The organism is Microbacterium meiriae, assembly GCF_025143875.1.
In the GTDB taxonomy this organism is placed as follows: domain Bacteria; phylum Actinomycetota; class Actinomycetes; order Actinomycetales; family Microbacteriaceae; genus Microbacterium; species Microbacterium meiriae.
On sequence record NZ_JAMBDU010000019.1, the window covers coordinates 1 to 57,492 of the forward strand.

The 57,492-nt window shown below is 70.5% G+C and carries 48 protein-coding genes and 1 pseudogene; 34 read left to right on the plus strand and 15 right to left on the minus strand.

Annotated features, from left to right (window positions below):
- Positions 1 to 16 precede the first annotated feature (16 nt).
- Complete coding sequence (gene rarD / locus M4D53_RS12080) at positions 17 to 949, plus strand: EamA family transporter RarD (RefSeq protein WP_259954236.1); 933 nt, start codon at positions 17 to 19, stop codon at positions 947 to 949.
- 144 nt (positions 950 to 1,093) lie between these two features.
- Positions 1,094 to 2,350 carry an ABC transporter substrate-binding protein gene (locus tag M4D53_RS12085; protein ID WP_187663424.1) on the plus strand — a complete coding sequence of 419 codons (1,257 nt, stop codon included), beginning with the start codon at positions 1,094 to 1,096 and terminating at the stop codon, positions 2,348 to 2,350.
- Between the two features lie 64 nt (positions 2,351 to 2,414).
- Here the strand turns inward: M4D53_RS12085 and M4D53_RS12090 are convergent, their stop codons facing one another.
- The 4 genes from M4D53_RS12090 to M4D53_RS12105 are packed head-to-tail and all read right to left on the minus strand — an operon-like array spanning position 2,415 to position 6,434.
- A complete protein-coding gene (locus M4D53_RS12090) occupies positions 2,415 to 3,182 on the minus strand; it encodes an ABC transporter ATP-binding protein (RefSeq protein WP_187663425.1) in 768 nt (255 codons plus the stop codon).
- A complete protein-coding gene (locus M4D53_RS12095) occupies positions 3,179 to 4,177 on the minus strand; it encodes an ABC transporter ATP-binding protein (protein ID WP_187663426.1) in 999 nt (332 codons plus the stop codon). The genes M4D53_RS12090 and M4D53_RS12095 overlap by 4 nt, the downstream gene beginning before the upstream one ends.
- Positions 4,167 to 5,144 (minus strand): branched-chain amino acid ABC transporter permease, encoded by a 978-nt coding sequence (locus M4D53_RS12100; protein ID WP_025103732.1) that lies wholly within the window; start codon positions 5,142 to 5,144, stop codon positions 4,167 to 4,169. Before M4D53_RS12100 ends, M4D53_RS12095 begins: the two co-directional genes overlap by 11 nt.
- 3 nt (positions 5,145 to 5,147) lie before the next feature.
- On the minus strand, positions 5,148 to 6,434 hold the full coding sequence (locus M4D53_RS12105) for a branched-chain amino acid ABC transporter permease (RefSeq protein WP_187663427.1): 1,287 nt from the start codon (positions 6,432 to 6,434) through the stop codon (positions 5,148 to 5,150).
- 316 nt (positions 6,435 to 6,750) lie between these two features.
- On the opposite strand from M4D53_RS12105, the gene guaB reads away from it, so the two are divergent.
- Positions 6,751 to 8,253, plus strand: a complete 1,503-nt coding sequence (gene guaB, locus M4D53_RS12110; protein ID WP_025103734.1) for an IMP dehydrogenase — start codon at positions 6,751 to 6,753, stop codon at positions 8,251 to 8,253.
- Positions 8,254 to 8,327: 74 nt separating this feature from the next.
- Here guaB and M4D53_RS12115 read toward each other — a convergent pair whose 3' ends face one another.
- On the minus strand, positions 8,328 to 8,738 hold the full coding sequence (locus M4D53_RS12115; protein WP_187663428.1) for a hypothetical protein: 411 nt from the start codon (positions 8,736 to 8,738) through the stop codon (positions 8,328 to 8,330).
- A gap of 100 nt (positions 8,739 to 8,838) precedes the next feature.
- Between M4D53_RS12115 and M4D53_RS12120 the strand changes: the two genes are divergently transcribed.
- From M4D53_RS12120 to M4D53_RS12195, 16 genes and pseudogenes are all read left to right on the plus strand, one after another.
- Positions 8,839 to 9,150 (plus strand): DUF2277 domain-containing protein, encoded by a 312-nt coding sequence (locus M4D53_RS12120; RefSeq protein WP_259954242.1) that lies wholly within the window; start codon positions 8,839 to 8,841, stop codon positions 9,148 to 9,150.
- A 137-nt stretch (positions 9,151 to 9,287) separates the two neighbouring features.
- Positions 9,288 to 10,334 carry a response regulator gene (locus M4D53_RS12125; RefSeq protein ID WP_259954244.1) on the plus strand — a complete coding sequence of 349 codons (1,047 nt, stop codon included), beginning with the start codon at positions 9,288 to 9,290 and terminating at the stop codon, positions 10,332 to 10,334.
- Positions 10,334 to 11,322: pseudogene (locus tag M4D53_RS12130) on the plus strand (ATP-grasp domain-containing protein). The gene M4D53_RS12125 and the pseudogene M4D53_RS12130 overlap by 1 nt, the downstream one beginning before the upstream one ends.
- Positions 11,319 to 12,032 carry a PHP domain-containing protein gene (locus M4D53_RS12135; protein ID WP_259954245.1) on the plus strand — a complete coding sequence of 238 codons (714 nt, stop codon included), beginning with the start codon at positions 11,319 to 11,321 and terminating at the stop codon, positions 12,030 to 12,032. The pseudogene M4D53_RS12130 and the gene M4D53_RS12135 overlap by 4 nt, the downstream one beginning before the upstream one ends.
- Entirely contained in the window at positions 12,032 to 13,519 is a 1,488-nt protein-coding gene (locus M4D53_RS12140; RefSeq protein ID WP_259954246.1) for a glycosyltransferase family 2 protein, read from the plus strand. The genes M4D53_RS12135 and M4D53_RS12140 overlap by 1 nt, the downstream gene beginning before the upstream one ends.
- Positions 13,516 to 13,659: a hypothetical protein gene (locus tag M4D53_RS12145; RefSeq protein WP_259954247.1), complete on the plus strand. Its 144-nt coding sequence runs from the start codon at positions 13,516 to 13,518 to the stop codon at positions 13,657 to 13,659. Before M4D53_RS12140 ends, M4D53_RS12145 begins: the two co-directional genes overlap by 4 nt.
- Positions 13,656 to 14,003, plus strand: a complete 348-nt coding sequence (locus M4D53_RS12150) for a response regulator (protein ID WP_025103741.1) — start codon at positions 13,656 to 13,658, stop codon at positions 14,001 to 14,003. Before M4D53_RS12145 ends, M4D53_RS12150 begins: the two co-directional genes overlap by 4 nt.
- The gene (locus tag M4D53_RS12155) at positions 14,000 to 15,820 is read left to right on the plus strand and encodes a PAS domain-containing sensor histidine kinase (protein ID WP_259954248.1); all 1,821 of its coding nucleotides are present in this window, start codon (positions 14,000 to 14,002) and stop codon (positions 15,818 to 15,820) included. Before M4D53_RS12150 ends, M4D53_RS12155 begins: the two co-directional genes overlap by 4 nt.
- A 32-nt stretch (positions 15,821 to 15,852) precedes the next feature.
- Positions 15,853 to 16,101, plus strand: coding sequence for an AbrB/MazE/SpoVT family DNA-binding domain-containing protein (locus M4D53_RS12160; RefSeq protein ID WP_259954249.1), 249 nt, complete (start codon positions 15,853 to 15,855; stop codon positions 16,099 to 16,101).
- A 93-nt stretch (positions 16,102 to 16,194) separates the two neighbouring features.
- The gene (locus tag M4D53_RS12165) at positions 16,195 to 17,883 is read left to right on the plus strand and encodes an ABC-F family ATP-binding cassette domain-containing protein (RefSeq protein WP_259954250.1); all 1,689 of its coding nucleotides are present in this window, start codon (positions 16,195 to 16,197) and stop codon (positions 17,881 to 17,883) included.
- Between the two features lie 45 nt (positions 17,884 to 17,928).
- Positions 17,929 to 19,044 (plus strand): GuaB3 family IMP dehydrogenase-related protein, encoded by a 1,116-nt coding sequence (locus tag M4D53_RS12170; protein ID WP_025103746.1) that lies wholly within the window; start codon positions 17,929 to 17,931, stop codon positions 19,042 to 19,044.
- 57 nt (positions 19,045 to 19,101) lie between these two features.
- A complete protein-coding gene (locus tag M4D53_RS12175) occupies positions 19,102 to 19,860 on the plus strand; it encodes an SURF1 family protein (protein ID WP_187664106.1) in 759 nt (252 codons plus the stop codon).
- A gap of 240 nt (positions 19,861 to 20,100) precedes the next feature.
- Positions 20,101 to 24,741 (plus strand): ExeM/NucH family extracellular endonuclease, encoded by a 4,641-nt coding sequence (locus M4D53_RS12180; protein ID WP_259954251.1) that lies wholly within the window; start codon positions 20,101 to 20,103, stop codon positions 24,739 to 24,741.
- Positions 24,742 to 24,844: 103 nt separating this feature from the next.
- Entirely contained in the window at positions 24,845 to 25,357 is a 513-nt protein-coding gene (locus M4D53_RS12185) for a DUF3817 domain-containing protein (protein ID WP_060922041.1), read from the plus strand.
- A complete protein-coding gene (gene guaA / locus M4D53_RS12190; protein ID WP_136052711.1) occupies positions 25,354 to 26,940 on the plus strand; it encodes a glutamine-hydrolyzing GMP synthase in 1,587 nt (528 codons plus the stop codon). Before M4D53_RS12185 ends, guaA begins: the two co-directional genes overlap by 4 nt.
- Positions 26,941 to 26,948: 8 nt before the next feature.
- Entirely contained in the window at positions 26,949 to 28,337 is a 1,389-nt protein-coding gene (locus M4D53_RS12195) for a glycosyltransferase (RefSeq protein WP_187663440.1), read from the plus strand.
- 56 nt (positions 28,338 to 28,393) lie between these two features.
- Here M4D53_RS12195 and M4D53_RS12200 read toward each other — a convergent pair whose 3' ends face one another.
- Positions 28,394 to 30,490, minus strand: a complete 2,097-nt coding sequence (locus tag M4D53_RS12200) for a glycoside hydrolase family 10-like protein (protein WP_259954254.1) — start codon at positions 30,488 to 30,490, stop codon at positions 28,394 to 28,396.
- Between the two features lie 183 nt (positions 30,491 to 30,673).
- On the opposite strand from M4D53_RS12200, the gene M4D53_RS12205 reads away from it, so the two are divergent.
- Positions 30,674 to 31,102 carry a YciI family protein gene (locus tag M4D53_RS12205; RefSeq protein ID WP_259954256.1) on the plus strand — a complete coding sequence of 143 codons (429 nt, stop codon included), beginning with the start codon at positions 30,674 to 30,676 and terminating at the stop codon, positions 31,100 to 31,102.
- Positions 31,103 to 31,115: 13 nt separating this feature from the next.
- A complete protein-coding gene (locus M4D53_RS12210) occupies positions 31,116 to 32,411 on the plus strand; it encodes an RNA polymerase sigma factor (RefSeq protein WP_259954257.1) in 1,296 nt (431 codons plus the stop codon).
- Positions 32,412 to 32,508: 97 nt separating this feature from the next.
- Here M4D53_RS12210 and M4D53_RS12215 read toward each other — a convergent pair whose 3' ends face one another.
- Both M4D53_RS12215 and M4D53_RS12220 read right to left on the minus strand, forming a co-directional pair.
- Positions 32,509 to 32,781, minus strand: coding sequence for a GlsB/YeaQ/YmgE family stress response membrane protein (locus tag M4D53_RS12215; RefSeq protein WP_187663444.1), 273 nt, complete (start codon positions 32,779 to 32,781; stop codon positions 32,509 to 32,511).
- Between the two features lie 159 nt (positions 32,782 to 32,940).
- Positions 32,941 to 33,861 (minus strand): Bax inhibitor-1/YccA family protein, encoded by a 921-nt coding sequence (locus tag M4D53_RS12220; RefSeq protein WP_259954258.1) that lies wholly within the window; start codon positions 33,859 to 33,861, stop codon positions 32,941 to 32,943.
- Positions 33,862 to 33,952: 91 nt separating this feature from the next.
- Between M4D53_RS12220 and M4D53_RS12225 the strand changes: the two genes are divergently transcribed.
- Complete coding sequence (locus M4D53_RS12225) at positions 33,953 to 34,939, plus strand: glycerophosphodiester phosphodiesterase family protein (RefSeq protein WP_259954259.1); 987 nt, start codon at positions 33,953 to 33,955, stop codon at positions 34,937 to 34,939.
- A 10-nt stretch (positions 34,940 to 34,949) separates the two neighbouring features.
- Here M4D53_RS12225 and M4D53_RS12230 read toward each other — a convergent pair whose 3' ends face one another.
- A complete protein-coding gene (locus M4D53_RS12230; RefSeq protein WP_060922036.1) occupies positions 34,950 to 35,348 on the minus strand; it encodes a YccF domain-containing protein in 399 nt (132 codons plus the stop codon).
- Between the two features lie 89 nt (positions 35,349 to 35,437).
- Between M4D53_RS12230 and M4D53_RS12235 the strand changes: the two genes are divergently transcribed.
- The 6 genes from M4D53_RS12235 to ligD all read left to right on the plus strand — a co-directional run bounded on the left by M4D53_RS12235 (position 35,438) and on the right by ligD (position 45,552).
- Positions 35,438 to 36,424, plus strand: coding sequence for an ABC transporter ATP-binding protein (locus M4D53_RS12235; RefSeq protein ID WP_259954260.1), 987 nt, complete (start codon positions 35,438 to 35,440; stop codon positions 36,422 to 36,424).
- On the plus strand, positions 36,421 to 37,437 hold the full coding sequence (locus M4D53_RS12240) for an ABC transporter permease (protein WP_187663448.1): 1,017 nt from the start codon (positions 36,421 to 36,423) through the stop codon (positions 37,435 to 37,437). The genes M4D53_RS12235 and M4D53_RS12240 overlap by 4 nt, the downstream gene beginning before the upstream one ends.
- Positions 37,438 to 37,570: 133 nt before the next feature.
- Positions 37,571 to 40,696: a lamin tail domain-containing protein gene (locus M4D53_RS12245; RefSeq protein WP_259954261.1), complete on the plus strand. Its 3,126-nt coding sequence runs from the start codon at positions 37,571 to 37,573 to the stop codon at positions 40,694 to 40,696.
- A gap of 84 nt (positions 40,697 to 40,780) precedes the next feature.
- Positions 40,781 to 43,234 (plus strand): ATP-dependent helicase, encoded by a 2,454-nt coding sequence (locus tag M4D53_RS12250; RefSeq protein WP_259954262.1) that lies wholly within the window; start codon positions 40,781 to 40,783, stop codon positions 43,232 to 43,234.
- Positions 43,235 to 43,278: 44 nt separating this feature from the next.
- A complete protein-coding gene (locus M4D53_RS12255) occupies positions 43,279 to 44,415 on the plus strand; it encodes an SseB family protein (RefSeq protein ID WP_259954264.1) in 1,137 nt (378 codons plus the stop codon).
- A 66-nt stretch (positions 44,416 to 44,481) separates the two neighbouring features.
- Positions 44,482 to 45,552 carry a non-homologous end-joining DNA ligase gene (ligD, locus tag M4D53_RS12260; RefSeq protein WP_259954265.1) on the plus strand — a complete coding sequence of 357 codons (1,071 nt, stop codon included), beginning with the start codon at positions 44,482 to 44,484 and terminating at the stop codon, positions 45,550 to 45,552.
- A gap of 6 nt (positions 45,553 to 45,558) precedes the next feature.
- Here the strand turns inward: ligD and M4D53_RS12265 are convergent, their stop codons facing one another.
- Together M4D53_RS12265 and M4D53_RS12270 are read right to left on the minus strand one after the other, a co-directional pair.
- Entirely contained in the window at positions 45,559 to 46,602 is a 1,044-nt protein-coding gene (locus M4D53_RS12265; protein WP_259954266.1) for an ATP-dependent DNA ligase, read from the minus strand.
- Between the two features lie 43 nt (positions 46,603 to 46,645).
- A complete protein-coding gene (locus M4D53_RS12270) occupies positions 46,646 to 48,097 on the minus strand; it encodes a phytoene desaturase family protein (RefSeq protein ID WP_259954267.1) in 1,452 nt (483 codons plus the stop codon).
- Positions 48,098 to 48,162: 65 nt separating this feature from the next.
- Here M4D53_RS12270 and M4D53_RS12275 point away from each other — a divergent pair, with 65 nt between their 5' ends.
- Both M4D53_RS12275 and M4D53_RS12280 read left to right on the plus strand, forming a co-directional pair.
- Positions 48,163 to 48,645, plus strand: a complete 483-nt coding sequence (locus M4D53_RS12275) for a hypothetical protein (protein ID WP_259954268.1) — start codon at positions 48,163 to 48,165, stop codon at positions 48,643 to 48,645.
- Positions 48,645 to 49,196, plus strand: coding sequence for a GNAT family N-acetyltransferase (locus M4D53_RS12280; protein ID WP_259954269.1), 552 nt, complete (start codon positions 48,645 to 48,647; stop codon positions 49,194 to 49,196). Before M4D53_RS12275 ends, M4D53_RS12280 begins: the two co-directional genes overlap by 1 nt.
- On the opposite strand, the gene M4D53_RS12285 is transcribed toward M4D53_RS12280, so the two are convergent.
- The 3 genes from M4D53_RS12285 to M4D53_RS12295 all read right to left on the minus strand — a co-directional run bounded on the left by M4D53_RS12285 (position 49,193) and on the right by M4D53_RS12295 (position 51,570).
- Positions 49,193 to 50,428: an acyl-CoA dehydrogenase family protein gene (locus tag M4D53_RS12285; RefSeq protein WP_259954270.1), complete on the minus strand. Its 1,236-nt coding sequence runs from the start codon at positions 50,426 to 50,428 to the stop codon at positions 49,193 to 49,195. The genes M4D53_RS12280 and M4D53_RS12285 overlap by 4 nt on opposite strands.
- Positions 50,429 to 50,494: 66 nt before the next feature.
- Positions 50,495 to 51,160, minus strand: a complete 666-nt coding sequence (locus tag M4D53_RS12290) for a TetR/AcrR family transcriptional regulator (RefSeq protein ID WP_259954271.1) — start codon at positions 51,158 to 51,160, stop codon at positions 50,495 to 50,497.
- Between the two features lie 125 nt (positions 51,161 to 51,285).
- Positions 51,286 to 51,570, minus strand: a complete 285-nt coding sequence (locus tag M4D53_RS12295; RefSeq protein ID WP_259954272.1) for a hypothetical protein — start codon at positions 51,568 to 51,570, stop codon at positions 51,286 to 51,288.
- A 174-nt stretch (positions 51,571 to 51,744) separates the two neighbouring features.
- Between M4D53_RS12295 and sucC the strand changes: the two genes are divergently transcribed.
- Together sucC and sucD are read left to right on the plus strand one after the other, a co-directional pair.
- Positions 51,745 to 52,911 carry an ADP-forming succinate--CoA ligase subunit beta gene (gene sucC / locus M4D53_RS12300; protein ID WP_025103777.1) on the plus strand — a complete coding sequence of 389 codons (1,167 nt, stop codon included), beginning with the start codon at positions 51,745 to 51,747 and terminating at the stop codon, positions 52,909 to 52,911.
- A gap of 28 nt (positions 52,912 to 52,939) precedes the next feature.
- A complete protein-coding gene (sucD, locus tag M4D53_RS12305) occupies positions 52,940 to 53,842 on the plus strand; it encodes a succinate--CoA ligase subunit alpha (RefSeq protein WP_187663460.1) in 903 nt (300 codons plus the stop codon).
- A 130-nt stretch (positions 53,843 to 53,972) separates the two neighbouring features.
- Here sucD and M4D53_RS12310 read toward each other — a convergent pair whose 3' ends face one another.
- Positions 53,973 to 55,448, minus strand: a complete 1,476-nt coding sequence (locus tag M4D53_RS12310) for an NCS2 family permease (RefSeq protein ID WP_259954274.1) — start codon at positions 55,446 to 55,448, stop codon at positions 53,973 to 53,975.
- A gap of 91 nt (positions 55,449 to 55,539) precedes the next feature.
- Here M4D53_RS12310 and M4D53_RS12315 point away from each other — a divergent pair, with 91 nt between their 5' ends.
- Positions 55,540 to 56,826, plus strand: a complete 1,287-nt coding sequence (locus M4D53_RS12315; RefSeq protein WP_259954276.1) for a cell division protein PerM — start codon at positions 55,540 to 55,542, stop codon at positions 56,824 to 56,826.
- A 61-nt stretch (positions 56,827 to 56,887) separates the two neighbouring features.
- On the plus strand, positions 56,888 to 57,475 hold the full coding sequence (gene purN / locus M4D53_RS12320) for a phosphoribosylglycinamide formyltransferase (protein WP_101847100.1): 588 nt from the start codon (positions 56,888 to 56,890) through the stop codon (positions 57,473 to 57,475).
- Positions 57,476 to 57,492 lie beyond the last annotated feature (17 nt).

Genomic DNA, 57,492 nt, shown 5'->3' on the forward strand with positions numbered 1-57,492 from the left:
GGCATAGGGTTGTGCGGTGACCCCCGAGACGACCCGCGCCACCCGGACGGCGGGCGTCGCCTACGCCGGGAGCGCATACCTCCTGTGGGGCGTGCTGCCGCTCTACTTCCTCCTGCTGCAGCCCACCGGGCCGTGGGAGGTGGTCGCCTGGCGGGTGCTGCTCTCCTTCGTCTTCTGTCTTCTGCTGCTCACCGTCACGAGGGGATGGCCCGCCTTCCTCGCGATCGTCCGGAGTCCGCGACTGCTCGGGTGGACGGCCCTCGCCGGCCTGCTCATCTACGTCAACTGGCAGGTCTTCGTCCTCGGCACGTTGAGCGAGAACGTGGTGGAGACGGCGCTCGGCTACTTCATCAACCCGATCACCACCGTGCTGCTCGGCGTCTTCGTCCTCAAGGAGCGCCTCCGCCGTCTGCAGTGGGCGGCGGTCGGGATCGCGGCCGTCGCGGTCGTCGTCATCATCGTGGCGTACGGCCACGTCCCCTGGATCGCCCTGACCCTCACCGCTTCCTTCGGTCTGTACGGGCTCATCAAGAAGAAGATCGGCCCTGCCGTCGACGCGGTCAGCGGGTTGACGCTCGAGTCGTTCTGGCTGATCCCCATCGCGGTGGTGCAGCTCGTGGTCGTGGCGACGACGCCCGTCGGCCTGACGATGGGGACCGCGGGCTGGCCGCACGCCGTGCTGCTCGCCTTCGCGGGGGTGGCCACGGCTGTCCCCCTGCTGCTGTTCGCGGCCGGCACGCGTCGCGTCGACCTCACGATCATCGGGATGCTGCAGTTCCTCACCCCGGTCCTGCAGTTCGTGATCGGGGTCGTCGTGCTGCACGAGCCGATGCCGCCGGAGCGCTGGATCGGGTTCCTCCTGGTGTGGGTCGCGATCGCGGTCTTCGTCGTCGATCTGCTCCTCGCCGCGCGTCGCGGCCGTCGTGCCACCCGCGCCGCGGCGCTCTGATCGGTCCTGCCCGCGCCCCGAAACGGCGGCCCTGGATCGTTAACGCACCGAGATACTTGCCCCTCCTGCGCGCGGGGCGCACGCCCTAGTGTTAGAGCACCCGACTGTGGTCATCATCCACGTTCGTTTACGCAAGGGAGCATCATGAACGCACTGAAGGGCTCGCGCAGCGCGAGGATCTTCGCCGGGATCGCGCTGGTCAGCGCCTCCGCCCTCATCATCGCGGGCTGCAGCAGCACGCCCGATGCGGAGCCGTCGGACGGGGGCGGCGACAAGCCCGCCGCCGACCTGACGCTCAAGCTCGGTTCGCTGCTGCCCGCCACCGGTACGCTCGCGTTCCTGGGCGCGCCGATGGAGGCCGGCGTCCAGCTCGCCGTCAACCAGATCAACGAGGCCGACGCCGGCATCACGATCGACCTCAGCACGGGCGACGAGGGCGACCTCGACAACAAGGCCTACGAGACCTCCATCACCAACCTGCGCAACGGCGACATCACCGCCATGATCGGCGCGGCGTCCTCCAGCGTCACCAAGCTCATCCTCGACGGCAACGCGGGTGCGGACATCCTCACGGTGTCCCCGTCCAACACCTCGCCGGACTTCACGGGCATCAACCCGCTGTACTTCCGCACCGCACCGAGCGACAACCTCCAGGGCGAGGTCCTCGGCAACGAGATCGCCGAGGACGGCCACAAGACGCTGGGCATCATCTACCAGAACGACCCGTACGGCACGGGCCTGTTCGAGGCGATCAAGGCCACGTTCGAGAGCACCGGCGGCGAGGTCGTCGCCGATGCGTCGTACAACCAGGGTGACGGTCAGTTCAACGCGCAGGTCTCGGAGATCGCCGCGGCGAACCCGGACGCCGTCGCTGTCGTCTCCTACGACCAGTTCGCCACCATCGCGCCGCTGCTGGGCAACGCCGGGGTCGACACGGGCTCGCTGTACCTCGTCGACGGCAACCTCAAGGACTGGGGCGCCGACATCCCGGTGAGCCTCGAGGGCTCGAAGGGCACCCGCGCCGGCGCCGAGCTGCCGCAGGACTTCCTCGACCAGCTGAACGAGGTCTGGACGGCCGAGGGCAACGACCCGATCGACGCCGTGACCTACTCGGCCGAGGCGTACGACGCCGTGGTCCTCATCGCTCTGGCGGCGCTGAAGGCCGGCTCGGTCGAGGGCCCGGACATCGCGGCGGAGATGATCACCGTCTCCGGCGGCGACGGCGACGGCGAGAAGTGCGACAACTTCGCCGACTGCGCCGCGATCATCAACGACGGCGGCACGCCGGACTACGACGGCCTCTCCGGCGAGATCACGTTCGACGAGAACAACGACCCGAAGGGTGCCGCGATCGGCGTCTACGAGTTCGACGCCGAGAACGTCACCTCGCGCATCAAGTAAACACCGCACGAGGAAGGCCCCGGGTGCTTCGGCATCCGGGGCCTTCATCGTGCGGCGCGAGGTCTCAGGCGGCGTCGGTCCCGAGGGTGCCGAGGTAGAGGCCGATGACCTTCGGATCGTTCAGCAGCTCCCGACCGGTGCCCTCGTAGGCGTCCTTCCCCTGGTCGAGCACGTAGCCGCGGTCGCAGATCTGCAGGCACCGACGGGCGTTCTGCTCGACCATGATCGTCGTCACGCCCGCCTTGTTGATGTCGGAGACGCGGATGAAGGCGTCGTCCTGCCGCACGGGGGAGAGGCCGGCGGACGGCTCGTCCAGCAGCAGCACGGACGGGTCCATCATGAGCGCGCGGGACATGGCGACCATCTGGCGCTCGCCGCCGGAGAGCGAGCCCGCACGCTGCTTCAGGCGCTTGCCGATCTCCGCGAAGATGCTGCTGACGAACTCGAGCCGCTCCGCGAAGATCTTCGGGTTCTGGTAGAGCCCCATCTCCAGGTTCTCCTGGATGGTGAGCGACGGGAACACGTTGTTCGTCTGCGGCACGAAGGCGACACCGCGGCGTACGAGCTTGTCGGCCTTGAGGCCGACAATGCTCTCGCCCTTGACGGTGATATCGCCCTCGCGGACGTTCACCATGCCGAAGATCGCCTTGAGGAGCGTCGACTTCCCGGCGCCGTTCGGGCCGATGATGCCGATGAGCTCGCCCTGGCGGGCGACGAGGTTCGCGCCGTTGAGGATGTTCACTCCCGGCAGGTAGCCGGCGTGCACGTCCTTCAGCTCGACGATGACGTCGCCGGTCTCGGGGGTGCCCTCGGCGGGGATCGCGGTGCTCATGCCTTGTCCTCCTCGGCGGCGTCCTCGGCCTCGACCTCGGCCTCGACCTCCGTCTCGATCTGCTCGCGGATGCGCTCCGCGTCGGCGTCCGAGATCACCGGGAGGCGGCCGGTGACGGCGCCGAGGTCCACGTCCTGATGGGCGCCCAGGTAGGCGTCCACGACCGCGGGGTCCTCCATGACGGTCTCCGGAGGCCCCTCGGCCACCACGCGCCCCTCGGCCATCACGACGACCCAGTCGGCGATGTGACGCACCATGTGCATGTCGTGCTCCACGAAGAGCACCGTCATCCCGAGGTCCTTGAGGTCGAGGATGTGGTCGAGGAGCGACTGCGTGAGGGCGGGGTTCACCCCGGCCATCGGCTCGTCGAGCATCACCAGGTTCGGGTCGCTCATGAGCGCCCGTGCCATCTCCAGGAGCTTGCGCTGACCGCCGGAGAGGGAGGCGGCGAAGTCCTGCTCCTTGGCGTCGAGCTTGAAGCGCACGAGGAGCTCGTGGGCCCGCTGCTCGATCTCCTGCTCCTGCGCGCGCCAGAGGAAGGGGAAGAGCCCGGCCCAGAAGCCCTCGCCGCGCTGGTCCTTCGCGCCGAGCTTCATGTTCTCCAGCACGGTCAGCAGCGACAGCGACTTGGTGAGCTGGAAGGTGCGCACCTGGCCCATCCGGGCGACCTTGAAGGACGGGATGCCGGAGAGGCTCTTGCCGTCGTACGACCAGGTACCGCTGTTGGGTTTGTCGAACCCGCAGAGGAGGTTGAACAGTGTGGTCTTCCCGGCGCCGTTGGGGCCGATGAGTGCCGTGATGGCGCCACGCGGGATCTCGAGGTGATCGACGTCGACGGCGGTCAGTCCGCCGAAGCGCCGCTGCACCGCGTCCACGACGAGGATCGGGTCGACCTTCTTGACTCCGGGGGCGGCGGGACCCGCGGCGAGGCCGGTGGTCTTGGCGCGGGGAGCGCTCTTCGCGGGCGTGACGGCCGCGTCGTTCTCACTTGACAAAGGTCATCTCCCTCTTGTTCCCCAAGATGCCCTGCGGGCGGAACACGACGATGAGCATCAGCACGATGCCGATGAGGATGTAGCGCACCACGTCGGCCTGCGCGCTCGTCATGGGCAGGTAGCCGGCCGTGGCCATCGCGGGGAGGAGCGCGCCGAGGAAGGCGAACACCACCCAGAAGAGCACGGCGCCGAGCGTCGGGCCGAAGACCGTCGCCGCACCGCCGAGGAGCAGGATCGTCCACAGGAAGAACGTCAGCGACGTCGAGTAGCTGCCGGGGATGACCGCCGAGGGCAGGACGAAGACGATGCCGCCGAGCGCACCGATCACACCACCCACCACGAGCGCCTGCATCTTGTACGCGAAGACGTTCTTACCGAGCGACCGCACGGCGTCCTCGTCCTCGCGGATGCCCTTGAGCACGCGGCCCCACGGGCTGCGCATGAGCGCCCAGACCACGAGGATCGTCAGAGCGAGGGTGAGCAGACCGAACACACGCACCCAGAGGTCGTTCGCGTTGTACGTCCACGGGCCGAAGCCGTACGTCCCCGGAGGGAACGGGTTGGCATCGCGGAAGCTCTGGTGGTAGCCGGAGAGCCCGCCGGCGGAGTTCGTCCAGTCCTTGAACAGCTCCGTGACGAACATCAGGCGCACGACCTCCGCGGCCGCGATGGTCGCGATGGCGAGGTAGTCGGCGCGCAGACGCAGCGTCGGGATGCCCAGCAGCAGGGCGAAGAGCGCTCCGCCGGTGATGCCGACGAGCACGCCCAGCCACCACGGGAAGCCGAAGGTGAGGATCGAGATCGCGTAGCCGTAGCCGCCGATCGCCATGAAGGCCGCCATGCCGAAGTTGAGCAGACCCGTGTAGCCGAAGTGCACAGCGAGGCCGGTGGCCGCGAGCGCGTAGGCGATCGTCGTCGGGCTGAACAGGTAGGAGGCGGTGTTGCCGAAGATGCTTCCGAAGTCCATGCGTCAGCCCAACCTTTCCTTGCGTCCGAGGATGCCCTGCGGTCGCACGAGCAGGATGATGATCAGCGCGACGAGGGCGCTGGCGTACTTGAGGTCGGTCGGCACCCCGAGGAGCGTGGACACCTCGACCGCGAGGCCGACGATGATCGAGCCGATCAGGGCGCCGATCGCCGAGCCGAGCCCGCCGAGCGTGATGGCGCAGAACATCAGCAGCAGCATCTGCATACCCATGTCCCACTTCACGCCGGGGCGGAAGTACGCCCAGAGGATCCCGGAGATCGCGGCCAGGGTGCCGGCGAGGATCCAGACGATGCGGATGACCTTGTCCACGTCGATGCCGGAGGCGGCGGCGAGCTGCGGGTTGTCCGAGATCGCCCTCGTCGCCTTGCCGGTGCGGGTGCGGGTGAGGAAGAACGCGACGCCGAGGATCACGATGATGCTGGTCGCCATGCCGATCAGGTCGATGTACGACAGGGAGATCGGCCCGAGACGGATGGGCTCCGGGCTGGAACCGGGCAGCTGATAGGTGTTGCCGCCGATGATGTACTGCAGACCGTAGCGGAGGGCCAGCGAGAGGCCGATGCTGACGATCATGAGCTGGACGACGCCCAGACCCCGGCGCCGCAGCGGCTTCCAGATGCCGGCGTCCAGAGCCCAGCCGAGCGCCGCACCGCCGATGACCGCGGCGATGATGCCGGCCCACAGCGGGAGCTGCCAGAACGAGGTGACGACGAGCGTGACCACCGCGCCCCAGCTCACCATCTCGCCGTGCGCGAAGTTCGACAGCCGGGTCGTGCCGTAGATCAGCGCGGCGCCCATCGAGGCGAGCCCCAGCAGCAGACCGAAGTTCAGACCGCCCACCATGCGCGACAGGAGCTGGTCGAGGAAGGAGACGGTCACCCGCTCGCCCTCGCCCAGGAAGAAGTTCACGATCTTCGTGCCGGTGAGCCCGAACTCCAGCTCGAACGAGGCGGTCGTGCCCGAGACGGGCTGGATCCCCTCGGGGAGCTGCGTCGCGTCGACGATCACGCCGTCCGGAAGCGTGGACTCGTCGACCGTCAGGGTGTACGTCTCCTTCTCCGGCACGTACAGGCGCCACTTGCCCTCGGCGTCGGTCTCGGTCTCGGCGTCGAAGCCGTTGCCCTCGATCGTCATCACGACGCCCTCGACGGGCTCGTCGCCGTCGGTGACGACGCCGGCGAAGTAGAAGTCGGTGACCTCCTGGCCGTCGTCCGTCGTCTCCGCGGATGCGGCTGAGGGAGGGAGGAGGAGCGATGCCGCGAGCGCCATCAGGATTCCGAAGAAGGCGAAGGCCCAAGGGCGCTTTCGCGGTCCGGCGAGTGCTGTGGGTCCCACGCAACCTCCACTGTGAGTGCTGTCTCCGCGGACTCGGGTCGAACCGCGGGGATGGACGACGCACTTGAGCGTAATGGGCGATCGGCGATTCACCTATCGTCCGGGCCAACGGTCCGGTAACGACAGGGCTCTGGGAATGTTCTCGGGCGTGTCTCGCTTAGAATCTCCATACGGGTCACGCCCGCGCACCGGCCGACGTCGACCCCCCATTCGCACCCGGATCCGCGCCACTCGCGCAGGAGGAGATTCCATGGACCAGCACGATCCCTTCGGCTTCGTCGGACTGACCTACGATGACGTGCTGCTGCTCCCCGGGCACACCGACGTCATCCCCAGCGAGGCCGACACGTCGTCCCGGATCACGCGGCGGATCTCCGTCGCGACGCCGCTCCTCTCCAGCGCGATGGACACCGTGACCGAGTCCCGCATGGCGATCGCCATGGCGCGGGAGGGTGGCATCGGCATCCTGCACCGCAACCTCTCGATCGCCGACCAGGCCGCGCACGTCGACCGCGTGAAGCGGAGCGAGTCCGGCATGATCACCGACCCCATCACCACGACGCAGGACGCGACCGTGGAGGAGGTCGACGCGCTGTGCGCCAAGTACCGGATCTCCGGTCTCCCGGTCGTGGACGACGAGGGTCGTCTGGTCGGCATCATCACGAACCGGGACATGCGCTTCGTCTCCGGCTTCGAGCGCCAGAGCACGTTCGTGAAGGACGTCATGACGAGGGAGAACCTCGTCACCGCCCCGGTGGGCGTCGCGGCAGGCGAGGTCATCGCGCTGTTCGCGAAGCACCGCGTCGAGAAGCTGCCCCTCATCGACGAGGACGGCAAGCTCGCCGGCCTCATCACCATCAAGGACTTCGACAAGAGCGAGAAGTACCCGCTCGCCACCAAGGACGACCAGGGCCGCCTGCGGGTGGGCGCGGCGATCGGCTTCTTCGGCGACGCCTGGGAGCGCGCCGAGGCCCTCCGCGACGCCGGCGTCGACGTGCTCGTCGTCGACACCGCCAACGGCCAGTCCCAGGGCGTGATCGACCTCGTCAAGCGCCTCAAGGCCGACGAGTCGTTCGCGCACATCGACGTCATCGGCGGCAACGTCGCCACCCGCGAGGGCGCGCAGGCGCTGGTGGACGCCGGTGTCGACGCGGTCAAGGTGGGCGTGGGGCCCGGCTCGATCTGCACGACGCGCGTGGTCGCCGGTGTCGGCGTGCCGCAGGTGACGGCCGTCTACGAGGCGTCGCTCGCGGCGCGTCCGGCCGGCGTCCCGGTGATCGCCGACGGCGGCCTGCAGTACTCGGGCGACATCGCGAAGGCCCTGGTCGCCGGCGCCGACGCCGTGATGCTCGGCTCGCTGCTCGCCGGCACGGACGAGTCGCCGGGCGAGATCGTCTTCCAGTCGGGCAAGCAGTTCAAGCAGTACCGCGGGATGGGATCGCTCGGCGCCATGCAGACGCGCGGCAAGCAGACCTCGTACTCGAAGGACCGCTACTTCCAGGCCGACGTGCCCAGTGACGACAAGCTGATCCCGGAGGGCATCGAGGGCCAGGTCCCGTACCGCGGCCCGCTCTCCGCCGTCGCCTACCAGCTCGTCGGCGGGCTGCGGCAGTCGATGTTCTACGTCGGTGCGCGCACCATCGAGGAGCTCAAGCAGCGCGGCAAGTTCGTGCGCATCACCTCGGCGGGACTCAAGGAGTCGCACCCGCACGATGTGCAGATCGTCGTCGAGGCGCCGAACTACAAGAAGTGACAGCGGCCCCTGGGAAGGGGGACGCAGGAGGGGCCGGATGCGCTGCATCCGGCCCCTCGTCGTCCGCGGTGCGGTCAGCCGCAGCGGTAGGTGACGCCGCCGACGTCCCACACCCCGGGTCCGAGCTCGGCGCACGTCCCGATCACGCCGGCCAGCACGGTCACCAGCAGGACGATCCCGATGATCGCGAAGATCGTCAGGATGGCGCCGACGATGATGCCGGCGATCGCGATGCCCTTGGGGGCCTTCGCCTTGCCGAGCTGCACGGCGGCGATGATGCTGAGGATGAGGCCGACCGGCGGCAGCAGGAACGCCAGCACGAGGCCGATGATCGACAGCACCCGCCCGGGCGGCGAGGTCGGCGCGTCCTGCGCGTAGGGGGCGCCGGGCGGGGGAGCGGAGGCCGCGGGATACGGCGAGGGCGCGCCGCCGGGCGGCGGCGGGTTGTAGGGCGGCGGGGCGTCGGGGGACGGTGCGTCGGTCATGATCTCTCCTCGGTTCCGGTCGTAGCCCAGAGCGTAGCGACGGAGGGACGGGCATGCCATCCCCCTTCCGGGCCCCGCGCGCCGCGCGTACGGTGCCGGTATGTGCCGAAACATCGTGCCTCTGAACAACCTCGAGCCCGCAGCCACGGATGAGGAGTGCCAGGAGGCCGCGCTCCAGTTCGTCCGCAAGATCTCCGGGACGACGGCGCCCTCGCGCGCGAACCGCGAGGTGTTCGATCGCGCGGTGGCCGAGATCGCCGTGGCCACGCGGCGGCTGCTCGACGATCTCGTGACCTCGGCACCGCCCAAGAACCGCGAGGAGCAGGCGGCGAAGAGGCGGGCGCGATCGGCGGAGCGCTACGAGGCGATCCGGGTCTATCAGGAGGAGAAGCGGGCGGCGCGCGCGGGCTGACGCGCTGCGGGCCGGGGGTGGAGCCCTGTGCCAGAATCGACGTACCCCGCTCGACTTTCCCTGCGGCCCGGTGATGAAGGCACCGAGCTCGCACCGCCGAATCCCCCGGCAGGGAATCTCCCCAAGGAGAGCTGTACATGGCTGAGGTCCCCCCTCGCATCCTCGTCGTCGACGACGACCACGACGTCGCCCTGCTCGTCAAGACCGTCCTGGAACGGCGTGCAGGCTGCGTCGTCGATCTCGCGGACGACGGCCGGTCGGCGCTCGAGAAGGCCGCGGCGGTGAAACCCGACGTCGTCGTGACCGACATCGAGATGCCGGGGCTCAGCGGCCTGGAGCTGCTCGCGGAACTGCGGCGCCTCATGCCGACCGTGCCGGTCGTCGTGATGACCGCGCACGTCTCGGTCGAGTACGCCGTGTCGGCGCTCCGGGCGCAGGCCGACGAGTTCCTCACCAAGCCGCTCGACAACGCCCGACTCGTGGAGTCGGTCGCCCGGCTCGTCGAGGAGTCCCGGCGCCGGAAGGCGGAGGCGAAGACCGGCGAGGTCGTCCTCGCGATCGGGGCGCACCCGGACGACGTCGAGATCGGCGTCGGCGGCATCCTCGCGGCGCACGCGGCCGCCGGCGATCAGATCACGATCCTCACGCTCTCCCGCGGAGCGCGCGGCGGTGACGCGGACAGTCGCCAGCATGAGTCGCTCGCCGCGGCCGAGCAGGTGGGGGCGCGCCTGTTCGTCAAAGACCTCATCGACACCGAGATCTCGGGCGGAGGATCGACCGTCCGCCTCATCGAGGAGGTCGTGCAGGAGATCCAGCCGACCATCGTCTACACGCACTCGCACCACGACCGCCACCAGGATCACCGCGCGGTGAACGAGGCGACGATCGTCGCGACCCGCCGCGTCGGCACGGTCGCCTGCTACCAGAGCCCTTCCGCGACCATCGACTACCGGCCCACGCGCTTCGTCCGCATCGACCGCTTCCTGGATGACAAGCTGCGGCTGCTGGAGTGCTTCCAGTCCCAGACCGCGGCGAACCGGGAGTATCTCGCGCCGGAGTTCGTCACCGCCACCGCACGCTACTGGTCGCGGTTCGGCGGCGGCGAGGCGGTCGAGCCGCTGGAGGTCGTGCGCGAGACCGCCGAGTTCATCGGCGCCCATGAACTGAGTCGACGGGAGAGCTGATGACGAAGCGCGTACTGGTCACCGGAGCCGGAGGCCCCGCCGGCGTCGCCGTGATCCGCTCCCTGCTGCGACGGCCCGATCTGACGGTCTCGCGGCCGACATGGACGGATGGGCGAGCGGCATCTACCTCGTGCCACCGGCGCAACGCCGTCTGGTTCCCCCGGGGCGTGACGAGGACTTCGTGCCGGCGATCGCGCGGATGGTCGCGGAGGACGGTCTCGACCTCGTGATCTCGACCGTCGACGTGGAGCTGATCGCCCTCGCGGACCGCCGCGACGAGCTGGCCCCCGCGGTCCTCGCCGCGCCGCCCGCCGACACGCTGCACACGGCCCTCGACAAGCTCGCTCTCGCGGAGCGCTGCGCGCCGACCGGTCGTGTGCCGCGCACCGTGCTCGCCGGGCCGGATGCCGCGGAAGTCGCGTGGGAGTTCCCGGTGTTCGCCAAGCCCCGCCAGGGTGCGGGTAGTCGCGGTGTGCGCCTCGTCCCGGACGCCGAGGCGCTCGCCGCCCTCCCCACCGATGAGGGGCTGATCGTGCAGGACTTCCTCCCGGGCGAGGAGTACTCGGTCGATGTGATCGCCGACGCGTCCGGCGGTGTGGTCGCGGCGGTCCCGCGCACCCGCGCCCGTGTGGACTCGGGGGTCGCCATCGCCGGTCGCACCCTCCGCGATCCCGAGCTCGAGGAGACCGCCGCCGCCATCGCGCGGGCGATCGGACTCGTCGGCGTCGCCAACGTGCAGCTCCGTCGCGACCGGGACGGGCGGGCCGTGCTGCTCGAGGTCAACCCGCGCTTCCCCGGGGCGCTCCCGCTGACGATCGCCGCCGGAGTCGACATCCCGTCGCTCGTCGCCGACCTCTTCCTCGGCCGGGAGATCCCGGTGCAGGTGCCCTTCCGCGAGGTCGCATCGGTGCGCTTCCTGGAGGACGTGATCGTCGAGGTCGACGACGTGCTCGTGTCGGCGCACGCCGGTCACCAGGAGGAACTGTGAGCCATCCCGCCCTGCGCGGAGACCACCACGTCCACTCCACGTTCTCCGATGACGCGGTCTCCACGCTGGAGGAGAACGTCGCCGCCGCTGCGGCCGTCGGTCTCGAGACGGTCCGCCTCGTCGACCACGTACGGCAGAGCACGACCTGGGTGCCGGAGTACCTCGCCGCGGTCCGTCGGCTGCGCGTTCCGGACGGACTAACGGTGCTCACGGGCGTCGAGGCGAAGATCCTCGACGCCTCGGGGGAACTCGACATCCCGGTGCTGCCTGAGGGCATCGACCGGATCCTCATCGCCGACCATCAGTTCCCCGGCGTGGACGGGCCGCTCGGTCCCACCGCCGTCCGCGAGCGAATCGCCGCGGGGTGGGCGCCGGCCGACGTCCTCGACCAGTTCACGGACGCGGTCATCGCGACCATGCGACGCCATCCGGGCAACCAGCTCGCGCACTGCTTCTCGATCCTGCCGAAGATCGGTCTCGCGGAGGAGGAGCTCGGAGCCGAGCGCCTCGAGGCCTGGGCGCGCGCCGCCGCGGAGACGGACACCCTCGTCGAGGTCAACGAGAAGTGGGTGTGCCCCGGCGCGGAGGCGCTGACCGCGCTGGAGCGCGCGGGCGCCGGGATCGTCGCGTCCACCGACAGCCACGTGGCCGCAGACGTCGGCCGGTACTCCCGCATCCTCCCGCTGCTCGACGGGACGGAAGGACGCTGATGCCCGAGCTGACCTGGATCGAGACGGTCGTCGTCGTCATCCTCCTCCTCTGCGTGCTGATCGGCACGCTCCCGGTCGTCAACACCGGGCTGCAGTTCCTCATGCTGCCGCTGCACGCCTTCCGCAATCACTACGGCAAGGCCGCGCCGTACCACCCGAACGTGGCCGTGGTCATCCCGGCGTGGAACGAGGGCCTGGTCATCGGCCCCGCGATCGAGCGGCTGCTCCAGCTCGAGTACCCGGCCGAGCGCCTCCGCGTCTTCGTCGTCGACGACGCATCCACGGACGACACCCCGGCGATCGTGCAGCAGAAGGCGACGACCTACCCGGGACGCGTGGTCCACCTGCGGCGCGAGAAGGGTGGCGAGGGCAAGGCGCACACGCTGAACCACGGCCTCGACGTCGTGCTCGCCGACCCGTGGACCGAAGCGGTGCTCATCATGGACGCCGACGTGATCTTCGCGCGGGACTCCCTGCGCAAGCTCACCCGGCACCTCGCGGACGAGGAGGTCGGGGCCGTCACGGCCTACATCGCGGAGGGCAGCAGGGACCGCAACTACCTCACCCGGTTCATCGCGATCGAGTACGTCATCGGCCAGCTCTCGGCACGGCGCACGCAGAACGTCGGGGGAGCGATCGCCTGCCTCGCCGGGGGCGCCCAGCTGCATTCCCGCGCGAACCTCGAGGCGATCGGCGGTCGCATCCCGACGGGCACGCTCGCCGAGGACACCATGACGACCTTCGAGAGTCAGCTCCACGGCCGCCGGATGGTGTTCGAGCCGCACGCCGTGGTGCTCGCCGAGGAGCCGCGGACGATCGAGAGTCTCTGGAAGCAGCGGCTGCGCTGGGCGCGCGGCAACGTGCAGCTCACCTCGATCTACAAGAAGCTCTGGTTCCGTCCGAGTCGCGACCACAACCTGGGCAGCATCCCCTTCGGGCTGGCCTGGTTCACGATCCTGCTGATGCCGGTGCTCCTGCTCCTCGCCGCCACCGCGATGATCGTCCTCCTGCTCCTGCACAGCGACGTCGCGGAGTTCGTGTTCCGGTTCATGTGGATCGCCGCGGCGGCCATCTACATCTTCTCGATGCTCTACTCCGTCCAGCTCGATCCGCGCATCGGGCGGCAGTCCTGGCGCGAGGCGATCATGTTCCCGGGGCTCGGGGCGCTGATCCTCATGGCCCTGGCGCTGTTCCCCTGGGCCTTGGACGGCCTGATCGGCGCGGCCGGGCAGGAGTCGACGGAGCAGACGCGTGTGGTGTGGCTGCTGGCGTTCGCCCTCTGGGGGCCGGTGTCGATGCTCGGCATCTGGCTCGCGCGGGCGGTCGAGCCGCTTCCGGCCGGACGCTTCTTCGCGGGCCTGCTGCTCTACGTCTGCGGCTACGGATCACTGCTGTGCGCGATCACCGCCGACTCGTACCTCAAGGAGTGGCGTCGCGCGGATGCCTCCTGGATCAAGACCGAGAAGATCGGACGGGTCGACTCATGACCGACGCACCATCGCACGACGCCGAGGTGGAGGAGATCGCGGCCGACGCCCGGAAGGAGCGCCGCCTCATCCCGCAGGCGCTCATCTCCCTCGCCGTCGTGGTCGTGATCGTCGTCGTCCGAGAGATGCTCCTGCGATGACCGGACGGCCGCTCGCCCTGGTCGTCGAGGACGCTCCGGATCAGGCGACCCTCCTGGGGCGGTACCTCGATCGGGAGGGCTTCGACGTGTTCGTCGCGCCCGATGCGGAGTCTGCCATCGCCGCCTTCCCGGACATCGACCCCCAGGTCGCCGTCCTGGACCTGCTGCTCCCCGGCATCTCCGGTCAGGCGTGCTGCCGGCTGATCCACGAACGCTACCCGGAGTGCTTCCTCATCGTCAGCTCGGTGCTGGACGTCGCGGAGTATCCACCGGCTGACGCCGCGCTGCCGAAGCCCATCACGGGGGCGGACCTGCATCGGGCCGTGGAGCGGGTGCCGCGATGAGGGCCACGCCGCTGGAGCGTGCCGAGAACCGCTGGTACCGGGTCGTCGACAACCCGAGCCCGATCGTCAAGCAGGTCCCGACTCTCGTCGCCGCCGCGATCGCGGGCGTGATGACCTGGGCCATCCCCAGCCTGCCGTTCACCGATGTGGCCCTCGCGCTGACCGGCCTCGCGGTCGTGCTCGTCGCGACGCTCCACGCCGGGGTGCTCAGCGCGCTGCACATCCGCGAGGGCTGGATCGTGCTGCTGGTGCCGATGGTCGACATCCTGGGACTGGGCCTCTTCCGTGCAGGGACGGGAGGCGCGGCCTCGCTCTTCGGATCGCTCGTGCTGCTCCCGGTGATCTGGATCGCGGCGGCGCCGGGGATCCGCTGGGTCTTCGTCGTCGGCGCGTTCACGTCGTTCGCGCTGCTGATCCCCTACGTCGTCGAACCGCCGACGAACGCGGTGGTGTGGCTCCGCGGCGTCGTCGGTCCGCTCGTCTTCGCGGCCGTCGCGGCCGTGGTGAACGAGCTCTCCCGGCAGCAGCGGCTGCGGGTGCAGCAGGCGGAGGAACTGGTCACGGAGCGGACCAAGGCGCTGTCCGAGAACGTCTCGATGATCGTGCAGCTGCGTCAGAAGGAGCACGAGTACCGCGTGCTGCTCGACTCGTTCGAGGGCCTGTGGGCGTCGATCACCGCGCAGGCCGTGATCGGCACCGATCGCGAGGGGCGCGTCACGGCGTGGAACCCCGGGGCCGTCCGCCTGCTCGGGCTCTCCCACGACGAGGCTCTCGACGACGTGCGCGTCGACCGCTTCTTCTCGCCGTCGGCGCTGAGGATGCTCGCCGAGGACACCGCGTCGCGCGAAGACGTCTCGGGGGTGCCGGCGGGGCAGGGCGGGGCGCCCGACCGCGCACGAGTGCCGGACGGGCTCCGCGAGCTCTTCGCCCACGCGGACGCCGGCCATACCGTCGACGGCGACATCGAGGTGAGGACCGCGGGCGGCACGACGGTGCCGGCGCGGGTGACCGTCACCCCGCACAAGGATCCGTCGGGCGCGCAGCAGGGCTACCTGTTCGTGCTCACGGACGAGACCAGAGCCGTCGAGGTCGCGCGCATGAAGGACGAGTTCGTGGGGATGATCTCCCATGAGCTCCGGACGCCGCTGAGTGCGATCATCGGCTTCCTCGACCTGTTGCAGAACGACCCCGGTCAGCCCCTGACCGAGGACCAGCAGGAGTTCGTCGGCATCATCGAGCGCAACGCGAAGCGCCTGCTGAACCTCGTCGGCGATCTGCTCTTCACGGCGCAGGTGGAATCGGGACGCTTTCCCCTGGAGCGGGACGAGGCCGACATCGCGGACCTCGTGCGCTCGGCGGTCGCCTCGGCGGGGCCGCATGCGCAGCGCGAGGGGATCGAACTGGAGCTGCAGGTCGGTGACGAGCCGATCCCGCTGCTGGTCGATCCCGGACGCCTCGGGCAGGCGGTGGACAACCTCCTCTCGAACGCCATCAAGTTCACCCCGCGCGGGGGTCGAGTGACGGCCGCCGTGCGTCGCCTCGACGGCGGGGTGCAGGTCGCCATCGCCGACACCGGGGTCGGGATCCCGCAGGACGAGCAGCGCATGCTCTTCACCCGGTTCTTCCGCGCCTCGACGGCCACGCGCAACGCCGTCCCGGGGGTGGGGCTGGGTCTCACGATCACGCGCGCGATCGTGCTGGCCCACGGCGGATCGATGGACGTGACCAGCGAGGAGGGCGTGGGCACCGAGTTCCGGTTCGTGCTCCCGGCGGCTCCCAAGACCGAGGTGCTGCAGACCCTCAGTCGCGCGGACTGACACATCGGTGGGGGAGCGGTACGGTGGGCGTCATGACCGCCACCTTCACTGCTTCGCTGGATGACCACGGGCACCTGGTCATTCCCGGCGAGTTGCGCGCGCGGCAGCGTTGGAACGAGGGCGTCACTCTGCTGATGATCGAGGAGGACCGCGGCGGCGTCGTCCTCCTCGCACGGGAGCAGGCGCGGACACTTGTCCGTGCGCAGCTCACCGGTGCCAGTCTGGCGAACGCGCTCCACGATGAGCGTCGAGCGGCCGCAGCGCAGGAAGACGCGGCTTGACGGGCCCGGAAGGCTCGTCCCGGTGGTCGCGAAGCCGCGCGGACTGATAGCCTGGTCGGCTCGCTGTCCGCGGGCGGAAGGACGGCCACGCCTGTGGGGTACATCGACGCATCCGGGATCTCACTGACGCTTCCCGACGGCAGACCGCTTCTCGACGAGGTGTCGTTCCGGGTCGGGGCGGGCTCGACCAGCGCTCTGATCGGGCCGAACGGGGCGGGGAAGACGACGCTGCTGCGGATCATCCGCGGCGAGCAGCCGGCCGACGACGGGGTGGTGACCATCGACGGCGGACTCGGCGTCATGGACCAGTTCGTCGGGCACGGCGAGCCGGGCCAGACCGTGCACGAGCTGCTCGTGCGGGTGGCTCCCACCCGCCTCCGTGCCGCCGCGGAGGCGCTGGAGGCCGCGGAGAACGCCCTCATCGATCGCGACGAGCACGACACCCAGATGGCCTACGCCTCCGCCATCGCCGAGTACGCGGACGCCGGCGGATACGAGCACGAGACCGTGTGGGATCAGTGCACCGTGGCAGCGCTCGGCGTGCCGTTCGAGCGGGCACGGTACCGCGAGCTCACCTCCCTCTCCGGCGGAGAGCAGAAACGGCTCGCCCTGGAGGCGCTGCTCCGTGGCCCCGATGAGGTGCTCCTGCTCGACGAGCCGGACAACTACCTCGACGTGCCGACCAAGCGGTGGCTCGAGGAGCGGCTGCGCGCCACGGACAAGACCGTGCTGCTGGTGTCGCACGACCGCGAGCTCCTCGCCAGAGCCGCCGATCGGCTGATCACGCTGGAACCCGGTGCGGCGGGGTCGACCGCCTGGGTGCACGGCGGGAGCTTCGCGACCTACCATCAGGCGCGCGCCGATCGGATGGACCGGCTCGACGAGCTGCGCCGGCGGTGGGACGAGCAGCATGAGAAGCTCCGCATCCTGGTGGCGAACCTCAAGGTCAAGGCGTCCGCGAACGACGGCTTCGCGTCCCGGTATCAGGCGGCGCAGACGCGACTGCGGAAGTTCGAGGAGGCGGGCCCGCCCGAGGAGCGGCCCCCGGCGCAGGAGTTCGACATGCGCCTCCGCGGGGCCAGGACCGGGAAGCGGGCGGTCGTGGCTGACCGACTCGAGCTGACCGGTCTCATGCGGCCCTTCGACACCGAGATCTGGTACGGCGACCGGGTGGGCGTGCTCGGGTCGAACGGCTCAGGCAAATCGCACTTCCTGCGACTGCTGGCCCGCGGTGGCACCGACCCGGATCCGTCCCTGGGACATGTGACCGCGGTCGCGGAGGACCTCCGCCCCGTCGAGCACACCGGACGCGCGGTGCTGGGCGCCCGCGTGGTGCCGGGGCTCTTCGCGCAGACCCACGCGCACCCGGAGTTCGTCGGCCGCACGCTGCTGGAGATCCTGCATCGGGGGGACGACCTCCGCGACGGCATGCCCCGGGACGCGGCGAGCTCGGCCCTGGACAGGTACGGCCTCGTCCGCCAGGCCCAGCAGGCGTTCGAGTCGCTCTCCGGCGGACAGCAGGCGCGGTTCCAGGTGCTCCTGCTCGAGCTGTCCGGCGCGACCCTCCTCCTCCTCGACGAGCCCACCGACAACCTCGACCTGGAGTCGGCCGAGGCGCTGGAGGAGGCGCTCGGACGCTTCGAGGGCACCGTGGTCGCGGTCACCCACGACCGATGGTTCGCTCGCTCCTTCGACCGGTTCCTCGTGTTCGGCACGGACGGCGAGGTCTACGAATCCGACGAGCCGGTCTGGGACGAGCGGCGGGTGGCGCGTGCACGCTGACCGCCGCGGAGGCCGCCGGGCGCCGGGTAGGCTGGACGGGTGACCATGGAGATCGAGCTCGGCCGAGGAAAGCGCGCGCGTCGCGCGTACACGTTCGACGACATCGCGGTGGTGCCCTCGCGGCGCACGCGGAACCCCGAGGACGTGTCCACCGCATGGACGATCGACGCCTTCGGCTTCGAGATCCCGGTGCTCGGGGCGCCGATGGACTCGGTCGTCAGCCCGCGCACCGCGATCATGCTCGGGCAGCTCGGCGGCCTGGGGGTGCTCGACCTCGAGGGGCTCTGGACCCGGTACGAGGACCCGGAGCCGCTCCTCGCCGAGATCGCCGGCCTCGCGGAGGACCGCGCGACCGTGCGCATGCAGGAGCTCTACTCGGAGCCCATCAAGCCCGAGCTCATCACCCGCCGACTCGCCGAGATCCGCGAAGCCGGCGTCACCGTCGCCGGCTCCCTCACCCCGCAGCGCACGCAGGAGTTCTACGACACCGTCGCCGCGGCCGGCGTCGACCTGTTCGTCATCCGGGGCACGACCGTCTCCGCCGAGCACGTGTCGAGCGTGGCGGAGCCGCTGAACCTCAAGAAGTTCATCTACGACCTCGACGTGCCGGTGATCGTGGGCGGAGCCGCGACCTACACGGCGGCCCTGCACCTCATGCGCACCGGTGCCGCCGGCGTGCTCGTGGGCTTCGGCGGCGGCGCGGCGTCCACCACCCGGGCCACCCTCGGTATCCACGCGCCCATGGCCACCGCGGTGTCCGATGTGGCCGCGGCTCGCCGTGACTACCTCGACGAGTCCGGCGGGCGCTATGTCCACGTGATCGCCGACGGCGGCGTCGGCACCTCCGGCGACATCGTGAAGGCGCTCGCCATGGGCGCAGACGCCGTCATGCTCGGGGTCGCCCTGGCTCGCGCGACGGACGCTCCCGGCCAGGGATTCCACTGGGGCCCCGAGGCGCACCACCCGAAGCTGCCCCGCGGACGACGCGTCGAGGTCGGCGGGATCGGCACGCTGGAGGAGATCCTCTACGGTCCGGCGCCGGTCGCCGACGGCACCGCGAACCTCATCGGCGCGCTGCGCAAGTCGATGGCCACCACCGGGTACTCCGATCTCAAGGAGTTCCAGCGGGTGGAGGTCGTGCTGGCCCCGTACGAGGCCTGAGGTCTCCGCATCACCGTGACCGCACCTGCTCCCTTCCCGCCGACCCTTCGTGAGGTCATGCTGCGGGGACGCTGGATCGCGATGCTGCTGCTGTGCCTCGTCGTCGCCGGGGTGTTCGCCTGGCTCGGCCAATGGCAGCTGGAGCGGGCGATCGAGACCGATCCACCGGCGCCGGGGGCGACCGAGCAGGTCCGGCCGCTGGACGAGGTCGTGCAGCCGGGGGAGTACCTCCCCGAGCCCCTCGTCGGGCAGCGCGTGGAGACGGAGGGCGTCTGGGTCCCCGGGGACTTCCTCGTCGTGGGCAGCCGCTTCAACGACGGCGCCGAGGGGTACTGGGTCACCGGACAGCTCCGGGTCGACGAGCGCGTCTCGCTGGCGGTCGCCATCGGCTGGGCGCCGGATCGCGAGGCCGCCGACGCCGCCGTGGAGCGTCTGGAAGCCGAGGCGGACGGCGGCGTGGTCGAGGTCGCCGGTCGCGTCATCTCGGATGAGGGTCCGTCGGTGCCTCCGCGCTCCGATCCGGAGCAGATGGACCGGATGTCCCCGGCCGCTCTGTTGAGCCGCTGGCACGACATCGAGCAGCTCGACGTCTACCGTCCGTATCTCGCCTCCACGACCGCCACGGCAGGGCTCGACGACATCGCCTCGCCCGCGCCGGAGGAGCAGTCCCCGGTCAACTGGCTCAACGTCTTCTATGCCGCCGAGTGGGTCATCTTCGCGGGCTTCGCGTTCTACCTCTGGTACCGCCTGGCGAAGGACGCCTGGGAGCGCGAGGTGGAGGAGTTCGAGGACGCCGAGGGGTCAGCGGCCGTCTGACACCACTGCGCATCCGCGCGACGGGCGCTGCGCTTCTGCGCGCCGCGGGGCCGGCGTGTGAACCTTCGTCAGGGGGCGTCGCGGCCATTCGGTGAGCGCTGGATGACCAATGGGAAAACTCCGTTGAGGATGTCCGAACCGCTCCGTATGCTCGCTCCATGTGCGCACACTGGGAGTTCCCGATGTGTGCGATGACAGCGTCCTGAGCAGCGCCGGAACACGATCGAGGAGACAGCACCGATGATGTCCGCTCCTGAGCACGGGGAGACCCTGACCCCCGTCTCGCACCGCAGAATCCGAGGGCGCGTGGGCGCTCTCGCCGCGACGTGCGTCGCCGCCCTGAGTCTCGGCTCGCTGGTGGCCGCGCCCGCATCGGCGAACACCGAGGGCACCGGGGTGGTGATCAACGAGGCCTATCTGTCCGGCGGCAGCGCCGGGGCGGCGTTCACGAACAAGTTCGTGGAGCTCTACAACCCGACGACGGCGCCCGTCACGCTCGACGGCATGTCCCTGCAGTACCGCTCCGCGGCCGGGACCGGCGCCTTCAACGGCGTCGCACCGCTGAAGGGGACGATCCCGGCGGGCGGCTACTTCCTCGTGCAGGCGAACAGCAACGGCACCAACGGCGCCGCGCTGCCCACTCCCGACGCCACCACGACGCTGAGCCCGAGCGGCACCAACGGCACCCTGGCGCTCGTCGAGGGCACCGCGGCGGTGACCCTCACCCCCGGCTCGACCGTCGGCGTGGACGGGGTGATCGACCTCCTCGGCTACGGCACCTCGAACACCTTCGAGACGGCGGCGGCCACCGCCCCCACCAGCAACACCGACGTCCGGTCGCTGAATCGCACGGACGGTGCGGACGCGGACGACAACAAGGCCGACTTCGCACTGTCGGCGACCATCACCCCGCAGAACTCCGGCGGCACGGATCCCGGCACCGACCCGGGCGAGGAGCCGGGGACGGAGCCGAAGGCCGCCACCATCGCGGAGGTCCAGGGCACCGGCGACGTCTCGCCGCTCGCCGGACAGCGCGTCCGCGTCGAGGGCGTCGTCACGGCGGACCACCGGACCGGCGGCTACAAGGGCATCGTGATCCAGACGCAGGGCTCGGGCGGCGAGACCGACGCGACCCCGGGCGCCTCGGACGGCGTGTTCGTGTTCCTGAACGCGCTCGCGCCCACGCTCGAGATCGGCGACCTCGTCTCGGTGGCCGGCACGGTGAGCGAGTACTACGGTCAGACCCAGATCGCCCCTGCCGCGGTCGCGGACGTCTCGGTGGTCACGGCCGGCGTGGGCGTGCCCGCGCTCACGCCGCTCCCCGACACCGTGCGCGGTGCCGACCGCGAGCAGTACGAGAACATGTACGTCGCCCCGACCGGCACGTACCGGCTCGCGTCGAGCCACCAGCTCTACAACTACGGGGCGCTGTGGCTGAACGCCGGCGACGACCTCAACGTCAAGAGCACCGAGACCACGCGTCCCGGGGCCGACGCCGCCGCCATCGCGGCCGAGAACCGCGCCAACCGCATCCTGCTCGACGACGCCTGGTCCATCCAGGTGACCAACAACGGCCACCCGGGCCAGCAGCCGTACTTCACGGAGGACACGGTGGTCCGCAACGGCGACACCGTCGACTTCGGGTCCAACGGCTACGTGCTCCAGTGGGGCTTCGACGACTGGCGTCTGCAGCCGGTGGTCCCGATCGACGACGCCTCCCCCGCGGAGCGCAAGGTCACCTTCGAGGCGACGAACCCGCGCCCCGCGGAGGCTCCGGAGGTGGGCGGTGATGCGCAGGTGGCGTCGTTCAACGTCTACAACTACTTCACGACGCTGAAGAGCGAGGACGCCGACGCCCGCGGCGCGGCGAACGCGGCCCAGTTCGCGATCCAGAAGTCCAAGATCGTCTCGGCCATCAACGGCCTCGACGCGGAGATCGTGGCGCTGATGGAGATCGAGAACTCGGTCAAGCTGGGCAAGCCCGTCGACACCGCCCTCAAGGACCTCGTCGCCGGCCTCAACGCCGACGCGGGCTCCGACGTGTGGGACTACGTGCGCACCCCCGAGGCTCTGCAGGACCCGGCGACCACGGACTACATCACCAACGCGATCATCTTCAAGAAGGACGCCGTGAGCACGGTGGGCGACAGCGCCACCGTCACCGACGAGTCCGTGTGGGGCAACGCCCGCGAGCCGATCGCCCAGGCGTTCGACATCGACGGCCGCGTCGTCACCGTCGTCGCCAACCACCTGAAGTCGAAGTCCCCGCCGCAGGGCGCCGGGGCCGAGCCCGCCGACGGTCAGGGATTCTTCAACGCCGACCGGGTGAAGCAGGCGCAGGCCGTCCTCGACTTCACCGACGAGCTGGCCGAGAGCAGCGGCAGCAGCGACATGCTGCTGATCGGCGACTTCAACGCCTACGGGCAGGAAGACCCGATCGACGTCTTCACCTCGCAGGGGTGGAGCGACGTCGCCGCCGACAAGGCCGCAGGTCAGTACACCTACACGTTCGACGGCGAGCTCGGCTCGCTCGACCACGTGATCGCCTCGCCCTCGCTCGTCCCGTCGATCACGGGCGCCGGTGTGTGGGGAATCAACTCCCCCGAGTGGAGCGACCGCGGCTATGCGTTCGGCGCCGCCGAGGAGGGCACCCCCTACCGGTCCAGCGATCACGACCCGATCCTCGTCGGCGTCTCCTCGGAGATCCCGCCGGTGAGCATCGACGTAGTGACGGTGAACGACTTCCACGGCCGTATCGAGGCTGACGGGGCGGCGGCGGGAGCTGCCGTGCTCGCCGGCGCGGTGCAGCAGTTCCGTGCGGCGAACCCGAACACGATCTTCGCCGGAGCCGGCGACCTGATCGGGGCGTCGACGTTCACCTCGTTCATCAACGACGACAACCCCACGATCGACGCGCTCAACGCCGCCGGTCTGGACGTGAGCGCGGCGGGCAACCACGAGTTCGACCAGGGCTGGGAAGACCTGCGCGACCGGGTGCAGGAGCGCGCGGACTGGGAGTACATCTCCTCGAACGTCTTCCTCACCGAGACCGGTGAGCCCGCGTTGGCCCCGGCCTGGGTCAAGGAGCTCGACGGCGTGCGCGTCGGATTCGTGGGCGCCGTCACGGAAGACCTCGACTCGCTCGTCTCGCCCGAGGGCATCGCTGATCTCGAGGTGCGCAGCATCGTCGACTCCGTGAACGCCGTGGCCGACGACCTGCGCGACGGGGACCCCGCCAACGGCGAGGCGGACGTGGTGATCCTGCTCGTGCACGAAGGCGCGGAGAGCACCGCGCTGTCCGCGATCACCGAGGACTCGCCGCTGGGCGAGATCGTCTACGGGGTCGACGACGACGTGGACGCGATCGTCTCGGCGCACACGCACCTCGCCTACAACCACGTCATCGATGGCCGGCCGGTCGTCTCGGCGGGGCAGTACGGCGAGAACCTCGGCCTCATGAACATCCAGGTCGACCCGAAGACGAAGGAGCTGCTCTCGATCACCAACGAGATCAAGCCCCTCACGGCTGCGGGCAAGCCGCTGTACCCGGCGGTGCCGGAGGTGCAGGCGATCGTCGACAAGGCGAAGGCGGAGGCCGACGTGCTGGGCGCCGTGAAGGTCGGCGACATCACCGCCGACTTCAACCGTGCGCGGCAGACCAACGGCTCGGAGAACCGCGGTGGCGAGTCCACCATCGGCAACTTCGTCGCCGACGTGCAGAAGTGGTCCACGGGTGCGGACATCGCTCTTATGAACCCGGGCGGCATCCGTGCCAACCTGACCTACGCGTCGAGCAACGCCGACGATCCGAACGGCAACGTCACCTACCGGGAGGCGGCGACCGTCCAGCCGTTCGCCAACACGCTGGTCACGCTGACCCTCACCGGCACGCAGCTGAAGGGCGTGCTGGAGGAGCAGTGGCAGCCGGCCGGATCGGCGCGACCGTTCCTCAAGCTCGGCGTCTCCGAGGGGCTGGTCTACACCTACGACCCGACGGCGGCCGCGGGTTCGCGGATCACCTCGATCACGCTGAACGGCACTGCGATCGACCCGAACGGGGAGTACACGGTGGCGGCGAACTCCTTCCTCGCTGCGGGCGGCGACAACTTCGCCACCTTCAAGGAGGGCGCGGGCAAGCGGGACACCGGCAAGATCGACCTGCAGTCCATGGTCGACTGGTTCGACGCGAACAAGACGGCCTCGCCCGACCTCGCCCAGCGTGCGGTCGGCGTGACGGTCAGCCCGGCAGACGCCGACGGCTACCGCGCGGGCGACCAGGTGACCGTCTCCCTCTCCTCGCTGGCCTTCAGCGGGGGCGAGGCGGCTCCGGGAGCCGTCACCCTGTCGCTCGGTGACACGCAGCTCGCGGCTGGCACGGTCGACCCGACCATCGTGGACACCACGGACGAGGGCGGGCGCGCCACCCTCACCTTCACGGTGCCGTCCGGGGTGTTCGGCGAGCAGCAGCTCACGGTCGAGGTCCCGGCGACGGGCACCACGGTGCAGGTGCCGTTCACGATCGCCGGCGAGGAGGAGTTCGCGGGGACCATCGCGCTCGGCTCCTCGAAGGTGGCCGCGGGCAAGAAGCTCGCGATCACCGGCGAGGGCTACCAACCCGGCGAGACCGTGACGGTGGAGCTCCGCCCGAAGAAGGGCCAGGGCGTCGAGGTCGGCACGGTGCAGGTCCGTCAGGACGGCACGTTCAGCACCTCGGTGACGGTGCCGAAGAACGCCCAGCCCGGGAAGTACACCGTCGCGGTGGCGCAGGCGGACGGGGACGAGGCTACGGCCACCGTGACCGTCAACCGGGCCGGCGGTATCGGCGGGATCATCAAGGACATCGTCGACTGGCTGTGGGACCTCCTGACCGGATGGTTCTGACGCCGATCGGCGGATGACGTGGCGGAGGCCGTCGGGGCGACCCGGCGGCCTCCGTCGTTTCCGCGGGGTCGGGGTGGCGCGCCCCGCCGACTAGACTGGGGGCATGCCCGAACCGAAAGTCGCCAGCTTTCCGGCGATCCGCGGTGCGCTGAAGTTCTACCAGATCGCGTCGATCATCACGGGAGTCATGCTGCTCCTGCTGCTCGCCGAGATGGTGCTGAAGTACACGCCGATCCACCTCGAGCTCTTCGCCGGAGGGTCGGGCGGCCCGCTCTGGTTCGCCGGCGTCATCGCCGGACCGGACTGCCAGTGGTGGTCGCTGTTCGCGCCGTGGACGAACTCCTGCGAGATGACCTCCCTCGGGGACGGCTTCAACATCTCGCTGTTCATCCTCGTCGCCCACGGCTGGTTCTACGTCGTCTACCTCTTCGCGTGCTTCCGCATGTGGAGTCTGATGCGCTGGCGGTTCCCGCGGTTCATCCTGCTCGCGCTCGGCGGCGTCGTGCCGCTGCTGTCGTTCTTCATGGAGGCGGTCGTCGCCCGTGAAGTCAAGACCTATCTCGCCACCAGGGAGGCCGCCGAGGCCTCCGCGATCGCCCCGGAAGGTGTCCGTTGACCGAACAGTCCGAGACCCAGCAGCGCCCCGCGCTCGTCGTCGACTTCGGCGCCCAGTACGCGCAACTCATCGCCCGCCGCGTGCGCGAGGCCGGGGTCTACAGCGAGATCGTGCCGCACACCGCCACCGCGGAGGAGATCGCCGCGAAGAACCCCGTCGCCATCATCCTCTCCGGTGGTCCGTCCTCGGTGTACGAGGAGGGTGCACCGAAGCTCGACCCGTCGGTCTTCGACCTCGGCGTCCCCACGCTCGGCATCTGCTACGGCTTCCAGTACATGGCGCAGACCCTCGGCGGCGAGGTCGCGCACACCGGCCTCCGTGAGTACGGCGCGACCGATGCCGTCATCTCCGGTGACGGGGGCACGCTGCTCAGCGGGCAGCCGACCGAGCAGAACGTGTGGATGAGTCACGGTGACCAGGTCGCGAAGGCCCCGGAGGGCTTCGAGGTGCTCGCGACGACGGAGGCCACGAAGGTCGCCGCCTTCGCGAACGAGGAGCGCGGTTTCTACGGCGTGCAGTGGCACCCCGAGGTCAAGCACTCCGACCACGGTCAGCGTGTGCTCGAGAACTTCCTCCACAAGGGTGCCGGTCTGGCATCCGACTGGAACCCCGACAACGTGATCGCCGAGCAGGTCGAGCGTATCCGCGAGCAGGTCGGCGACGCCCGGGTCATCTCGGCGCTGTCCGGCGGCGTGGACTCCGCCGTATCGACCGCCCTCGTGCACAAGGCCATCGGCGACCAGCTCACCGCGGTCTTCGTCGACCACGGCCTCCTCCGCAAGGGCGAGCGCGAGCAGGTCGAGAAGGACTACGTCGAGTCCACCGGCGTGCGGCTCATCACGGTCGACGCCGCCGAGACCTTCCTCGGTCACCTCCAGGGCGTGACCGACCCGGAGGAGAAGCGCAAGATCATCGGGCGCGAGTTCATCCGGGCGTTCGAGAAGGTGCAGCTCGACCTCGTCGAGGAGGCGAAGGCCGACGGCGGCGCCCCGGTGAAGTTCCTCGTGCAGGGCACGCTCTACCCGGACGTCGTGGAGTCGGGTGGCGGTGCGGGCACCGCCAACATCAAGTCGCACCACAACGTGGGCGGGCTGCCGGACGACCTCGACTTCGAGCTCATCGAGCCGCTGCGGGCCCTCTTCAAGGACGAGGTCCGCGCGATCGGTCGCGAGCTCGGCATCCCCGAGGCGATCGTCGGCCGCCAGCCGTTTCCGGGGCCCGGCCTCGGCATCCGGATCATCGGTGAGGTCACCGCTGACCGTCTCGAGATTCTGCGTGAGGCCGACGCCATCGCCCGCGAGGAGCTGACCAAGGCCGGCCTCGATCAGGAGATCTGGCAGTGCCCCGTCGTGCTCCTCGCCGACGTGCGCTCGGTGGGCGTGCAGGGGGACGGCCGCACCTACGGGCACCCGATCGTGCTGCGTCCGGTCTCCAGCGAAGACGCCATGACGGCCGACTGGACGCGCCTGCCGTACGACGTGCTGTCGAAGATCTCGAACCGGATCACGAACGGCGTCCGTGACGTCAACCGCGTCGTGCTCGACGTCACGTCGAAGCCGCCGGGGACGATCGAGTGGGAGTAGGGGGCACGATGCCCCCGGTCTCGGCGCCTGTCCTCCCGGACGCCGAGTACCTGGTGCTGTCCAGCCGCCTGATCCCGGGGCTGGACGGCGGGTACACGATCGCCACGCTCGCGCGCGCCCGGCTGTTGGCCGCCGCAGGGGCGGGGGAGGGCGCGGGTCCGCAGCTGCTGACCTTCGACCCGGGGACGGCGGCCGAGCACGCCGAGCACCGTCGCGTGTTCACCGAGCGCGGCGCGCTCACCGCCCGCGATCGCCTGCGGAACCTCTTCGACGAGGCGGTCGCGCCGGAGGGCGGAGCCGCCTCCTGGCTGCGAGACGCGGCCGACGCTGCGGTGGCGGCCGACCCCGACGTGGAGTACCGGGTGCTCGCGGACCCCGAGGGGCGCCCCTTCGCGGCGCTCCCGGTGATCCCGGGCAACCCCGACTGGCACCTGACGGATGAACCGGTGCTGGTGTACGACGGCGCCGGCGTGGTCGTCGGTGCGCTGCACGGTTTCCGCGGACTCTACGGTGCCTGGCTCGGGCACGTCACCGCGGCGGTGGGGGACCGTCCGATCGTCGTGATCTGCGAGTCCCGCCAGCTCGGTGAGCTGATCGCCGATTGGGTCGACCCGCGCGTCCGCATCCTGCACCCCATCCACACCATGCACGTGGAGGCGCCCTACACGCCCGACGCGACCCTCAACACGCTCTGGACTCGCTGGTTCCGGCTGGCCGACCGCTTCGACGCGGTCATCTGGCCGACGGCCACGCAGCGGGACGACGTCGTGGCGCGGTTCGGTGAGGCCGCCAACCATGTCGTGGTGCCGAACCCCATCGCGCCGGTCGAGCGCCGTGACGACCTGCGCGAGGAGGGCCTCGTGGTCGTGCTGGGGCGCCTCGCCGCCGGCAAGCGCATCGACCATTCCATCCGTGCCTTCATCGAGGCGGACGTGCCGGGCTCCCGGATGGAGATCTGGGGCACGGGAGCAGAGCAGGAGCGGCTGGCGGCACTGATCGCCGAGCTCGACGCCGCGGACCGCGTGCGTCTCTGCGGCTACACCGCGGATCCGGCCACCGTTCTCGATCGGGCATCCGTGCTCGTCACCTCCACGGCGTTCGAAGGGCAGCCGCTGGGCATCGTCGAGGCCCTCCTGCACGGCACCCCCGTGGTGTCCTACGACGTGCGGTACGGCATCCGCGACGTTCTCGGTGCGGGCGGCGGGGTTCTCGTCCCCGCGGGCGACGTGGAGGCGCTGGGGGAGGCGCTCCGGGAGCTGCTGACCGACCAGGACCGTCTGGCGGCGCTGCGTGCCGAGGCGCCGGCCGTCGCGGCGGCGTGGAGTCCCGAGCGCTCGATGGAGGCGCTGGCCACGACCATCGCCGCCGTCGTGCAGGCTCCGTCCCGGCGCCGCTGAACGCGACCGTCGCGACCGCCGGGAGGTCGCGAGCGGCCCCCCGGCGGTCGATGGCGTCATCGCGTGCGGCGCCCGTGTGCGGCCACGACCGTGGTGACGGCGCCGGCGGCCAGTAGCAGGCCGCCCAGCACCAGAGCGACGATGGGGGCGTCGCCACCCGTCGCCGCGAGATCACCGCGCTCGCCACGCGTGGCCCCGCCCCCGGGTGCCGTGACGCCGTCCTCACCCGCAGCGCCCGGGTTCGACGGGCTGCCGGGGTCCGTCGGTCCGGTCGGATCCGTCGGAGTCCCCGGGTCGGTCGGGTCCACCGGCTCGTCCACGGCGACAGCCACCGGCGCACTCTCGACGGCGGCGGCATCCAGCGCGGTCACCACCCAGGTCTCCGTCGCAGCGCGCGCGGCGGTGGGGGCATCGTCGGCGGGGAGGGGGAAGCGGAACGACGCCGCGCCGCCTGCCCAGACCGTGTCCACCAGCGCGCCCGGCGTGGCGACGATCTGCGCTGGATCACCGGTTCCGCGATAGATCGCATACTGGCGGGCCTCCTGCGCGTCCCCGGCTTGCCAGCGGAGCTCGCCGTCGATGACCTCGGGGGCCGCCGGGGTGGCCACCTGTCCGTCCGAGAGCCAGGGCTTGGCCGGAACGAGCGTGGGGTGGGCGAAGGCCTCGCCCTCGAGGAGCTCGATCGCGGTGTTCTTGGCCTGGTGTTTGGGCTGCTGATCGGCGGGGAGAGAGCTCAGATCGCTGGGCTTCATGTCGTTGTAGCTGAACAGGACGCTGCCCTCGATGCCGTCGAGCTTCTGGTTGTACCGGATCTGGTTCGGCACCTCCTCCGGGTTCATCCAGGCCTGCTCCCAGCCGCCGTTGTTCACGTGCTTGTAGAGCGCGTGCCCCACGTACACCTGGGTGCGGCTGCCGGCGGCCACGTCGCTCCACCACTGCGCGAGCTCCCCGTAGGGGGCGGCGGCCTGGTCGAAGCTCCAGTAGATCTGCGGCACGATGTAGTCGATCAGGTCGTCCTGGACCCACCCGCGGGTGTCGGCGAAGACCGCCTGGCTGTACGTCTGTGACGAGCTGGTCGGCGTGTGGGATCCGGCCGGGTCCAGCGCCTCGTGCTCCCAGATCCCGAACGGGCTGATGCCGAGCTGCACGGCGGTGCCGCGGGCCGCGTTGCCGGCAGCGATCGCGTCGTCGACGAGGGTGATGAGACGCGTGATGTTGTCGCGCCGCCACGCCTCGATGCCGTCCACGGTGTCGGGGTAGCCCGCCGTGAGGCCGAACTCCTCGAAGGTCGCGCGGTCCTCGCCCTGCGCGCCGAAGAACACGTTCTGGCCGTCGACGGTGATCCGGTACGGGTAGAAGTAGTCGTCGAAGTGGATGGCGTCGACGTCGTAGTTCTCCGTGATCTCGGCGACGGTGGCCGCGACGTACGCGGGGACCTCGGGCTGGCCCGGGTCCAGGAACAGCTTCTCCTCGAACGACAGCACCCAGTCGGGGTGCTGCACGGCGAAGTTGTCGTCGGCGAGGATGCCGGCGTCGTTGAGCGCCGCGATGTACTGCGGGATCGAGAGCGCCTTCACCTCGTCCGCGGTGAGCCCGAGTGCGGTGAGGATCGCGGGAGACGTCATCTTGGTGTTGGTCACACGGTAGGGGTTCAGCCAGGCGTGGAACTCCATGCCGCGCGCGTGCGTGGCCTCCACCATGCGCTGCAGCGGGTCGTACCCGGGATCGGCGCCCTGGGTGCCGGTGAGGAACTCGGACCACGGGTTGAGCGCCGAGGGGTAGTAGGCGTCCAGCAGCGGACGCACCTGGAAGATCACGGCGTTCATGTTCCAGGAGGCGAAGTCGTCGAGCACCGTCGCGTAGCGGGCGTCGAAGTCCGCTGCATCCGTGGGCTTGCCGAAGTTCAGGTTGCCGATCGTGCCGACCCAGGCGCTGGAGAAGCGGCGGTTCTCCGGCGTCAGCGTCGTGGGGATGGCGACCTGCTCTCCGGATCCCGGATAGGTGTACACGGGCTCCGTGCTGTAGCCATAGGCGCCGGAGGTGTCCTTGACGTACCGGGTCAACGGCTCCTCGTCGGGGGCCGCTCCGGCGGTGGTGGGGAGCGCCAGCAGGAGCAGGGCGGCAGCGGCGGTGGCCGCGATGCGTCTCTTCATCGAGTCTCGTCCGATCTGGAAAACAATTTCCATTGAAAGGGTGTGAACTGAAACTCTATGCCTTCAGTGCGTCCTCGAGAAGTCAACGAAAGACGTTCCACCCCGATGTCGATCTCCGCTGTTCCCGTTCGACGTCTGTGATGAGAGGGTCGAGGAACGGCCCTTCGGAACAAGGAGAACATCATGAAGTTCATGCTCATCATGCGCGCGACCGACGACGCGGTGGCGGCCTACCAGGAGATGCCCTTCGAGCAGGTCATCGAGGCCATGGGCCGATACAACGAGTCGATGATGAAGGCGGGCGTCCTCGTCGCCGGCGAGGGCCTGACCGACGCGGCGGAGGGCTTCGTCATCGACTTCAGCGCCGAGAAGCCGCTCCTCACGGACGGCCCCTATGGGGAGACGAAGGAGCTCTTCAACGGCTTCTGGATCATCGAGGTGTCTTCGCGCGAGGAGGCCGCCGAGTGGGCGAGCCGGGCGCCGCTGGGGCCGGGGTCGTTCCTCGAGGTGCGCCGGGTGACCGGCCCCGAGGACTTCCCCGCCGACAACGAGTGGATCGAGAAGGAGGCGGGCTGGCGGGAGGAGCAGGCTCGCCGTACCGAGCAGGCGTGAGGCCGCTCCGCTGATGGACGGCTCCTCGGACCCGGGGACCACCTCGGCCGCCTCTGCGCAGGAGGCGGCCGAGCGGGCTGTCGCAGCGGTGTGGCGCATCGAGTCCGCGCGCATCGTCGGCACGCTGACGCGGATGGTCGGAGACTTCGGCCTGGCGGAGGATCTGGCGCAAGAGGCCCTTGTCGCCGCGCTGCGGCAATGGCCCGTCGAAGGGGTCCCGCGCAACGCCGCGGCGTGGCTCACGGCCGTGGCGAAGCGGAAGGCGGTGGACGGGTGGCGCCGCCGCGAGCGGCTGGACGATCGTCTCGCTCTGATCGCGCACGAGCTCGAACAGGAGCAGGCGCAGGTGCCGGACCTGCCGTGGGATCCGGACGCGGTGGACGACGACGTGCTGCGCCTCCTCTTCATCGCGTGCCACCCGGTGCTCTCGCGGGAGGCGCAGGTCGCCCTGACGTTGCGGGTCGTCGGCGGTCTGTCGACCGGGGAGATCGCCCGCGCCTTCCTCATCCCCACAGCCACGGTGCAGCAGCGGATCGTGCGCGCGAAGAAGACGCTGGCGGCCGCGCACGCGCCGTTCGAGGTGCCACCGCGGGACGAGCATCCGGCGCGGCTCGGTGCGGTCCTCGGGGTGCTCTACCTCATCTTCAACGAGGCTCACGCAGCCAGCAGCGGTCCGGAGTGGATGCGGCCGGAGCTGAGCGACGAGGCCATCCGGCTCGCCAGGGTGCTCGCCGCGCTGCAGCCTCGGGAGCCGGAGGTGCACGGCCTGCTCGCGCTCCTGGAGCTCACGGCCGCCCGCTTCCCTGCGCGTACCGACCGGAACGGGGACCCGGTGCTGCTCGCCGATCAGGACCGCGGACGCTGGGACCGCAGCCGGATCGCGCGGGGGAGAGCGGCTCTGGCGACGGCGGACGGACTCGGCCGGGGTCGCGGGGCGTACGGTCTGCAAGCAGCCATCGCCGAGTGCCATGCCGTCGCGCCGTCCGTGGAGGAGACGGACTGGGATCGCATCGTCGTGCTCTACGAGGCACTGGGCCGGCTCACCCCGTCTCCGGTGGTGGAGCTGAACCGCGCGGCCGCCGTGGCCATGGCGACCGGGCCTGCCTCCGCCCTGCGGCTGCTCGATGAGCTGAGCGCGTCCGGGGTGCTGCGCGGGTACCATCTCCTCCCGGCCACGCGCGGCGAGCTGCTGCGTCGGCTCGGCAGGGAGAGTGAGGCGCGCAGCGAGTTCGCGGTGGCCGCAGGGCTGGCCGGCAACGACCGCGAACGCCGACTCCTGGAGCGCAAGGCACGTGGAGCCGAGGGCTGACCGGCAGCGGCACGAAAAAGACCCGCCCCTCACGGATGCTCTCGCAGCCGTGAGGGACGGGCGTGGGTGACGCGGAGCGCGTCGAGTGGGGTCTGCGTCAGTCGTTGACCCGCTGGCTGCGGCCGGCGATGAGGCCGTAGATCAGCAGCACGATGATCGAACCGCCGATGGCCAGGAGCCAGGTGCCGAGGTCCCAGAACTCCGTGAGCGGACGGTTGAGGATCAGGCTGCCGAGCCAGCCGCCGAGCAGGGCGCCGACGACGCCGAGCAGCAGGGTGATGAACCATCCGCCGCCCTGCTTGCCGGGCAGGATCAGCTTCGCGATGGCTCCGGCGATGAGGCCGAGAAGAAGAAAGCCGAGAAAACTCATGGTCAGCTCCTTGGGTCAGGAGCCCCGGGGTGCCGGGGCTTCGTGGTATCCACTGTGGCGGGTCGCCGGACCGCGTGCCAACCCCTTGCGCGCACCGTCCCGGATATGGCAAAGGCCCGCCTCCGCAGGGAGACGGGCCTTTCGTGGTGCCGTATCGCGTCAGTTGTTGCCGCGGGCGATCGCGATGATCCGCAGGATCTCGACGTAGAGCCAGACGACCGTGACCATGATGCCGAAGCCGCCGAGCCAGCCGTACTTGCGCGGAGCGCCGTTGCGGACGCCCTGCTGGATCTGGTCGAAGTCGAGCACCAGCGAGTACGCCGCCATGATCACGACGAGGACGCCGATGATGAGGCCGAGCGGGATGCCCATGACCTTCATGCTCAGGAGACCGAAGGCGTTGTCGTTGATCCCGGTCCACATGAGGACGAGGTTCAGGAGCGAGAAGACCAGGTAGCCGATCATCGCGATCATGAAGATCTTGGTCGCCTTCTTCGAGGCGCGGATCTTGCCGCTGGCGAAGAGGGCGAGGGTCACGCCGACGACCGAGACGGTCGCGAGCGTCGCTTGGAAGACGATGCCGGGCCAGCGGACCTCGAAGAACGCCGAGATGCCGCCGATGAAGAGGCCCTCGAAGGCCGCGTAGGCGAAGATCAGCGCGGGGCGGACCTTCTTGCGCGAGGTGAAGGTGATCACCATCGCCAGCACGAAGCCGCCGAGCGCCCCGAGGGCCCAGGGCAGCACGTTGACGGCGGCGGGGTTGTACGGGTCGTACCGCGGCACGTCGAGGCCGCCGAGCGTCAGCACCCAGCCGACGGCGGCGGTGACGAGGAGGATGCCGAACAGGCCGGCGGTCTTCCACACGGTGTCCTCGACGGACATCCGGTCGGTCTCGAGGGCGCCGGCCGCGGGGGCGGCGTACATGCCCTCGAGCTGCGCGTTGGCGGCGGCATCCATCGCACCGTGCTGGAGCGACGCGGCCTGTGCGCCCTGCGCACCCTGGGGGGCACCCGGGTAGGTCGCGACGTTGCGCGGGTCCTGCTGCTGGAAAGCAGGATTGTTGAAGGCGAAGTTGCTCATCAGGTGGGCCTCACTCCAAAGGGGGGTCGTAGGTCGCTTTCCTCCACGATACCCGGGCGGCGACACTCCCGGGGTGCCTTACGCTGTGAGCGTGCCCAGCAAATCCCCGCTCGTCATCGGGCATCGCGGCGCTCCCGGCTACCGCCCCGAGCACACCCGCTCGTCCTACGAGCTCGCCCTCGCGATGGGGGTCGACGCCGTCGAGCCGGATGTGGTCGCCACCAAGGACGGCGTCCTTGTCGTGCGGCACGAGAACGAGATCTCCGGCACCACCGACGTCGCCGATCACCCGGAGTTCGCCGACCGCCGGACGACGAGGCGCGTGGACGGCGCCGCGCTGACCGGCTGGTTCACCGAGGACTTCACCTGGGAGGAACTGTCCACGCTGCGGTGCCGGGAGCGGCTGCCGAAGATCCGGTCGTCCAGCGCCTCCTTCGACGGCGCGGAGCCGATCCTGCGTCTGCGCGACGTGCTCGACCTGGTGCGGGCGGCCGCGGCCGCTCAGGGGCGGGAGATCGGCGTCGTGCTCGAGGTCAAACACGCCACCCACTTCGCGAGCATCGGGCTCGACCTCGCGCCCCTCATCGCGCAGGAGCTGCGGGATGCGCGGTGGGCGGTGGGGGAGTTGCCGCTCATCGTGGAGAGCTTCGAATCGACCGTGCTCGGACAGCTCCGCGCCGCGGGCGTCGCCGCGAGCTTCGTCTACCTCGTCGAGGCGGCGGGACAGCCGTACGATCTCCTCGTCGCGGAGGGAGCAACCGCCCTGAGTTACCCGGAGACGGTGGTGCCCGAGAACCTCGACCGTCTGGTCGGGCGGGTCGACGGGATCAGCGTCGACAAGAAGATGCTCCTCGTTCCGGGGACGACGCTGGTGTCCGACGCCCATGCCCGCGGTCTGACCGTCTTCACCTGGACCTGCCGGCCGGAGAACGCCTTCCTCGCGGCGCCCCACCGCGGGCCGGGAGGCAAGAGCGCGTTCGGGCACTACGAGGCGGAGTGGGGCGTGATCGCCCGGCAGGGCGTGGACGGCGTCTTCGTCGACCACCCCGATCTCGGCGTCGCGTTCTTCCGCGGCTGACCCGCCGGGGTCAGAGCGTGCGGTCGAACGCGCCCTGACGGGTGGAGACGATCTCCTTACCGAGCGGCATGAGCGACACCGGGACCATCTTGAAGTCGGCAATGCCCATGGGGATGCCGATGATGGTGATGCACAGCGCCAGTCCCGACACGATGTGACCGAGCGCGAGCCACCATCCCGCGAGGATGACCCAGAGCACGTTCCCGAGGAACGAACCTACGCCGGCCGTCGGCTTGCTGACGACCTCGCGGCCGAAGGGCCAGATGGCGTAGGCGGCGATGCGGAACGACGCGATGGCCCACGGGATCGTGATGATCGGGATGCACAGCAGCAGGCCGGCCAGCACGTAGCCGAGGAAGAGCGCCCAGCCCGCGAGGATGACCCAGATGATGTTGAGGATCGTGCGCATACTGCGATTGTGTCACCCGCGGGGCGGCGCGGCTGGGCATCAGCCCGGAGGTCCCCGGCGCTCGCGCCCGGCGATGCCAGACTGACCGCATGACCGGAATAGTGGTGGACGACGTCAGTAGAGCGTTCGGGGACGTGCAGGCCGTGCGAGGGGCCACGCTGCGCGCAGAGGCGGGAAGGGTGACGGGCCTGGTGGGCCCGAATGGGGCGGGCAAGACGACCCTGCTTTTGATGCTCGCCTCGCTGCTCGCCCCCGACAGCGGCTCGATCCGCATCGGCGGCATCGACCCCGAGGCCGACCCGCTCGCCGCCCGTCGGGTGCTGGGGTGGATGCCGGACGCCCTCGGCGCCTGGCCCTCCCTCACCGCCCGCGAGACGATCGTGACCACGGCCCGGCTCTACGGGATCGACCGCGCGGACGCGGAGCGGCGGGCGCAGCACCTCCTCGGCCTGGTCGGTCTCGGGGAGCTCGCGGATTCGGCGGCGAAGGTGCTCTCCCGCGGGCAGAAGCAGAAGCTCGGCCTCGCCCGCGCCCTGGTCCACGACCCGCAGGTGCTGCTCCTCGACGAGCCGGCCTCCGGCCTAGACCCCGAGGCCCGCGTGCAGCTGCGGGTGCTGCTGCGCCGCTTCGCGGCCGAGGGACGCACGGTCCTGATCTCCAGCCATGTCCTGTCCGAGCTCGAGGAGGTCGTCGACGACGCGGTCTTCCTCGTCGGCGGGGCGGTCGTGGACGCCGCTCCGGCGCAGAGCGCGGTCCGCGCCTGGCGGGTGCGGCTCGCCGGCGCGACCCCCGCACGCCTGACCGCGGACACCTGGCAGGTCGCGTCGACTCTCGGGCTGGCTCCCGAGTCCCTCGTCGTGGACCGCGGCGCCGTCCTCGTCGGCTTCCCCGGGGAAGACGCCGCCGCCCAGTCGCTGCGTCTCCTCGTGGAGGCGGGGCTGCCCGTCGCGGAGTTCGCACCCGCGCAGAGCGACCTGGAGCACACCTTCCTCGCGCTCCGGAACCCGCAGCCGCCCGCGGCGACGACCCCACCCCCGCCGCCTGCGGCACCCCACGGAACGGAGGCGGGAGCATGAGCCTCGCGAACATCGTCGTCATCGCGCGCCTCGAACTGACCCAGCGGCTGCGGAGCGTCGGCTGGTACGTGCTCCTCGGCGTCTTCGCGCTGGTGCTCCTCGGCGTCACCGGCTTGTCGTTCGCCGTGTACTCCTGGGGGGAGGACGTCGGGGCCGGCGTGTCGTCCATCGTCGTCAACGTGGTCCTGCTGCTCGTCGTGCTCGTCTCGCCGACGCTCAGCGGCAACGCCATCAACGGCGACCGGGAGGCGGCCACGCTCGCGCCGATCCAGGTCACCGCGGCGTCGACCGGCGACATCATGCTGGGAAAGCTCCTCGCGGCGATCGCGACGGGCGGCGCGTTCCTGCTGGTGGCCGTTCCGTTCCTCGCGGCGTCGCTGCTGGCGGGTGGAACCGATCCGATCGTGCTGTTCGTGGCGCTGCTCGTCCTCGCCGCCGAGATCATCATCGTCGCCGCGATCGGCGTGGGGCTGAGCGGCCTCATCGCCCGGCCGCTGTTCTCCGTCGCGTCCACCTACCTCGTGGTGTCGGCGCTCGTCATCGGCACGATCATCGTCTTCGCACTCGGCGGCCTGGCCGTGCGCAGCGAGGCGACCACCTACAGCCGCCCCTACGACAGCAACGGCAACGTGGACTGCGAGAGCTGGGACAGCTACACGTACGAGGCGCCGCGGTTCGACCTCGTGTGGTGGGCGCTCGCCGCCAACCCGTTCGTCGTGCTCGCCGACGCGACCCCCACCGAGTTCAACACGAGCGGGTACCCGGTCGATCTGTACGGGCAGATCAAGTTCGGTGTCCGCAGCGCGCAGCTCTCGCCGCTGGAGCAGCGATGGGACGACTGCGACCCGGAGAGCGGTTCCCAGACGGCTGAGCAGGTGATCGACGAGACCGTGCCCAGCTGGTTCGTGGGGCTCGGGGTGCAGGTCGTGCTCGCCGGGGCGCTGTTCGCGGGAGCGTGGGCACGGACGCGGACGCCGGCGCGACGGCTGCCGCCCGGTACGCGCATCGCCTGACCGGCAGGGCCGAGGAAGACGCCACCGACCGTTCACCGGCCGTCCACCGACGGGTCGACGGACGGCCATGCGGCAGCGGTGGTCTGGACGGGTACCCGTCTGCGCTCAGTCGAGCCATCTTCCAGGAGCCCCCATGCCCCGACTGCACTCCGTGGCGGCAGTCACGGCGGCGTGCGCGCTGAGCGCCGCCGCCCTGATCGCCGCCCCCGTCGCCGCCTCCGGTGCCATCCCTCCCGGCGAGCCCGCGCCGACCGCCGAAGCAGGGCTCGTCCTCAACGAGATCGTCTACGACGACGCGGCGACCGGGCTCGCCGACCGGATCGAGATCTACAACGCGGGCTCGGCGAGCGTCGACCTGACCGGCTGGCGGGTCTCGGACGAGAAGCGCGACAGCTTCGGCGCGGCACCGGCCGGGACGGTGCTCGCGCCGGGCGCGCTCCTCGTCCTGGTGAAGGACGTGGACTTCGCCTTCGGGCTGGGCAAGGGGGACGAGGTCGTCCTCCACGACCCGGAGGGGGTCGAGGTCGATTCCTACGCCTACGCGAACACCGCGCCGCTGGCGGTCTGGGCGCGCTGCCCCGACGGGACGGGCGACTGGGCGCATGCCACGGCGGCGACACCGGGCGCGCCCAACGACTGCCAGGTCGCGTCGGTCGCGGGCTCGATCCGCATCAACGAGGTCGACTCGCAGCCGGCCGACTGGGTCGAGTTCCACAACCCGGGGACGGAGGCGCTCGATGTCTCCGGGTACGAGATCCGCGACAACTCCGATGACCACCGGTGGCGCTTCCTGCCGGGCACCACGATCGAACCAGAAGCGTTTCTCGTCGTCGATGAGGGCACGATCGGGCTCGTCGACGGCGTGGAGGCGGCGTTCCGCGACCCGATCGGCATCGGCAGCGCCGACCGCATCCGCCTCTTCGACACCGCGGGCACGCTCGTCGACGATACGCAGCCCTGGGAGGGACACGCCGCCATCGACGGGGACTTCGCCGCCGCCACGCTCGCGCGCTGCCCGGACGGTACCGGCGCTTTCGTGCTCGCGCACGCGACCCCGGGAGCGGTGAACTCCTGCGTCCTCCCTGATGTCGCGATCAACGAGATCGAGTCCAACGGGGACGCGACCGACTGGGTCGAGGTCGTGAACACCGGCAGCACCACGGTCGACCTGTCCGGCTGGACCGTCATGGACGGCGATCCGGTCGGACACGCCTCGGAGACGACGCCGCTGCCGGCGGGGACGCTGCTGCCTCCGGGCGGATACCGGGTCTTCGATCAGCCCGCCGACTTCGTCTTCGGGCTGGGCAACGGCGACACCGTGACGCTGCGGGACGCGAACGGACTCATGATCGACGAGCACGTCTACTCCGCGCACGCCGACGGCGTCTGGGCACGCTGCGCCGACGGGACGGGCGCGTTCGTCGACGCGCCGGCAGCGACGAAGGGCCAGCGCAACGCCTGCGGGAACCCGGTGCGGATCAACGAGGTCGAGTCGGACGGCGGCGCGCCGGACGACTGGATCGAGCTCGTCAACCCGACCGGCGCCTCGCTCGAGATCGGTGGCGTCGTCGTGAAGGACGACGACGACGCCCACGCCTACACCGTTCCCGTCGGCACGACGATCCCGGCCGGAGGCTTCTTCGTCATCGAGCGTTCGGCCCTCGGCTTCGGGCTGGGCGCGGGCGACGCCGTCCGCCTCTTCGACGGTGAGCTGCTCATCGACGAGACCGCCTGGGGCGAGGGCCACGCGGCGACCTCCTGGGGCCGCTGCCCTGACACCACGGGAGCCTTCGCGGCGACCGCGACGCCGACGAAGGGCGCGCCGAACGTGTGCGCGGGCGAGGTCACCGTCGGCACCTGGCCGGGGTCGGCCGAAGTGCGGGTGCTCGACGACGTGCCGACGTTCCTCGAGGACAGCTCCGGCCTCGACGTGCAGGAGACCGCGGACGGGGCATTCCTCTGGGCCGTGGATAACGGCGAGGGGCGCATCTGGAAGCTCGAGGCCCACGCGGACGGCTCGGTGGAGAAGGCCGCGGGCTGGGACGAGGGCAAGCGTGTGCGCTTCGCCAAGGACACCGGGAACCCGGGCGCCGCAGGGCCGGACACCGAAGGCATCACGGTCGACGGGAGGGGCCTGGTCTACGTGGCGTCCGAGCGCGACAACAGCGCCAAGGGTGTGAACCAGAACGTGCTGCTGCGGGTCGATCCGGACGCGGCGGCCGGCGATCTCGTGGCGCAGCGGGAATGGGATCTCACGGCGATGCTCCCGGCGGTCGGCGCGAACCTCGGCATCGAGGCCGTGCAGTGGGTGCCGGACAGTGCGCTGAACGGAAAACTCTTCGACGACACCACCGGGACCGCCTACGACCCGGCCGTGCATCCGGGACACGGCGACGGCCTCTTCTTCGTCGCGGTGGAGGACAACGGGCACGTCTACGCCTTCGCGCTCGCCGCGGACGGCACGGCCACGCTCGTCTCCGAGATCTCCCCCGGGCTCACCGGTGTCATGGCGCTCGACTGGGATGACGTCCGAGGCACCCTGTGGGCGGTGTGCGACGACGGCTGCCAGGGCCGCTCCGCCGAGCTCACCTTGAACGGGACCGCGCGGCCCGGGATCGCTCACTACGCGCGGCCCGCCGGCATGCCCGACATCAACAACGAGGGCTTCGCGACGGCTCCCGCGTCGCTCGCGGTCGACGGACAGCGTCCGGTGTGGTGGTTCGCCGATGGCTTCGCCTCGGAGGCGCTGCGCACCGGCACGCTGCCGGGCGGCACAGGCGCCGAGAACCCCGGTGGGGAGAACCCCGGCGGCGAGAACCCTGGTGGCGAGAACCCTGGTGCGGAGAACCCGCCGCTTCCCGGCACGGAGCTCGTGGACGGCAACCGCCGCGGCGTCACCGTCGATCCGGCGGTGGCCGCACCGGGGCAGCGGGTCACCGTCACGGTCGGCGCGGATGCCGCGGGAGCGCGGGCGGAGGTCTGGATGTACTCCGTCCCGGTCCGCCTGGCTGCGGGGACGCTTTCGGCGACGGGTGCCCTCACGGTCACCGTTCCGGTGGACGCGCCGCTGGGCGCGCACCGCATCGCGGTCTACGCGGCGGATGGGACGCTCCTCGGCTGGGCTGACCTGCGCGTCACCGCCGCGGGCGAGGGGCTGGCCGCGACCGGAGCGGACCTGCCGGTGGCCGCCACCGCGCTCGCGTTGATGCTCCTCACGACCGGGGTCCTCGCGCTGCGCCGTCGGAACCGCACCGCCTGACCGGGGGAGGGGTGCGGGCGGTCGCCTGTATCCCTCCCCGACGCGGACCGCGATGTCGGTGCCGCCGCCTAGACTCGAGAGGTCATGACCGAAGCCCCTCTCATCGTCCCCGGATCCGTCGGCCCGCAGTCCTCCGGCGCCCCCGCGCAGGACGACCTCCTCGCCGGCCTCAACCCCCAGCAGCTCGAGGCCGTCACCTATCGCGGCCCCGCGCTGCTCATCGTCGCCGGCGCCGGATCGGGCAAGACGAGCGTGCTCACGCGCCGCATCGCCTCGCTCCTGCGCAGCCGGGAGGCGTGGCCGAGCCAGATCCTCGCCATCACCTTCACCAACAAGGCCGCCGGCGAGATGCGCGAGCGCGTCGAAGGGCTCATCGGCGACGCCGCGCGCGGCATGTGGATCTCCACGTTCCACTCCGCGTGCGTGCGCATCCTCCGCCGCGAGGCGCAGCAGTTCGGGTTCACGAAGAACTTCACCATCTACGACTCCGGAGACTCCCGCGCCCTCCTCAAGCGGCTGGTCAAGGAGCACGAGGCCGACGCCTACGGCCTCACCCCGGCGGCGGTCCAGGGGCGCATCTCCAAGCTCAAGAACGAGCTCTCCGACGCCGAGGCCTATGCCCGCCAGGCCAACATGAGCGACCCGGCCGAACGCGTCTTCGTCGAGGTCTTCGCCGACTACCAGCGGCAGCTCCAGAAGGCCAACGCCTTCGACTTCGACGACCTCATCGGCCAGACGGTCTACCTGTTCCGGGCGTTCCCCCAGGTCGCCGACACCTACCGCCGCCGGTTCCGCCACATCCTCGTCGACGAGTACCAGGACACCAACCACGCGCAGTACGCGCTCATCCACGAGCTCACCCGTCCGGTGTCCGGGGTCGGCGCGACACCGGAGCCGTATGCCGCCAACGGCATGATGATCTTCGAGCCCGACCCCGAGCCGGCACCGGGCGCCGGTGAGGCCGGGGCGTCGCTGACGGTGGTCGGCGACTCGGATCAGTCGATCTACGCCTTCCGCGGCGCGGACATCCGCAACATCAGCGAGTTCGAGCGCGACTTCCCGGGGGCGAAGGTCGTCCTCCTCGAGCAGAACTACCGCTCGACGCAGAACATCCTCTCCGCGGCGAACGCCGTCATCGGCAACAACTTCGACCGCAAGGACAAGAAGCTCTGGAGCGACCGCGGCGAGGGCGACAGGATCATCGGCTTCACCGGCTACTCGCAGCACGACGAGGCCCAGTTCGTCGCCGACGAGATCGAGGCCCTGCACCGCAAGGGCATGCCGTACTCGGAGATGGCCGTCTTCTACCGCACGAACTCGCAGTCCCGCGCGCTGGAGGAGATCTTCATCCGCTCGGCCGTGCCGTACAAGATCATGGGCGGCACCAAGTTCTACGAGCGCGCCGAGATCAAGGACGCCCTGGCCTACCTCGTGGCGGTCGCCAATCCCGCCGATGAGATGGCCGTGCGCCGCATCCTCAACAAGCCGCGGCGCGGCATCGGCGACGTCACAGAGACCGCCATCGCCCGTTTCGCCGACGAGCACGGCATCGCCTTCCGCGAGGCCCTGTCGCTTCCGGGGCAGCTCGGTGTGGGCCCGAAGATCCAGGCTGCCATCGCCCAGCTCGATGCGGTTCTCGCCGAGGCGACGGCGATCATGCTCCCGCCGACGGGGGAGGTGCCGCCGCCCACCTCCGTGGCCGACGGGCTCAGCCTCCTGCTGTCCAAGAGCGGGTACCTCGACGCCCTGCGCGCCAGCCGCGACCCGCAGGACGAGGCCCGCGTGGAGAACCTCGACGAGTTCGTGGCCGTGACGCGCGACTTCGCGCGCAACAACCCCGAGGGCACCATCACCGACTTCCTCACCGAGGTCGCGCTGGTCTCCGATGCGGACGACCTCGACGACGAGTCCGGGTCGGTCTCGCTCATGACGATGCACACCGCCAAGGGCCTGGAGTACGACGCGGTCTTCGTGACCGGCGTCGAGGAGGACCTCATCCCGCACCGCATCTCGGCGGGAGAGCCCGGCGGGCCGCAGGAGGAGCGGCGGCTGTTCTACGTGGGCATCACCCGCGCCCGCAAGCGCCTGCACCTGTCCCTGGCGATGACCCGCGCGCAGTTCGGCGAGGTGACGGTCGCGATGCCCAGCCGGTTCCTGCAGGAGATCCCGGCCTCCCTCATCGACTGGCGGCAGTCCCCGGGCGACGTCAACTCCCGCGGGGGCATGCAGTCCAGGGCGCTGAACGCCCGCCGCTCCGGGGGCTCCGGCGACCGCTTCGGCGTCAAGGCCCTGCCCCGCGACTCCCTCAAGCCGCTCTCGACGGCGATGGACAAGATCCCCAACCGTGTCACCGCCAAGATGCGCGACAACGGCGACCTCGAACTCGCCGCCGGAGACCGCATCCGGCACGACGACTTCGGTGAGGGCCGGGTCGACGCCGTCACCGGTGAGGGGGCCAAGCGCATCGCCCACGTCCGGTTCGACACGGCGGGGCAGAAGAAGCTGCTCATCAAGGTCGCACCGATCCAGAAGCTCTGACGTCGCGGCGAAGGGGGCGGGGAGACACGGTTAGGCTGGCTCCCATGGCCCTCTTCTCCCGCCGCAAGAAGTCCGGCGACGACGCCGTCGCTCCCGCCCCCTCCGCCGCTCCGGCAGCCGACACCGAGGAGGACGCGAGCATGGCGACCGAGGAGTCGGAGGCGTCGACGGCCGAGGCATCGCCCGCCGTCGGCATCTCCGTCCAGGCGTTCCGCGGTGTTGGCGCCGAAGCCGGACCCGAGGTCGCCCTTCCGGATCCGGATGCCGCGACAGCACCGGCGCCCGCTGCCGCAGCGACACCGCCGCGCCCGGCGGAGGAGCCCGCGGCGCCGGCTGCCGAGCGGAAGCTCCCGCTCGCTCCTGCGCTCCCGCCCGAGCAGACCGAGACCGTCGCAGGGATGAAGGACAACGTCCTCCTGCGCGAGTCCCTGGCGCAGATCGAGGCGGGCGCCTCCAACGAGCAGCTCCTCGGAGTGCTCCGCCAGGCTCTGCAGAGCCACCTCTACATCCGCGTGAGCGGTGATGCCCGCGCGCAGATCAGCGAGGGCAAGCCGCTGGCCGTCGCCGTGGTCCGCGACGGAGAGCGGCAGTTCATGCTGGCATTCAGCTCGGCGGCCGCCGTCCGCGACTCCGTCCAGCTCGAAGCAGACCCGTCCGCCACGTCCGCGGTCGCCCAGCCGACGACCTCGGTCATGCAGCAGGTCGTCTCCGGCGACTTCGCGGGTCTCATCATCGACAACGCCTCGGCGCCGCATCGTGTGGTGTTCCCCACTGAGCTCCTGCAGAAGACGCTCGAGCAGGCCGACGTCGACATGACCGTGAAGTCGCTGCTCGCCGCTCCGCGGGAGCAGGACTCGCCCGCCAAGGTGGGCGAGGCCCTCGCCACGACGCGCATGTGGGTGGCCGTGAACGACGGATCCGGCACCGGTCAGGTCGGCATCGCCGAGGCTCAGACAGCCGACGGTCGGCGCTTCCTCCAGCTCTTCTCGCACCCGCTGGAGGTCATCGCGCTGGGCCGCGGCGACCGCCCGCTGCCCTTCGAGCCTGACCAGCTCGCGAAGGTGCTGTCGAGCCACTCCGAGATGGCCGGCGTCATCATCGACTCCGCAGGACCCTCGATGGTGGTGGAGCGCGACGCCCTCGCCCCGGTGCTCGTGCGCGCGGTGCGGATCGAGGACTGACGGCACGCGTCCACCGGGGGCCTGCCGGGGGTTCCGTGCGTCGTGACCGCCCCCTAGGGTCGGAGCATGGCCTCTGAACGCGTGACCCTGACCGTCGCCGACACCGACGGAGAGCGTGAGGTCGCGCTCTCCAGCCCGAATCGGATCGTCTGGCCCGACCTCGGTATCACCAAGGCGGAACTCGCCGAGTACGTGCAGCTCGTGTCTGTGCCGTTCCTCGCGGCGAACGGCAACCGCCCGGTGTCCCTGGAGCGCTTCCGCGACGGCGTCGGCGCTGCCGGCGGTCCGCGTCCCGAGGGGTTCTTCTCGAAGAACCCGCCGAAGGGCACTCCGGACTTCGTTGACGCCGTCACGGTGACCTACAACAGCGGCCGCCGCCATCCCCAGATCGTCCTGAACCGCACGAGCGCGATCGTGTGGGCGGTGCAGATGAACACCATCGTCTTCCACCCGTGGGCATCGCTGGCGACCGACTCCGACAACCCGGTCGAGCTGCGGATCGACCTCGATCCCCAGCCGGGCACCGGGTTCGCCGAGGCCGTCCCCGCCGCCCACGCTCTGCGGGAGGTGTTGCGGGAGGCCGGGCTGGAGGCGTTCGCGAAGACGAGCGGCAACCGCGGCCTGCACGTCTTCGCCCCGATCGAGCCGACCCACGAGTTCCTCGACGTGCGGCACGCCGTGATCGCCGCCGGCCGGGAGCTCGAACGCCGGATGCCGGATCGCGTCACGACGAACTGGTGGAAGGAAGAGCGGGGCGAGCGCCTCTTCGTCGACTTCAACCAGGCCAACCGCGACCGCACGATGGCCGGCGCCTACAGTCCGCGCGCCCTCCCCGGTGCGACCGTCGCGACGCCTGTGCACTGGGACGAGCTCGACGATCTCGACCCCAGGACGTTCACCGTCCGGAGCGTCCCGCAGCGGCTCGAAGAGGTCGGCGACCCCTGGGCCGACATGCAGGCGAAGCCCGGGCGCATCGACACGCTGCTGGAGTGGTGGGAGCGCGACACGGCGGACGGCCTCGGGGAGTTGCCCTTCCCACCGGAGTTCCCGAAGATGCCGGGAGAGCCGCCGCGCGTGCAGCCGAGCAAGAAGAACGCCGCGAACTGGGATGCCGACGGCAACCCCGTCGACGACTGAGCGCGCTCAGCTCAGGACGTCGGCGAGGTCGTAGCCGTCGACGGTGTCGAGCTGGTCGTACGTGCAGGAGCGGGCGTCCCGGTCCGGCCTCCATCGCTCGAACTGCACGGTGTGGCGGAAGCGCGCGCCCTCGAGCTGGTCGTACCGCACCTCCAGCACCCGCTCGGGGCGCAGGCGAACGAACGACACGTCCTTCGATGCGCTGAACCGCGACCGCTCACCCTCACCCGTCACGGCGGCGCCGTCCTCGTCGCGCTCGACCAGCGGCGCGAGCTCCTCCACGAGCTGCTTCCGCTTCGCGTCGCTCCACGCCGCGACCCCGCCGACCTGGCGCAGGGTCCCGTCGGCGTCGTAGAGCCCGACGAGCAGCGAGCCGACCCCGGTGCCGGACTTGTGGATGCGGTAGCCGAGGGCGACGACGTCGGCGGTCCGCGCATGCTTGATCTTGAACAGGGTGCGCTTCCCCGGCGCGTACGGCTGGGCCAGCGGCTTCGCCACGACGCCGTCGAGCCCCGCGCCCTCGAACTCCTCGAGCCAGCGGACGGCCGCGTCCCGATCGCGGGTGGTCCTGGTCAGGTGCAGCGGGTGCTCCACGGAGTCCATGAGCGTCTCCAGCCGGGCCCGGCGCGTCTCGAACGACTGGGCCCGCAGGTCGTCCTCCCCGGAGGCGAGCAGATCGAAGGCGATGAACATGGCCGGGGTCTCCGTGGCGAGCTTCGCGACCCGGGAGGCCGCCGGGTGGATGCGCTGACTGAGGGCCTCCCAGTCCAGACGCTGCGCGCCGTGCGGACCCGTGGCCACGACGATCTCACCGTCGAGCAGGCAGGGCACCGGCAGCAGCTGCGGGATCGCGTCGACGAGCTCCGGGAAGTAGCGCGTCAGGGGCTTCGCGCCGCGGGACCCGATCTCGACCTTCTCGCCGTCCCAGGCGATGAGCCCGCGGAACCCGTCCCACTTCGGCTCGTAGAGCAGGCCGCCCGGCGTCTTGTCGGGGTCGGGAACGGCCGCGACGGCTTTGGCGAGCATGGGGGCCGGGATCTCGTAGCGCATGCACCCATCCTGGACCGGGCGGCGAGCGGGGGAAAGGGCCGGGTCAGCCGAACAGGTCGTCGAGCTCCGCGGGCGTGCCGGCGTCGCGGAGCACGGTGTGTGCCGCGTGCCATCCCGCCATGCCGTTGACCGCGGGGCCGGGCGGAGTCGAGGCCGACGCGAGGTACACGCCGCGCATCGGCGTCCGCCACGGAGCGGGGGAGAGGACGGGGCGGCGCAGGGCCTGACGCATGTCGAAGACGCCGCCGGAGATGTCGCCGCCGATCTCGGCCGGGTTGATCGCCTCGCGCGAGGATGCCGGCACCGCGTGGTGGGCGAGGATCCGGTCGCGGAATCCCGGCGCGAAGCGCTCGACCTGTGCGGTGATGAGTTCGGTCGGGTCGAGGTCGGAGCCGTTCGGCACGTGGATGTACGCCCAGAGCACGGCCTTGCCGTCGGGCGCCCTGGTCGGGTCGAAGAGCGAGGGCTGGACCGCCAGCACGTACGGACGCTCGGACACGTGGCCGACCGCGACCGCGTTCTCGCTGTTCCACACCTCGTCCCTCGTCCCGGCGACGTGCACGGTCGGGGCGCTCCGCACGTGCTCGTTCGCCCACGGGACGGGTCCATCGAGCGCGAAATCGACCTTCGCCGCCGCGGCGCCGTAGCGGTAGCCGCGGAGGGCGCGGGCGTACGAGGCCGGGATGTCAGGGTGGGTGAGTGCGAGCCGGGGAGAGGTGTTGAGCAGCAGCACGTCACCGCGGTCGGGGTCGCCCCCGTCCAGGTCCGCGAGGTCGGTGACGCGGGCGCCCGTCTCGATCGTGCCGCCATGGGCCTCGAGATCGGCGATGAGGGCGTCCGCGATCACCTGCGAGCCGCCGCGGGGGTACGGCCAGCCGCCGGCGTGGGCGAGCCCGGCCAGCAGAAGACCCGCCGCGGCGCCGGCGAGCGTGGGCTGCGGGGAGTTCGCGTGCGCGACCACTCCGGCCATGAGCGCGGCCGCTTCCTCCGTGCGGAAGGCGGCCCGCGCGAGGGGCGTGCCCTGGTCGAGCATGCGGATGGCGTAGCGGACGGCGGTGATCGGGTCCTGCGGGAGGCGGAGGAGCTGGTTCCCGGTGAAGTCCGTGACGCCGTCGATGTGCGTGCTGAGGGGGCGGAGCCGGCGCAGCCAGGCGTCCCCGTCGATGCCGAGGTCGGCGGCGGTGCGCTCGATGTCGCGCCACGCGATGGCGGCACGACCGTCGTCCAGCGGATGGGCGAAGGAGATCTCGGGGCGGATCCACTCGATCCGCTCGTCGAGGCCGAACGCCTGGAAGAAGGGCGAGGCGACGGCTGCGGGGTGGACGGCCGAGCAGACGTCGTGACGGAAGCCGGGGAGGGTGGCCTCCCGAGTGCGCAGGCCCCCTCCGACCGTGTCCGCAGCCTCGAGCACGCGTACCCGGTAGCCGGCGCGGGCGAGGGAGACGGCGGCGGCGAGGCCGTTCGGGCCGGATCCGATGATCGTCGCGAGTGCCATGCGGCCAGTCTCGCACGCGAGTCCGCGGTCGGCGGAGGGGGTTGCGCCGTGCGATCCTGGAAGGGATGAATGAAGTCCAGGGCCCGACCCCCGCCGGCACCTCCCGTCCGTACCGCTCGCTTCCCGAGGCGCTACGCGCGCACCGCATCGATCCGGTGAACCATGCGTTCATCACCGAGATCGTCGATTCCGCGGGGGTGACCTCTCTGATCGACCGCGGTCGCTATATCGAGGCGATCCGGCGCGAGGGCGCGGCGCTGCACATCGGCCGCACGTACACCAACGGATTCACGGAGGACGAGGTCGTCACCGTCGGCTCGACCCGCCTGCGGCTGCAGCCCAGCGAGGGGCGCGCGCCGTACTTCTACGTCACGCACCCGAGCGAGTTCGCCCCGCAGGCCCCCGTCAAGGCCAAGCGTTCCACGACGCCGCGCACCCCGTCGGCGCCGCGCACGCCCGCGGCGCCGAAGCCCGTCGAACGCGACTACGGCGTGTGCGACGTCTGCTTCATGGTGAAGACCCCCGCCGGCGGCTGCGGCTGCGACTGATGCCCGCGGCCTCCGCGTCGCACGGCGGCGTCTCCGTCCGCGAGGCGGAGTGGCCACAGGATTCCGCGTTCGTCGGTACGGCGGTTTCGACGTACCTCCGTCAGACGGAGCAGGAGAAGCACGACGTCCTGGGTGGGCCGGAGGAACCCGAGGGCGAACTCCCCGAGCGGTACCTGCCGGAGGTCCGTGACCCTGCGACCGCGTACGCCGATGGTCGGGTGCTCGTGGCGGAGATCGACGAGGCCCCGGCCGGCGTGGTGATCGCCCTGCCGTATGCCGGTCACACCGAGATCAAGCGGCTCTGGGCTGACCCCGCCGTGCGCGGCCGAGGCGTCGGTTCCGCGCTGCTCGACGCCGTCCTGGCGGAGGCCGAGGGTGCGGTGCGGCTGTCGGTGTGGGAGTGGCGCGACGCCGCGATCCGGCTCTACACGTCCCGCGGCTTCCGCCTCGTCGACCCCTGGGACGATCGCGACCGACTCCTCTGCTTCGAATCGCTCACTTCGCTGCATCCGGCCGCCGAATCCAGCGAAGTGAGCGATTCGAAGGGCTAGGCGAAGGCGCTCATCCCGGTGATGTCGCGGCCGAGAAGGAGGGCCTGCACGGACTCGGTGCCCTCGTAGGTGTGGATGGCCTCGATGTCGGCCATGTGCTGCATGACGCCGTTCTCCAGGAGGATGCCGTTACCTCCCAGGAGGTCACGCGCCGTCGCCGCGATCCGCCGGGCCGCCCGGGTGTTGTGGAATTTGGCGAGCGAGGCCTGGGTCGGACGCAGCGCTCCTGCCTGCTCGAGGTCCGCCATCCGGCGGCAGTAGAGCTGCATCGCCGTCAGGTCCTCCAGCATGTGCGTCAGCCGCTCCTGCACCATCTGGAACTTCGCGAGCGGCTTGCCGAACTGCACACGCTCCTTCGCGTAGGCCAGAGCCGCCTCGTAGCAGGCCGTCGCGTGGCCCAGCGCCGACCAGGCGACTCCGGACCGGGTGGCGTAGAGCACGGTCGAGGCGTCCTTGAAGCTCCTGGTCCCCGGCAGCACCGCGTCCAGCGGTACCCGCACGTCGTCCAGGCGGATGTGCGCCTGATGGATCGCGCGGAGGGAGGCCTTCCCGCGGATCACGGTGCCGGTGTATCCGGGGGCGTCCTGCTCGACGAGGAAGCACCGCACCGCCCCGTGCTCGGCGGCGGACTCGTCGTCGACCCGTGCCCAGACGAATGTGATGCCGCCCGAGGCGCCGTTGCCGATCCACTTCTTGGCGCCGCGGAGGACCCAGGAGTCGCCGTCGCGGCGGGCCACGGTCTCCAGCGAGACGGAGTCCGAGCCGTGGTCGGGCTCGGTCAGCGCGAAGGATCCGAGTACCGAGCCGTCGGCGAGTGCCGTGAGCCAGCGGTCCTGCTGGGCGGGCGAGCCGAACAGGGCGAGCGTCCGCAGCGCGAGGCCGCCCTGCACGGCGAGGATCGTGCCGAGGGAGCCGTCTCCCCGCGAGATCTCCATGTTGACCAGGCCGGCGGCGAGCGGGGAGAGCCGGGTGAGCGCGGGATGGTCGACGCCGTCGACGACGAGGTCCATCTCGCCCATCCGGCGGGCGGCGTCGAGCGGGTACTCGGCGCGGTCCCAGGCCTCGGCCATCTGCGGGGCGACCTCGTCGACGTACGCCTTCGCGCGGTCCCAGGCTTCCCGGTCGACGGCGGGGATGTCGGCGAAGACGGCGTAGTAGTCGCTGTCCTGCCGTCCGGTGATGTCGTAGGACGAGACGCGCTCGCCGGGGACGGGGGAGGCTTCCGTGCTCATGATGCTCCTTCGTGACACCAGGTATCGTACTCCTCGATACTCGGTATCACGACCTCTCCGGCGGGCTCAGTCGAGCTCGGAGCGCAGCCTCCGCGTGACCTCGGCGACGGGCATCGAACGCGGGAAGACCGCCACCACCATGTCGTCCGGAGCCCCCGCCGCGGTGTCCTCGCCGACGCCGTACCGTCGACGCGCATCCGCGAGCGCGGACTGGAGGGTGGACAGCGGCACCTTCTTGCGTCCGCGCAGGAGCTGTCGCAGCACGTGGTTGTGCACCGCCGTCACGAGCGCCGCGAAGCCCACCGCGTCCAGCGGATCCACTCCCGGCAGGGCGCTGCGCAGGTACTCGTCGAACAGCCGCTCGTAGCGGAACACGGTGATGATCTCGCGTTCACGGAGCACCGGCACCTCCCGCACGATCTGGTACCGCCGTCGCGCGAGCTCCGGGTCGTTCGCGAAGTGCGTGAACACGGACTCCGATGCCGCGCAGACCGCGCCCCACGGATCGTCGTGCCCCTCGTCGAGGAACTCCCGGAGCTGCTCCAGCAGGACCTCGTGATCGGCGAAGACAACGTCCTCCTTGCCACCGAACTGCCGGAAGAAGGTCGACCGGGAGACGCCGGCGGCCTTGGCGATCTGCTCCACGGACGTCTGGTCGAACCCCTGGGCGCTGAAGAGTTCGAGCGCGGCGGCGACGACGCCCCCGGTGCGCAGCTCTGCGGATTCCTGCATGGCGAAATCCTAGACCGCCGTGGGGCCCACGCCCGAGCGTCCCCGCGGGAGCGCACCGCTGACGCAGTTCCAGGACCCGCGTTTCCGCGAGGGCGCGCGACCGTCCATGCTGATCCTGGCCGTGGTCACGAGACGTCCGAGGGTCGCCGTTCCGCGCGCGAGTCCGATGCCCGATACCGCCGAGCGATCCGTATGAAGAGGTCCAGGGCCTCGGCTTCGGAGCGGAAGCGGAGCGGCGCATGGAAGCGCTCACCGCGCTCGTCGGCCTCCCAGACGATCCACTCCTCGCCTTCGCGCTCGATCCAGGCGGACGACTGAGGTCGGCCTGTAGGGCCGAACCAGTTCGCGGTCGCGGTGAGCTTCTCGTCGCGGATGATGCGCTGCGCCTGGGCGCCGGTGAGGTCGCTCACGTCGTCTCCTCCGTCTTGCTCCGACGCCGAGAATCGTACCGGAGGCGTCGGTGGGTCGGGGAGGGCGTCGGGGCGTCGGAGCGTTCAGCCTGCGGTAGTAGGCTGGGGGACTGGTCGATGTCTCGACATCGAGAGAATCACCAGACCAGACCGCAGCCCAGTGAAGGAAGCACAGTGGATCTGTACGAGTACCAGGCACGAGACGTTTTCGAGAAGTACGGAGTGCCGGTCCTCGCCGGCATCGTCGCGGACACCCCCGAGGAGGTGAAGGCGGCTGCCGAGAAGATCGGCGGTGTCGTGGTCGTCAAGGCCCAGGTCAAGACCGGAGGCCGCGGCAAGGCCGGCGGCGTCAAGGTCGCCAAGACCCCCGATGAGGCGTACGAGGCCGCGAAGGCCATCCTCGGGCTCGACATCAAGGGCCACGTCGTCAAGCGCGTCATGGTCGCGCAGGGTGCCCGCATCGCCGAGGAGTTCTACTTCTCCGTGCTGCTCGACCGCGCCAACCGCTCCTACCTCTCCCTGTGCTCCGTCGAGGGCGGCATGGAGATCGAGCAGCTCGCCGTCGAGAAGCCCGAGGCCCTCGCCCGCGTCGAGGTCAACCCGCTGACCGGCATCGACAAGGAGAAGGCGGTCGAGATCGCTCGCGCCGCGAACTTCCCGGAGGACCTCGTCGAGAAGGTCTCCGATGTGTTCGTGAAGCTGTACGACGTCTACAAGGGTGAGGACGCGACGCTCGTCGAGGTCAACCCGCTCGTCCGCACCGAGGACGGCGACATCATCGCGCTCGACGGCAAGGTCACGCTCGACGACAACGCCTCCGAGATCCGCCACCCCGAGCACGAGGCGCTCGAGGACAAGGACGCCGCCGACCCGCTCGAGGCCAAGGCCAAGGCGTCGGGCCTCAACTACGTCAAGCTCGACGGCGAGGTCGGCATCATCGGCAACGGCGCGGGTCTGGTCATGTCGACGCTCGACGTGGTCGCCTACGCCGGAGAGAACCACAACGGCGTGAAGCCCGCCAACTTCCTCGACATCGGCGGCGGCGCCTCGGCCGAGGTCATGGCCGCCGGTCTCGACGTCATCCTCGGCGACCCGCAGGTCAAGAGCGTGTTCGTCAACGTGTTCGGCGGCATCACGGCGTGCGACGCCGTCGCCAACGGCATCAAGGGTGCCCTGGAGACGCTGGGCGACACGGCCTCCAAGCCGCTCGTCGTCCGCCTGGACGGCAACCGCGTGGACGAGGGTCGTGCGATCCTCGCCGACTACGCGCACCCGCTCGTGACCCTGGCCGCGACGATGGACGAGGGCGCCGACAAGGCCGCCGAGCTCGCCAACGCCTGACGCTTCGACAGGATTTAAGGAACAGAACATGTCGATCTACCTCAACAAGGACTCCAAGGTCATCGTCCAGGGCATCACCGGCGGCGAGGGCACCAAGCACACCGCGCTCATGCTCAAGGCCGGTACCCAGGTCGTCGGCGGCGTGAACGCCCGCAAGGCCGGCACCACGGTCTCGCACACGGACAAGGACGGCAACGCCGTCGAGCTCCCCGTCTTCGCCTCGGTCGCCGAGGCCATGAAGGAGACCGGCGCCGACGTGTCGATCGCCTTCGTCCCCGGCGCCTTCACGAAGGACGCGATGATCGAGGCCATCGACGCCGAGATCCCGCTGCTCGTCGTCATCACCGAGGGCGTCCCCGTAGGCGACTCGGCCGAGGCCTGGGCCTACGCGCAGAGCAAGGGCAACAAGACCCGCATCATCGGGCCGAACTGCCCCGGCATCATCACCCCCGGTGAGGCGCTCGTCGGCATCACGCCCGCGAACATCACCGGCAAGGGCCCGATCGGCCTCGTGTCGAAGTCGGGCACCCTGACCTACCAGATGATGTTCGAGCTGCGCGACCTGGGCTTCTCGACCGCCATCGGCATCGGCGGCGACCCGGTCATCGGCACCACGCACATCGACGCGCTCGCCGCGTTCGAGGCCGACCCCGAGACCAAGGCCATCGTCATGATCGGCGAGATCGGCGGCGACGCCGAGGAGCGTGCGGCCGAGTACATCAAGGCGAACGTCACCAAGCCGGTCGTCGGCTACGTCGCGGGCTTCACGGCTCCCGAGGGCAAGACCATGGGGCACGCCGGTGCGATCGTCTCCGGCTCGGCCGGTACTGCGCAGGCGAAGAAGGAGGCCCTCGAGGCCGCCGGCGTCAAGGTCGGCAAGACGCCGTCCGAGACCGCCGCTCTCATGCGCGAGATCATCGAGTCGCTCTGACCTGAGCTACGCTTGACCTGAAGGCCCCGGGCTCCACCCCGGGGCCTTCGTCATACCCTCACCCTTTTGAATCGCGCACATGGCCCCATTCCGTGTCGGAATGGGGCCATGTGCGCGACGTGAAACGGGGCTAGATCCCGACGCCGAAGAGGGCCTCGATGGGACCGCGGGCGAAGAAGATCAGGAAGCCGGCGCCGACCACCCACAGCAGCGGGCTGATGGTCTTGGCCTTGCCGGAGAAGGCATGGATGAGCACCCAGCTCACGAAGCCCGCCCCGATGCCGTTGGCGATCGAGTAGGTCAGCGGCATGACGGAGACCGTGAGGAACACCGGCAGCAGCACCCGGAAGTCGCCGAAGTCGATGTGACGGATCTGCGCCATCATCATGGCACCCACGATGATGAGCGCCGCGGCGGCGATCTCCGTCGGGACGATGGAGGTCAGCGGGGTCAGGAACATCGCGATGAGGAAGACGATGCCCGTCACGACGTTCGCGAGTCCCGTCCTGGCACCCTCGCCGATACCCGCGCCGGACTCGATGAAGACCGTGCTGGAGGACGACGAGGTCGCACCACCGGCGATCGCCCCGACACCCTCGACCACGAGTGCCGACTTGATGCGCGGGAAGTCGCCGTTGTCGTCGGCCAGGTTGGCCTCCTTGGCCAGGCCCGTCATCGTGCCCATGGCGTCGAAGAAGTTCGTGAAGAGGAGCGTGAACACGATCATCACGAGGGCGACGAGGCTGACCTTGCCGAGGTCGAACGAGAAGTCGACGGCGCCGATGAGGCTCAGGTCGGGGACGCTGACGGGGGAGCCGTTCAGCGCCGGGACGGTGAGGCCCCAGCCGCCGGGGTTGACGACGTTGCCCTCGTCATCGGCGCCGCGGGCGCCGATGTGCCAGATCGCCTCGACGATGACCGCGAGCACGGTGCCGCCGATGAGGCCGATGAGCATGCCGCCCTTGATGCGGAGCGCGACGAGGATGCCCGTGAGGAGCAGGGTGATCACGAACAGCAGGCTCGGCACGGTCGCGACCGACCCGTTGACACCGAGGCCGACGGGCGGCGACGAGGCGCCGGTCGCCGTGACGAAGCCCGAGTTCACGAAGCCGATGAAGGCGATGAACAGGCCGATGCCGACCGTGATCGCGATCTTCAGCTGGAAGGGCACGGCGTCGAAGATCGCCTTCCGCAGCCCGGTGGCGGCGAGGAGCACGATCACGACACCGTTGATCATCACGAGCGCCATCGCCTCGGGCCAGGTGACCTGGCCGACGACGGAGAACGCGACGAAGGCGTTGATGCCGAGTCCGGCGGCGAAGCCGAACGGCAGGCGGGTGACGACACCGAAGAGGATCGTCATGACGCCGGCGGTCAGGGCCGTCGCGGCACCGACGGCGTTGAAGTCGAGCATGTCGCCGGCGACGTCCGGCTTTCCGGAGAGGATGATCGGGTTCAGGATCACGATGTAGGCCATCGTGACGAACGTCACGAGGCCTCCACGGATCTCGGTGCCGATCGTCGATCCGCGCTTGCTGATCTCGAAGAAGCGGTCCAGGGTACCGGTGGGTTCGGTGGACGCCGGGGCGGGTGGGGCAGTAGTCATCGGGAAACCTCCGGAGAAACGCTACCGTGTCGTCCGCCTCGCGCGCGCCCACGGGGGCCGGACGGGAAGTCGTCGTAGTCTCGAAGGCGCTATGCAACGCCTCCTCGTCGCGCTCCTCGCCGCCCTCGACGCCGCCATCGCGGCCGCCGTCGGGCTGGCCGCGCTGCTGGCGCCGTTGACGCTCCTGTGGACGCTCGCGTTCGGTGTCACCGCGGACTGGGGGGCGCTGTGGCCGCTCACCGGAACGCTGTGGGAGTTCGGGCACGGTGTCCCTCTGGAGATCACGATCCCGGACGCCCTGCTCGTCACCCTGGCGATTCCCGCAGACGCCGCGCGGTTCGTCGTCTCGGTCACGCCGCTGGCGTTCCTGCTGCTCACCCTGCTCTTCGCGGCGCGCTCCGGCGCCCGGGCCGCACGATCCGGCGCGTGGGTGCTGGGATCCCTGTCGGGGACGGTCGTGTTCACCGTGATCTCGACGGTCGTCGCCCTCACTTCCGCGCTGGGCGCCGCACGAGTCCCGCTGGCTCTCGCGATCCTCCTGCCCCCCGCCGTCTACCTCGTGGGCGCCGTGTGCGGTGCCGTCCGCGTGGCGTGGGAGGACGGCGACGGCGGCGTGCTGGACCGCATCCACGACGTTCTGGACGCCAGGGAGGACTGGGCGCCGGTACCGTCCGCGGTCGTGCGCGGGGCGGCGTTCGCGCTCGTCGGTGTGCTGGGGGCTGCCGCGTTGGCCGTCGCCCTGTCGGTCCTGACCCGTGGGGGCGAGGTCGTCGCGCTGTTCCAGGCGGCGCGGGTCGATGCCCTCGGGGCGACCGTGCTGACCCTCGGGCAGCTGGCCTACCTTCCGACACTCGTGGTGTGGGCGGCGTCCTGGCTCGCCGGCCCCGGGTTCGCTGTCGGCGCGGGCACCGCGGTGTCGCCCGCGGGGACGCAGCTCGGCGTGGTCCCGGGCATCCCCGCCTTCGGTCTGCTGCCGGAGAACACCTCGATGTGGATGCTCATCGTCATCCTGATCCCGGTGGCCGCCGGGGCGTTCGCCGGGTGGGCCGTGCGCTCGCGCCTCGTCTGGGAGGGGACACCGCTCGGGCTCCTGCAGCGGTCGGTGATCGCGGTCGGGATCGCCGCGGTCTCGGCCGGTGTGGCCGCGCTCGCCGCCGCCTTCGCGAACGGCTCGATGGGCCCGGGGCGACTCGAGGTCGTGGGACCGGCGGTGCTGCCGTTCGCGTTGTCGCTGGGAGCGGAGGTGCTCGTCGGCGCGGCGATCCTACTGCTGTCCCCGCGCAACCGCGACGAGCTCGCGGAAGAGCGCACGGACCGCTGGATCGAGGAGATGTCCACGCTCGGCTCCGAGGACCCCGCCGACGACGACCGTCGCTAGGCGTCCCGAGCGCTCGGCGGACCGGGTCGGAGCGTCGCCGGCACGCCGGTAGACTGGGCGCGTGCTCACGGTCGCCGTACTCATCTCGGGCGCCGGCTCGAACCTTCGCGCCCTCCTCGAGGCCGCTCGTCACCCCGATTTCCCGGCGCGTGTCGTCGTGGTCGGGGCGGACCGCGAAGCCGACGGACTGGCCCACGCCGAGGAGTTCGGCATCCCCAGCTTCACCGTGCCGTGGCACGAGCACGAGAGCCGCGAGGCGTGGGGCGAGGAGCTGGGTCGTCAGCTCGCCGTCTGGACGCCGGACCTCGTGGTGCTCAGCGGGCTCATGCGCCTGCTGCCGTCCTCGCTCGTCGCCGCCTACGCGCCCCGGATCATCAACACCCACCCCGCGTACCTCCCGGAGTTCCCCGGAGCCCACGGCGTCCGCGACGCCCTCGCCGCCGGGGTCCGCGAGACCGGCGCCAGCGTGATCGTCGTGGACGACGGCGTCGACACCGGCCCCATCCTCGCCCAGGAGCGCGTGCCGATCAGGGCCGACGACACCGAGCACACCCTGCACGAGCGCATCAAGCCGGTCGAGCGCCGGCTCCTCATCGATGTCGTCCGGCGCATCGCGACCGGCGACCTCGCCCTGACTTCCGCCCCCTGACCCCCGACGCCCCCGCA

Coding starts and splice junctions, on each gene's coding strand:
- M4D53_RS12085 (WP_187663424.1), top strand. CDS start 1,094: ATGAACGCACTGAAGGGCTCGCGCAGCGCGAGGATCTTCGCCGGGATC.
- M4D53_RS12090 (WP_187663425.1), bottom strand. CDS start 3,182: ATGAGCACCGCGATCCCCGCCGAGGGCACCCCCGAGACCGGCGACGTC.
- M4D53_RS12100 (WP_025103732.1), bottom strand. CDS start 5,144: ATGGACTTCGGAAGCATCTTCGGCAACACCGCCTCCTACCTGTTCAGC.
- M4D53_RS12105 (WP_187663427.1), bottom strand. CDS start 6,434: ATGGCGCTCGCGGCATCGCTCCTCCTCCCTCCCTCAGCCGCATCCGCG.
- guaB (WP_025103734.1), top strand. CDS start 6,751: ATGGACCAGCACGATCCCTTCGGCTTCGTCGGACTGACCTACGATGAC.
- M4D53_RS12115 (WP_187663428.1), bottom strand. CDS start 8,738: ATGACCGACGCACCGTCCCCCGACGCCCCGCCGCCCTACAACCCGCCG.
- M4D53_RS12120 (WP_259954242.1), top strand. CDS start 8,839: ATGTGCCGAAACATCGTGCCTCTGAACAACCTCGAGCCCGCAGCCACG.
- M4D53_RS12125 (WP_259954244.1), top strand. CDS start 9,288: ATGGCTGAGGTCCCCCCTCGCATCCTCGTCGTCGACGACGACCACGAC.
- M4D53_RS12140 (WP_259954246.1), top strand. CDS start 12,032: ATGCCCGAGCTGACCTGGATCGAGACGGTCGTCGTCGTCATCCTCCTC.
- M4D53_RS12145 (WP_259954247.1), top strand. CDS start 13,516: ATGACCGACGCACCATCGCACGACGCCGAGGTGGAGGAGATCGCGGCC.
- M4D53_RS12150 (WP_025103741.1), top strand. CDS start 13,656: ATGACCGGACGGCCGCTCGCCCTGGTCGTCGAGGACGCTCCGGATCAG.
- M4D53_RS12155 (WP_259954248.1), top strand. CDS start 14,000: ATGAGGGCCACGCCGCTGGAGCGTGCCGAGAACCGCTGGTACCGGGTC.
- M4D53_RS12160 (WP_259954249.1), top strand. CDS start 15,853: ATGACCGCCACCTTCACTGCTTCGCTGGATGACCACGGGCACCTGGTC.
- M4D53_RS12170 (WP_025103746.1), top strand. CDS start 17,929: ATGGAGATCGAGCTCGGCCGAGGAAAGCGCGCGCGTCGCGCGTACACG.
- M4D53_RS12175 (WP_187664106.1), top strand. CDS start 19,102: ATGCTGCGGGGACGCTGGATCGCGATGCTGCTGCTGTGCCTCGTCGTC.
- M4D53_RS12180 (WP_259954251.1), top strand. CDS start 20,101: ATGATGTCCGCTCCTGAGCACGGGGAGACCCTGACCCCCGTCTCGCAC.
- M4D53_RS12185 (WP_060922041.1), top strand. CDS start 24,845: ATGCCCGAACCGAAAGTCGCCAGCTTTCCGGCGATCCGCGGTGCGCTG.
- M4D53_RS12195 (WP_187663440.1), top strand. CDS start 26,949: ATGCCCCCGGTCTCGGCGCCTGTCCTCCCGGACGCCGAGTACCTGGTG.
- M4D53_RS12200 (WP_259954254.1), bottom strand. CDS start 30,490: ATGAAGAGACGCATCGCGGCCACCGCCGCTGCCGCCCTGCTCCTGCTG.
- M4D53_RS12205 (WP_259954256.1), top strand. CDS start 30,674: ATGAAGTTCATGCTCATCATGCGCGCGACCGACGACGCGGTGGCGGCC.
- M4D53_RS12210 (WP_259954257.1), top strand. CDS start 31,116: ATGGACGGCTCCTCGGACCCGGGGACCACCTCGGCCGCCTCTGCGCAG.
- M4D53_RS12215 (WP_187663444.1), bottom strand. CDS start 32,781: ATGAGTTTTCTCGGCTTTCTTCTTCTCGGCCTCATCGCCGGAGCCATC.
- M4D53_RS12220 (WP_259954258.1), bottom strand. CDS start 33,861: ATGAGCAACTTCGCCTTCAACAATCCTGCTTTCCAGCAGCAGGACCCG.
- M4D53_RS12230 (WP_060922036.1), bottom strand. CDS start 35,348: ATGCGCACGATCCTCAACATCATCTGGGTCATCCTCGCGGGCTGGGCG.
- M4D53_RS12235 (WP_259954260.1), top strand. CDS start 35,438: ATGACCGGAATAGTGGTGGACGACGTCAGTAGAGCGTTCGGGGACGTG.
- M4D53_RS12240 (WP_187663448.1), top strand. CDS start 36,421: ATGAGCCTCGCGAACATCGTCGTCATCGCGCGCCTCGAACTGACCCAG.
- M4D53_RS12245 (WP_259954261.1), top strand. CDS start 37,571: ATGCCCCGACTGCACTCCGTGGCGGCAGTCACGGCGGCGTGCGCGCTG.
- M4D53_RS12250 (WP_259954262.1), top strand. CDS start 40,781: ATGACCGAAGCCCCTCTCATCGTCCCCGGATCCGTCGGCCCGCAGTCC.
- M4D53_RS12255 (WP_259954264.1), top strand. CDS start 43,279: ATGGCCCTCTTCTCCCGCCGCAAGAAGTCCGGCGACGACGCCGTCGCT.
- ligD (WP_259954265.1), top strand. CDS start 44,482: ATGGCCTCTGAACGCGTGACCCTGACCGTCGCCGACACCGACGGAGAG.
- M4D53_RS12265 (WP_259954266.1), bottom strand. CDS start 46,602: ATGCGCTACGAGATCCCGGCCCCCATGCTCGCCAAAGCCGTCGCGGCC.
- M4D53_RS12270 (WP_259954267.1), bottom strand. CDS start 48,097: ATGGCACTCGCGACGATCATCGGATCCGGCCCGAACGGCCTCGCCGCC.
- M4D53_RS12275 (WP_259954268.1), top strand. CDS start 48,163: ATGAATGAAGTCCAGGGCCCGACCCCCGCCGGCACCTCCCGTCCGTAC.
- M4D53_RS12280 (WP_259954269.1), top strand. CDS start 48,645: ATGCCCGCGGCCTCCGCGTCGCACGGCGGCGTCTCCGTCCGCGAGGCG.
- M4D53_RS12285 (WP_259954270.1), bottom strand. CDS start 50,428: ATGAGCACGGAAGCCTCCCCCGTCCCCGGCGAGCGCGTCTCGTCCTAC.
- M4D53_RS12290 (WP_259954271.1), bottom strand. CDS start 51,160: ATGCAGGAATCCGCAGAGCTGCGCACCGGGGGCGTCGTCGCCGCCGCG.
- sucD (WP_187663460.1), top strand. CDS start 52,940: ATGTCGATCTACCTCAACAAGGACTCCAAGGTCATCGTCCAGGGCATC.
- M4D53_RS12310 (WP_259954274.1), bottom strand. CDS start 55,448: ATGACTACTGCCCCACCCGCCCCGGCGTCCACCGAACCCACCGGTACC.
- M4D53_RS12315 (WP_259954276.1), top strand. CDS start 55,540: ATGCAACGCCTCCTCGTCGCGCTCCTCGCCGCCCTCGACGCCGCCATC.